At 70.8% G+C, this 52,877-nt stretch carries 37 protein-coding genes and 3 pseudogenes; 19 read left to right on the top strand and 21 right to left on the bottom strand.

Annotated elements, in window-relative coordinates:
- From PPSIR1_RS50340 to PPSIR1_RS28830, 6 genes and pseudogenes are all read right to left on the bottom strand, one after another.
- Positions 1-298, bottom strand: a pseudogene (locus tag PPSIR1_RS50340) (hypothetical protein); the annotation flags it as partial.
- Positions 299-355: 57 nt separating this feature from the next.
- On the bottom strand, positions 356-1,480 hold the full coding sequence (locus PPSIR1_RS28850) for a pyridoxal phosphate-dependent aminotransferase (RefSeq protein WP_006974740.1): 1,125 nt from the start codon (positions 1,478-1,480) through the stop codon (positions 356-358).
- The gene (gene hisD, locus PPSIR1_RS28845; protein WP_006974739.1) at positions 1,477-2,889 is read right to left on the bottom strand and encodes a histidinol dehydrogenase; all 1,413 of its coding nucleotides are present in this window, start codon (positions 2,887-2,889) and stop codon (positions 1,477-1,479) included. The genes PPSIR1_RS28850 and hisD overlap by 4 nt, the downstream gene beginning before the upstream one ends.
- 70 nt (positions 2,890-2,959) lie before the next feature.
- Positions 2,960-4,384 carry a monooxygenase gene (locus PPSIR1_RS28840; protein ID WP_006974738.1) on the bottom strand — a complete coding sequence of 475 codons (1,425 nt, stop codon included), beginning with the start codon at positions 4,382-4,384 and terminating at the stop codon, positions 2,960-2,962.
- Between the two features lie 19 nt (positions 4,385-4,403).
- Positions 4,404-4,997: a hypothetical protein gene (locus tag PPSIR1_RS28835; RefSeq protein WP_045116942.1), complete on the bottom strand. Its 594-nt coding sequence runs from the start codon at positions 4,995-4,997 to the stop codon at positions 4,404-4,406.
- A gap of 59 nt (positions 4,998-5,056) precedes the next feature.
- Positions 5,057-5,581, bottom strand: a complete 525-nt coding sequence (locus tag PPSIR1_RS28830; RefSeq protein WP_157596081.1) for a hypothetical protein — start codon at positions 5,579-5,581, stop codon at positions 5,057-5,059.
- Positions 5,582-5,809: 228 nt separating this feature from the next.
- Here PPSIR1_RS28830 and PPSIR1_RS28825 point away from each other — a divergent pair, with 228 nt between their 5' ends.
- Complete coding sequence (locus PPSIR1_RS28825) at positions 5,810-7,366, top strand: hypothetical protein (protein WP_006974735.1); 1,557 nt, start codon at positions 5,810-5,812, stop codon at positions 7,364-7,366.
- 3 nt (positions 7,367-7,369) lie between these two features.
- Here the strand turns inward: PPSIR1_RS28825 and PPSIR1_RS28820 are convergent, their stop codons facing one another.
- A complete protein-coding gene (locus PPSIR1_RS28820; RefSeq protein ID WP_006974734.1) occupies positions 7,370-8,080 on the bottom strand; it encodes a hypothetical protein in 711 nt (236 codons plus the stop codon).
- A 151-nt stretch (positions 8,081-8,231) separates the two neighbouring features.
- Entirely contained in the window at positions 8,232-9,551 is a 1,320-nt protein-coding gene (locus PPSIR1_RS28815) for a UDP-glucose dehydrogenase family protein (RefSeq protein WP_006974733.1), read from the bottom strand.
- Positions 9,552-9,825: 274 nt separating this feature from the next.
- On the opposite strand from PPSIR1_RS28815, the gene PPSIR1_RS28810 reads away from it, so the two are divergent.
- Positions 9,826-11,754 (top strand): hypothetical protein, encoded by a 1,929-nt coding sequence (locus PPSIR1_RS28810; RefSeq protein ID WP_006974732.1) that lies wholly within the window; start codon positions 9,826-9,828, stop codon positions 11,752-11,754.
- 57 nt (positions 11,755-11,811) lie between these two features.
- On the opposite strand, the pseudogene PPSIR1_RS51325 reads toward PPSIR1_RS28810, so the two are convergent.
- Positions 11,812-12,045 (bottom strand): annotated as a pseudogene (locus PPSIR1_RS51325) (ECF-type sigma factor); the annotation flags it as partial.
- Between the two features lie 389 nt (positions 12,046-12,434).
- Here PPSIR1_RS51325 and PPSIR1_RS28805 point away from each other — a divergent pair.
- The 4 genes from PPSIR1_RS28805 to PPSIR1_RS28790 all read left to right on the top strand — a co-directional run bounded on the left by PPSIR1_RS28805 (position 12,435) and on the right by PPSIR1_RS28790 (position 16,896).
- On the top strand, positions 12,435-13,442 hold the full coding sequence (locus PPSIR1_RS28805; RefSeq protein WP_053335445.1) for a nucleotidyltransferase family protein: 1,008 nt from the start codon (positions 12,435-12,437) through the stop codon (positions 13,440-13,442).
- A gap of 284 nt (positions 13,443-13,726) precedes the next feature.
- Entirely contained in the window at positions 13,727-14,173 is a 447-nt protein-coding gene (locus tag PPSIR1_RS28800; protein WP_006974730.1) for an Hsp20/alpha crystallin family protein, read from the top strand.
- A 64-nt stretch (positions 14,174-14,237) separates the two neighbouring features.
- Complete coding sequence (locus PPSIR1_RS28795) at positions 14,238-14,546, top strand: Hsp20/alpha crystallin family protein (protein WP_006974729.1); 309 nt, start codon at positions 14,238-14,240, stop codon at positions 14,544-14,546.
- 130 nt (positions 14,547-14,676) lie between these two features.
- Positions 14,677-16,896 (top strand): PAS domain-containing protein, encoded by a 2,220-nt coding sequence (locus PPSIR1_RS28790; RefSeq protein WP_006974728.1) that lies wholly within the window; start codon positions 14,677-14,679, stop codon positions 16,894-16,896.
- 453 nt (positions 16,897-17,349) lie between these two features.
- Here the strand turns inward: PPSIR1_RS28790 and moaB are convergent, their stop codons facing one another.
- Positions 17,350-17,859 (bottom strand): molybdenum cofactor biosynthesis protein B, encoded by a 510-nt coding sequence (gene moaB, locus PPSIR1_RS28785; protein WP_006974727.1) that lies wholly within the window; start codon positions 17,857-17,859, stop codon positions 17,350-17,352.
- 66 nt (positions 17,860-17,925) lie between these two features.
- Here moaB and PPSIR1_RS28780 point away from each other — a divergent pair, with 66 nt between their 5' ends.
- On the top strand, positions 17,926-19,227 hold the full coding sequence (locus PPSIR1_RS28780) for a hypothetical protein (RefSeq protein WP_006974726.1): 1,302 nt from the start codon (positions 17,926-17,928) through the stop codon (positions 19,225-19,227).
- Here the strand turns inward: PPSIR1_RS28780 and PPSIR1_RS44120 are convergent.
- On the bottom strand, positions 19,202-20,458 hold the full coding sequence (locus PPSIR1_RS44120; RefSeq protein ID WP_006974725.1) for a TolB family protein: 1,257 nt from the start codon (positions 20,456-20,458) through the stop codon (positions 19,202-19,204). The two genes, PPSIR1_RS28780 and PPSIR1_RS44120, sit on opposite strands and share 26 nt — an antisense overlap.
- A complete protein-coding gene (locus PPSIR1_RS28770) occupies positions 20,455-22,179 on the bottom strand; it encodes a golvesin C-terminal-like domain-containing protein (RefSeq protein ID WP_006974724.1) in 1,725 nt (574 codons plus the stop codon). The genes PPSIR1_RS44120 and PPSIR1_RS28770 overlap by 4 nt, the downstream gene beginning before the upstream one ends.
- A 153-nt stretch (positions 22,180-22,332) precedes the next feature.
- Here PPSIR1_RS28770 and PPSIR1_RS28765 point away from each other — a divergent pair, with 153 nt between their 5' ends.
- Positions 22,333-23,433 (top strand): KamA family radical SAM protein, encoded by a 1,101-nt coding sequence (locus tag PPSIR1_RS28765; RefSeq protein WP_045116940.1) that lies wholly within the window; start codon positions 22,333-22,335, stop codon positions 23,431-23,433.
- Positions 23,434-23,585: 152 nt separating this feature from the next.
- On the top strand, positions 23,586-24,701 hold the full coding sequence (locus PPSIR1_RS28760; protein ID WP_006974722.1) for a hypothetical protein: 1,116 nt from the start codon (positions 23,586-23,588) through the stop codon (positions 24,699-24,701).
- An 825-nt stretch (positions 24,702-25,526) separates the two neighbouring features.
- On the opposite strand, the gene PPSIR1_RS28750 is transcribed toward PPSIR1_RS28760, so the two are convergent.
- Together PPSIR1_RS28750 and PPSIR1_RS49620 are read right to left on the bottom strand one after the other, a co-directional pair.
- Positions 25,527-26,363, bottom strand: a complete 837-nt coding sequence (locus PPSIR1_RS28750; protein ID WP_006974720.1) for a hypothetical protein — start codon at positions 26,361-26,363, stop codon at positions 25,527-25,529.
- A 128-nt stretch (positions 26,364-26,491) separates the two neighbouring features.
- The gene (locus PPSIR1_RS49620; RefSeq protein ID WP_006974719.1) at positions 26,492-27,439 is read right to left on the bottom strand and encodes an MBOAT family protein; all 948 of its coding nucleotides are present in this window, start codon (positions 27,437-27,439) and stop codon (positions 26,492-26,494) included.
- Between the two features lie 119 nt (positions 27,440-27,558).
- Between PPSIR1_RS49620 and PPSIR1_RS49615 the strand changes: the two genes are divergently transcribed.
- The 3 genes from PPSIR1_RS49615 (at position 27,559) to PPSIR1_RS48380 (ending at position 32,150) form a co-directional block, all read left to right on the top strand.
- Positions 27,559-28,884, top strand: coding sequence for a VPS10 domain-containing protein (locus PPSIR1_RS49615; RefSeq protein WP_006974718.1), 1,326 nt, complete (start codon positions 27,559-27,561; stop codon positions 28,882-28,884).
- 36 nt (positions 28,885-28,920) lie between these two features.
- A complete protein-coding gene (locus PPSIR1_RS28735) occupies positions 28,921-30,651 on the top strand; it encodes a carbon starvation CstA family protein (RefSeq protein WP_006974717.1) in 1,731 nt (576 codons plus the stop codon).
- 152 nt (positions 30,652-30,803) lie between these two features.
- Complete coding sequence (locus tag PPSIR1_RS48380) at positions 30,804-32,150, top strand: FHA domain-containing protein (RefSeq protein ID WP_157596080.1); 1,347 nt, start codon at positions 30,804-30,806, stop codon at positions 32,148-32,150.
- 494 nt (positions 32,151-32,644) lie between these two features.
- On the opposite strand, the gene PPSIR1_RS28725 is transcribed toward PPSIR1_RS48380, so the two are convergent.
- Both PPSIR1_RS28725 and PPSIR1_RS28720 read right to left on the bottom strand, forming a co-directional pair.
- Entirely contained in the window at positions 32,645-34,258 is a 1,614-nt protein-coding gene (locus PPSIR1_RS28725) for a hypothetical protein (protein WP_006974714.1), read from the bottom strand.
- Positions 34,259-34,340: 82 nt separating this feature from the next.
- Complete coding sequence (locus tag PPSIR1_RS28720; RefSeq protein ID WP_045116939.1) at positions 34,341-34,775, bottom strand: hypothetical protein; 435 nt, start codon at positions 34,773-34,775, stop codon at positions 34,341-34,343.
- Positions 34,776-35,023: 248 nt separating this feature from the next.
- Here PPSIR1_RS28720 and PPSIR1_RS28715 point away from each other — a divergent pair, with 248 nt between their 5' ends.
- Entirely contained in the window at positions 35,024-36,229 is a 1,206-nt protein-coding gene (locus tag PPSIR1_RS28715; protein WP_157596079.1) for a hypothetical protein, read from the top strand.
- A gap of 18 nt (positions 36,230-36,247) precedes the next feature.
- Here PPSIR1_RS28715 and PPSIR1_RS28710 read toward each other — a convergent pair whose 3' ends face one another.
- The 4 genes and pseudogenes from PPSIR1_RS28710 to PPSIR1_RS44115 all read right to left on the bottom strand — a co-directional run bounded on the left by PPSIR1_RS28710 (position 36,248) and on the right by PPSIR1_RS44115 (position 43,328).
- Complete coding sequence (locus tag PPSIR1_RS28710) at positions 36,248-38,515, bottom strand: hypothetical protein (RefSeq protein WP_006974711.1); 2,268 nt, start codon at positions 38,513-38,515, stop codon at positions 36,248-36,250.
- Between the two features lie 40 nt (positions 38,516-38,555).
- Complete coding sequence (locus PPSIR1_RS28705; protein ID WP_045116946.1) at positions 38,556-41,174, bottom strand: DEAD/DEAH box helicase; 2,619 nt, start codon at positions 41,172-41,174, stop codon at positions 38,556-38,558.
- 76 nt (positions 41,175-41,250) lie between these two features.
- A pseudogene (locus PPSIR1_RS28700) lies at positions 41,251-42,507 on the bottom strand (DUF6178 family protein); the annotation flags it as partial.
- Positions 42,508-42,614: 107 nt separating this feature from the next.
- On the bottom strand, positions 42,615-43,328 hold the full coding sequence (locus PPSIR1_RS44115) for a hypothetical protein (RefSeq protein ID WP_006974708.1): 714 nt from the start codon (positions 43,326-43,328) through the stop codon (positions 42,615-42,617).
- Between the two features lie 202 nt (positions 43,329-43,530).
- On the opposite strand from PPSIR1_RS44115, the gene PPSIR1_RS44110 reads away from it, so the two are divergent.
- From PPSIR1_RS44110 to PPSIR1_RS28670, 5 genes are all read left to right on the top strand, one after another.
- The gene (locus tag PPSIR1_RS44110; RefSeq protein ID WP_006974707.1) at positions 43,531-44,424 is read left to right on the top strand and encodes a universal stress protein; all 894 of its coding nucleotides are present in this window, start codon (positions 43,531-43,533) and stop codon (positions 44,422-44,424) included.
- Positions 44,425-44,531: 107 nt separating this feature from the next.
- Complete coding sequence (locus tag PPSIR1_RS28685; RefSeq protein WP_006974706.1) at positions 44,532-45,038, top strand: GbsR/MarR family transcriptional regulator; 507 nt, start codon at positions 44,532-44,534, stop codon at positions 45,036-45,038.
- A 5-nt stretch (positions 45,039-45,043) separates the two neighbouring features.
- Positions 45,044-47,674, top strand: coding sequence for a PEP/pyruvate-binding domain-containing protein (locus PPSIR1_RS28680; protein ID WP_006974705.1), 2,631 nt, complete (start codon positions 45,044-45,046; stop codon positions 47,672-47,674).
- A 125-nt stretch (positions 47,675-47,799) separates the two neighbouring features.
- Positions 47,800-49,905, top strand: a complete 2,106-nt coding sequence (locus PPSIR1_RS28675) for a LodA/GoxA family CTQ-dependent oxidase (RefSeq protein WP_006974704.1) — start codon at positions 47,800-47,802, stop codon at positions 49,903-49,905.
- 12 nt (positions 49,906-49,917) lie between these two features.
- A complete protein-coding gene (locus PPSIR1_RS28670) occupies positions 49,918-51,066 on the top strand; it encodes a tryptophan 7-halogenase (RefSeq protein ID WP_006974703.1) in 1,149 nt (382 codons plus the stop codon).
- Here PPSIR1_RS28670 and PPSIR1_RS28665 read toward each other — a convergent pair.
- Positions 51,044-52,186 (bottom strand): lipoprotein N-acyltransferase Lnb domain-containing protein, encoded by a 1,143-nt coding sequence (locus PPSIR1_RS28665; RefSeq protein ID WP_006974702.1) that lies wholly within the window; start codon positions 52,184-52,186, stop codon positions 51,044-51,046. The genes PPSIR1_RS28670 and PPSIR1_RS28665 overlap by 23 nt on opposite strands.
- Positions 52,187-52,331: 145 nt before the next feature.
- On the opposite strand from PPSIR1_RS28665, the gene PPSIR1_RS28660 reads away from it, so the two are divergent.
- Positions 52,332-52,877, top strand: a 546-nt coding sequence (locus PPSIR1_RS28660) for an IS5 family transposase (RefSeq protein ID WP_006973615.1), incomplete at its 3' end; no start/stop codon positions are given.

The following is a 52,877-nucleotide window of genomic DNA, read 5'->3' as shown; positions in this document are numbered from 1 at the left end:
GGCGCTTGGGCGGCTCCTTGCGCTGGGGGATCCGACCCCCTTGCCCCTTTTGTGCCCGTCGTGGTGCGGAGGCTCGGGGCTCCGACTCGAGAGGGGGGCGGTCTTTTTGGGGGGCGGGATTCGTCTTCGACTGGGGGGCCGCTCGGGACGTTAGTGGGTGTTGGGTCGGTCTGCGCGGTCTGAAGTCGTCGAGGACGTGGACTCGTTGGCCGAGCTCGTCGTCGTCGCCGAAGCTGTCGTCGATGACGGCTTCGGTGGTGTCGAGCAGCGTGGTCCGCAGGCTCTCGTCCTCGACCATCTCGGCAGCTCCCGAGGGTCAGGGGCGTGCCGCGACGGGGATCGAGCGACGCGAGTTTTAACCGCGGCCCAGGGCGGCCTCGAGGCGGTCGAGGTCCCCGTCCGTCCCCACGCTCACGCGCACGCAGCCGGCCAGCGCGGGGGTCTTGGTCAGGTCCTTGATGAGCACGCCGGCCTCGGCGAGGGTCGCGCGAAGGGCCAGGGCGCGCGCGGTCGAGGGCAGGCGGACGAGCACGAAGTTGGCGTGGGCGGGGAAGACCTCGGCCTCGGGGACGGAGCCGAGCAGGGTCACGAGGCGCCCGCGGTTGGCGATGGTCTTGGCGACGAGCTGGTCCTGCACGTCGGCGAAGCGGGTCAGCACGGTCTCGGCCAGGGCGATGCTGGTCTGCGAGACGTTGTAGGGGTGGCGGACCTTGTCGAGGGCGAGGGCGAGGTCGGGGTGGGCGACGCAGTAGCCCACGCGCAGGGCGGCCAGGCCGACCTTGGACAGGGTCGCCATGTGCACGTAGTTGTCCGGCGGCGGGCCCTCCCAAGCGCCCCAGAAGCTCTCGCCCGGGGCGTAGGCCGTGTAGGCCTCGTCGATCACGAACACGGTGTCGGGGAAGTCGGCGATGAGGTCCTGGACGACCTGCCGCGACCACAGCGAGGAGGTCGGGTTGTTGGGGCGGGCGAGGAAGCAGATCGCGGCGCCGCGTTCAGAGCCCGAACCTTCCTGCGGCCCCAGGGCGGCGCGCATGGCCGGCTCGTCGAGCTCGAAGCGGGCGTCGAGGGGCACCTCGACCACGGGCACGCCGAGCACGGCGGCGCAGTGGGCGTACATCACGAAGGTCGGCGTGGGGATGACGAGGTGGCCGCCGGCGCCGGGCTGCTCGGACGGCTTCGTCTGAGACAGGGCCGTGAGCAGCATGGAGATGACCTCGTCGGAGCCGTTGCCGATGACGACCTGCCGGGGCTCGCAGCCGTGGCGCTGGGCCAGGACGTGGCGGAGCGTGCGGCCGGAGGTGTCGGGGTAGCGGTTGAACTCGAGCTCGCCGCGCACGACCTCGGCGAGGGCCTCGCGGACCTCGGCGGGCCAGGGCTCGGCGCACTCGTTGGCGTGCATGCGGCTCGGGGCCGTGGACGGGGGCACGTCGTAGACGCTCAGGGCGTCGAGGGAGGCCCGCAGGTGCTGACGCCAGCTCACGCGGCACCTCCGACCTTGGCCTGGACGTTGACCGGGTCCGTGCGCAGGCGCTGCTCGACGGCGCGGGCGTGGCCCTCGAGGCCCTCGGCCCGGGCGAGGGTCGTGATCGCGTCGGCCTGGGCGCGCAGGGCTTTGGGGCCGAGCTCGAGCACGCTGGTGTAGCGGACGAAGTCCCAGCAGCCCACGGGCGAGGAGAAGCGGGCGCCGCCGGCCGTGGGCAGCACGTGGCTCGGGCCGGCCGTGTAGTCGCCGGCGGCCTCGGGGGTCCACGGGCCCACGAAGATCGCCCCGGCGCGGTGGATCTGGGCGGCGAGCTCGGCGGGGGAGTCGACGAGCAGCTCGAGGTGCTCGGGGGCGTAGGCGTCGGCCTCCCGGGCGAGGGCGGCTCGATCGTCGACGATCACCGCGGCGCCCTGGTCCCGCAGGGCCGCGATCGCGATGGCCCGGCGGGGGAGGTCGGCGAGCTGCTGGTGGAGCGCGGCGTCGACCCGGGCGGGGAGCGAAGGATCGCTGCACAGCAGCACGGGCGAGGCCTGGACGTCGTGCTCGGCCTGGCTGATGAGGTCGGCGGCGACCAGGGCCGGGTCCGCGCTCGCGTCGGCGACGACGAGGATCTCCGAGGGCCCGGCGATGGAGTCGATGTCGCAGCGCCCGAACACCAGGCGCTTGGCCGCGGTCACGTAGGCGTTGCCGGGGCCGACGATCTTGTCGACGCGGGGCAAGGTCGCGGTCCCGAAGGCGACGGCGGCGATGGCCTGGGCGCCGCCGATCTGGAACACCCGATCGACCCCGGCCAGGGCGGCCGCCGCGAGCACCACGGGGCTCGGGCGCGGGGTCAGGAGGACGACCTCGGCGACGCCGACGACCTTGGCGGGGATCGCCGCGTGCAGCACCGAGGAGGGGTAGGCGGCGGTGCCCCCGGGGGCGTAGACGGCCACGCGCTGCAGGGGCGCGACGCGGCTGGCGAGGTACTCGGTGGCTCGCTCGTCGCCGGCCGCGGACTCCGGCGGGGCGATCTGGCCGGTGCTGACCAGGGCCTGGGCCTGCACGGCGTGGAAGCGGCGGACTCGCTCGGCGGCGGCCTCGAGGGCGGCGCGGGTCGGCGCGTCGAGGGCCTCGAGGGCGGCGCGGGCTTTGCCCATGGGCACCTCGAAGTCGGCGGCGGTCAGCCGCCGGCTCTCGAAGCGCTCGGTCAGCTCGATGATCGCCTCGTCGCCCTCGGTCCGGACGTGGGCGATGATCGCCTTGGCCGCCGCGTCGGCGTCTCCGTCGAGGCCAAAGGAGCGCTCGCACAGCCCCCGCCAGCGCCCCTGAAGCTCGGCGAGGCGCTCGGCCTCGCCGCCCGCGCGGAGGTCGAGGACCCTCAGGCCCGCGAATTGCTCCGCCGTCGCCGCTGTCGTGTCACTCATTGGGCGCGGAGAGTAGCAGTTTGCGTCCCCGCGCCCGACCCCGCACGCGCGGTGGATTCGAGAAGGCCGTTCAGGGCACGAAGTAGAGCCCCGCGAGGCACATCTCGTTGTGCGTTCCCCACCCGGGATAGATGGGCTCGGGGGAGCCGGTGGTGTCGTAGGTGCAGGTCACCTCGATGCGGTGCCCCGGGAGCAGGGCGATCGGTTGCTCGTAGAAGTAGTAGAGCTGCCAGCCGAAGTCCCAGCGCGGCACGTCCCCGACACACGCGACCTCCTGGCCCTCGGGGTCGAGGATGCGCGCGGTGAGCGAGACGCCGTAGTCGTGCATGTGCGGGAAGAAGCCCCACAGCTGCGTCTGCTCCGAGCCCGGCGCGATGTACCAGTCCGTCGGCACCTCCCAGGTGAAGCTGACCGCGTCCTCGCCCACGGGCAGGGCGACGGGATCTTCGAACAGCGTGTCGAGGAAGCCGTCGGGCACGTCGAAGTAGCCTTGCTTGGCGACCTCGTCGGCGTAGCGCAGGCGGATCGCCGTGCTGTCGCTCTGCCCGATGAGCGCGGTGTTGGCCATGTTGTAGTGCATCTGCACGACGTACTGGTCCCCCGCGCCGACCCGGTAGCCGGAGTCGTCGGGGAACTCGACCACGCCCTGGCCCGGGGCCCAGGTCACGGGCACGCCCTCGGCCGCGACGCCCTCGCCGGCCAGGCCAAAGCAGGGCCAGCCCAGGCGATCCGGCGACTCCTCGTCGAGGGCGGTCATCACCTCGGCGTTGCTCATGCCGGGGATGTCCGACTCGCCCTCGGGGCTCACGGGGATCAGCAGGGCGTGGTGGACGAGGGCCTCGTTGCCCGGGAACACCTCGTAGCCGGTCATGAAGGTGTCGGCGTCGAGCTCGGGGTCGATGAGGAAGCAGCGGTACTCGTCGAACTCCGAGAAGACGCCGCCCTCGGGCTCGGGGATGAACTCCGGGGTGTGGACCTCGTCGCTGACCACGTCGAGGCCCGGGAGCTCGGGCACGCTGAGGTCGTCGCGGGGCGTGCCCTCGGGGGTGCCGTCCTCGACCCAGGCCAAGATGGTGTCGATCTGCTCCTGGTCGAGGGCGCGGGAGTCGGCCCACTCGCCGCAGCTGCCGTCGGAGGTCACCAGCCACGGCGGCATCACCCGGTTGTCGACGGCGTGGGCCGAGGCCGCGGCCCAGGTCGAGGCGGTCGCGTAGTCGTCGAGCACGAACGGCCCGATGCCCCCCTCGCGGTGGCAGCTGACGCAGGACTCGTAGTAGATGGGCGCGACGTCCTGCCAGAAGGTCACGAGCGCTTCGCCCGTGTCGCCGTGATCGCCGTGGTCTCCGTGGTCGCCGTGATCGCCGTGGGTGTCCGACTCGCCGGCCTCGTCGTCGCCGCTGGGATCTTCGCCCTTGCACGCAGTCGCAGCGGCGAGGGCAAAGAGCGCCGCGAGGGCGGGGATGGCCAGGGATGGGGTGCGTGGGTGGTGGTGCATGCGGGTCTCCGGGTTCGCCTCATGGGCAGCTCGCGGCGCGCTCGACCAGCTCGAGGCTGGCGAGGGTCCACGAGTTCTGTCCGTGGTTGTGCAGGTGGAAGGTCACGGTCGCGCCGGCCTCGGCGTCGATGGGGCTGACAAACTCGAGGCGCCGGGCGTCCGAGGGCCCGGGCACGGCGACCTCGAGCTCCCACGCGAGGGCGCCGTCGATGAGCACGGCGAGGTGGGCGGTGGCGGGCTCGTGGGCGATGAGCGCCTGCCACCACAGCTCGACGGCCAGGGTGTCACCAGCCGACACCGACTCGGCGAGGGCCTGGTCGACGCTCAGGTAGTTGCAGCCCGCGGTCCGGACCTCGAACAGCCCGTACTCCTCGCCCCACGCGTCGAGGTTGCACACGACGGTCTCGGGGCGGTGCGTGACGAGGGGATCGGTGTGCGCGGGCGTGGGCCGCCAGCCCTCGGCGAAGGCCAGGGGCAGGTCGAGCTCGGCGGATCCGTCGCCGGCTCCGGCCACGCACGCGGCTTCATCGTCGCCGTGGCCAGGGGCATCACAGGCGAGCGAGAGCAGGGCCGAGGCTGCGAGGGCGAAGGGGTGCGGGCTGCGGCGGAGCATGAGGGCGCGTCGGCCCTCGAACACCGCGCGCGCGCGGATGTGTCACCGCATTCGCCCGCTCAGGGCTTGGGCACGCAGATCCGGGTCGTGACCACGTTGTCCGGGTCGTCGGGATCGGGCGCCACGTAGACCCCGTTGCGGCCGGTGTTCTCGCACGAGTAGTTGTCCCGGCAGTCCGCGTCGGACTTGCACTCGCGCCGGCAGCTGGTCTGCGCCCGGAGCTCGTCGCCGCACAGGCCCTCGGGTAGGCACACCTCGTGGGGCAGGCAGTCGTCGGTGCTGCGGTCTTCCTCGACGGGGTCGCAGACCACCGAGGCGAACTCGCTGGCGTAGACCTTGATGCACACGGCCTCGTTGGGGCACACGCCGAAGCTGCAGTTCTCGAGGGTGCACTCGCCCTGGTTGCCCGGGTCGTTGGGCGCGTTCGAGACGTCGCAGGACAGGGTGCCCTGGAGGCCGCAGTCGATGGTGCGGCGGCAGGGATCGCCGACCTCGGGCTGGCAACCCGCGAGCAAAGCCAGCAGGGCGCTCACCAGCGCAGCAGGCGCGAAGCTCGTGGTCGCTCGCAGGCGCGAACTCGACATGTGCGCAGCACCGGCCGAGGGGGCGGGAGCGCGGGGGGTGCGTGTGTACAGGTCCCTCATCGGGTGCGGCGGAGTGTAGTCGCCCGATCCCCACTTCGTCCAATCGATCGCTCCACCTGGGGGCCATGCCACCGCGTGTGATCGGCGTCGACGGCGAGTTTCGATAGATCTGCGAGTCCTGGGCGCGTACCCTGGCTCACGCGCAGCCGACTGGCCGCGAATCGCCCCGTGAACCTCGACGAGTTCCTACGCGCCCTCGAGACCCTGATCGACGATCGGGAGGCTGACGACGACGACCCCGGTGAGGGCAACTTCAACTGTGAAGACTGCCGGGCCTGCAACAACTGCCGCTTTTGCGTGGGCTGTGACTCTTGCGAGGACTGCACCTACTGCGAAGAGTCGATCGAGTGCACGAGCTGTACCCAGTCCAAGCGCTGCGTCACCTGTGAGCGGGTCAGCTACTGCGAGGATTGTCGGGACTGCAAGCACTCCCGCTACCTGACCCTGTGCGTGGGCTGCACCAACTGCGTGCACTGCCTGGCCTGCGTGGGCATCGACGGCGGGGAGTTCTTCGTGCTCAACCAAAAACGGACGCGCAAGGAGTACTTCGCGATCCTCCGCCAGGTCCAAGAGCGCATGGCCGACCGCATGGTCGCCGGCTGGCGGCCGCCCGGCATCGGCCTGGCCAGCGAGATCGTCGACGTCGCGACCGCGACCCGCGACTCGCCGCTGAGCGCCGCGCCCTGGCTCGACGAGCTCGCCGGCCTCGTGGGCCCGGCCCCGGTCGACGTCGCCGAGGAGGCCCCCACGGAGGCCGTCGAGCGCGAGGTGTCGGAGCCGCTGCTGGCCGCGGCCACCACCAAGCCTGCGCCGCGCTCCGAAGAGCGCTGGTCCGAGCGCGTGCGCGAGCGCAGCGAGGCCGGCCGTCGCCGGGATCGGGACATCCGCGGGACCGAGCGAGAGCGGGAGCCGCTTGGCGACCTGCGTCGGGATCCCCTGGCCCAGCCCATCGACGACGACCTGGCCATCGACCCGGACACCTTCGATCGGCCCCGCCGCGATCGGGGTCGCTCGACCCGGGAGCGCGACCGCCTCGACGTCGACCTGGACTGGCGCGAGCGCCCGAACCCCCGGGACTACGGCCGCTCGCGCCGACCCGAGGGCGAGCTCCGGCCGGCCGGCAGCTACGACCTGGGTCCCGCCTCCGACGAGGAAGAGGGCTGGACCACCGAGCGCTACGACAGCCGCCAGGGCCGGCGCTACGACTCCCGAGAGGACCGTCGACCCGCGAGCCGCCGCCCCGCGCCGGGGGCTAGCGATGGTTGGGCGGACGAGGACGTCGTCGTGTCTCGGGGGCGCGACGAGGAGCGGACCCGTCCCTTCGACGGCGGACGCGACGGCGAGGGGTCCGGCTCCTCGCGCCCGGCCTGGGAAGACAGCCGCGAGGCGACGGTCGCCCGAGCGCGACCCCGGGAGCCTCGCCGCGACGATCGCAGCAGCGCCCGCAAGCGAGACCGCCGACCCGCCGATGACGCGCCCGCGGCCAAGGAGCGCGAGCCCTCCTCGCCCTGGCTCGACGACGAGCGCTCCAAGCCCGGGCGCTCGGCCAAGCGCAACAGCCTGCGCCGGGCCGGCCGACCCAAGCGCCAGCCCAGCGGCGAGCGAGGCGACGGCTCGAAGGAGTCGAGCGGCTCCTACCGCACCGGCAGCGCGCCCAAGCAGGACCGGCCGAGCGACGCGACCCACACGGGCCTGCGCACGGGTCGCAAGCCCAAGCGGCGCTGAGCTTCAGCCACAGTTCGCGCTGGACACCAGGAAGCCCCACTGCCCGCCGAACAGCGGGTGGTCGAGGTCATCGAAGTTGACGCCGAATTCGTCGTCCAGCCCGTCGTTGGGCTCGACGGTCACCGTGCCCGCGAGCACCGGGGTCTGCTCGATCACCTCGTCGACGCAAAAGCACCCGTCCGGGCCCTGGTCGTGGTCCCACTCCTCGACGATGACCAGCGTCGCCACGCCGTCGGCGAGGGAGTAGGTCCCGGGCTCGAGGTTGGGGATGGTCAAGAGGGCGTCGTAGTCGTCGTAGTCGCACAGATCGTTGGGATCGGGTGACACGGACTCGTCGCATTCGTAGGGCAGGGAGCTCAGCCGGATCGTGTTCCCGTCGATGACCCTGGCGAAGAAGTCCGGGATGTTGTCGGTGCAGCCCACGGGCGGGGCTTCGTCGTCGGCGGCGTCGGTGACTTCGTCTGACCAGGTCTCGCCTTCGCTGCTCTCGCTCTCGCTCTCAGTCTCGGTCTCGGTCTCGCTCTCGTCGGTCGTGGTCGCGGGCCCGTCGTCGCTCGTGACCTCGGAGCTCTCGTCGGCTTCGTCGTCGGTCGCGGGCGTCGTCTCGCCGATGTCCTCCTCTCCGCCCTCTTGGGTGACGGGGGCGCAGGCGAGGGCGGAGAACGCGAGGCTGCCGGCGAGTCCGAGCTTCAGGGTGACCGAGCAAAGTTTCATGTAGATGCAGTGGCGCCCGCGCCTGGTTTCGATCAGCGGAGGCCGTGTCTGCGAGCACTTGGCACTCTGGACCTGAGACAAACGCGAAGAGGGACGCACCGCAGCGGTGCATCCCCCTTTCGACCCTGTTCGAGTCGTCGCGCGGTGGCGATTAGCGGCCGATGCCGGAGTAGCTGAAGCCGAGGCCCTCGAGGTGCTCGCGGCTCCACTGGTTGCGCCCGTCAAACAGCGCCTTGCCGGCCATGATCTCCCCGAGGCGCCCAAAGTCCGGGCTCCGGAACTGCCGCCACTCGGTGGTCAGGACCAGGGCGTCGGCGCCCTTGGCCGCGTCGTAGGGGTCCTTGCAGAACTCGATGCCGAAGTTCTCGACGCTGTCGCCGAGGGCGTTCATGAAGTTCGGGCCGGCCTCGGGGTCGGTGAGCCGCAGCTTGGCGCCGTCGCTGGCCAGGGAGCGGACGATGCTCAGGGCCGGGGCCTCGCGGATGTCGTCGGTGTTGGGCTTGAAGGCCAGGCCCCACACGGCGATGGTCTTGCCGGCGATGTCGCCCCCGAAGTGGTTGCGGACCTTGCGGACCAGCACGAGCTTTTGGGCCTCGTTGATGCGGTCGGCCGAGGCGACGATCGACATCGACATGCCGTGCTCGCGGGCGGTGCGGATCAGCGCGCGGGTGTCCTTGGGGAAGCACGAGCCGCCGTAGCCCACGCCGGGGTAGAGGAACTTGTTGCCGATGCGCGCGTCGGAGCCCATGCCCCGGCGGACCTCCTCGACGTCGGCCCCGACGGCGTCGCACAGGTTGGCGACGTCGTTGATGAACGAGATGCGCGCGGCGAGGTAGGCGTTGGCGGCGTACTTGGTCAGCTCGGCCGAGCGCGGGCTCATGAAGAACAGGCGCTCGTTGGTGCGGAAGAAGGGCTGGTAGAGGCGCTGGAGGATGTCGCGGGCGCGCTCGTCATCGCTGCCGACGATGACCCGGTCGGGGTGCATGAAGTCCTGGACCGCCACGCCCTCCTTGAGGAACTCGGGGTTGGAGGCGACGGTGTAGTCCGCGTCGGGGGCGAGGTCGGCGATGATCCGCGTGACCCGCTCGGCCGTGCCCACGGGCACGGTGCTCTTGTTGACGACCACGGTGAAGCCGTCGATGTGCGGGGCGATGTCGCGGGCGGCCTGGAACAGGTAGTCGAGCTTGGGCGCGCCGTCGGTGCCGCCCGTGGGGGTGCCCACGGCCAGGAAGACGACCTCGGCGTGCTTGGCCGCGTCGGCGTTGCTGGTCGTGAAGTGCAGCCGGCCCGCCTCGACGTTGCGCTTGACCAGGGGCTCGAGGCCGGGCTCGTAGATCGGGATGATCCCGTCCTTCAGCCCCGCGATCTTGGCTTCGTCGATGTCCGCGCAGACGACGTCGTTGCCGTGATCCGCGAAGGCGGCGGCTGCGACGAGGCCCACGTATCCCGTGCCGATGACGCTGACTTTCATTTGGACGCGGAGGGTACGACAATGGGGCTGCGGCTGCCACGCGAGCCGCGTGAGCGCGCGCGGGCGGAACCTCGAAGCGCCGAGCCTGTCGACTCGAGAGCGCCGTGGTGCAAGCCTTCAAAGCCCAACTCATCCATCGTCCTGGCTCGTTCGGAGCGCAACGCCCAACGGGAGGGCGCGCATGAGCGAGCACGACGACACCGGCGACGGGCCGGGTGAAGGCCCGGAAGACTCGAAAGCTGCACCTGACAGTGTGGGGGAGGACACCTCTGCAGTGAGTGCAAAGGACGACGCGAAGGCGGACTGGGCCGACGCCGCGGGGGTCTCGGGCGAGCACGTGTTCACCGGGGATCGCGCTCCGGGCATGCACCGCGCCCTGATGATCCTCGGACCCGTCGGGCTGGCCCTGGCGATCGGGGCGAGCCTGTGGAGCTCGAGCCGGCAGATCACCCACTCGGTCAACGTCCAGGTCGAGTCGACCTGGGAGCGCGGCGAGCCCCTCGGCCTGCGCGCCCAGGTCCTCGGCGCGGACGTGCGCGCCGTCCCCCTCGAGGTCGGCGTGGCCGCGACCTTCACCGACGCCGCCGGAGGTGCCCACGAGCTGGGCCCGCTCGCGCCCGTGGAGGACGGCCTGTCCCAGCTCAGCTTCGTCGTGCCCGAAGGCGTGGCCCTCGGCGAGGGCGAGCTGCTGCTGAGCTTCGAGGGCGGCGTGGGCAAGGACAAGGCCGGGCAAAAGGTCCGCTACCCGGCCTTCGAAGAGCGGTTGGCCATCTCCGTGCTCGAGCAGCGCGGGGCCGCGCGCGGCGAGCAGGTCGTCGCCCGGCACATGCTGCAGTGGGCCGACGACAGCGACGAGCAGCCCGAGGGCCTGCGCGTCGATCTGCGCCCCGAGGGCCGCCTGCTCGCCGGCTTCCACAACCGCGTGTTCGTGCGCGTGACCGACGTGGCCGGCAAGCCGTGGGCGCCCAAGCACGTCGAGGCGCGGGTGCAGGTCGTGCTGATCTCCGGGGAGTTCGGGACCAAGGTCGGGACCCTCGACGAGTCGCCGGTGCTCTACGAGGGGCCGCTGGACTCCCTGGGTCTGGCCAGCTTCGTCGGCGAGCTGCACTCGGACGTGGTCCGCTTCGAGGTCCGGCTGCCGGCCGACGTCGCGCCCAAGCCAGCGCCCGTCGAGGGCGAAGGTGAAGGCGAGACCGAGGGCGAGGAGGCAAAGCCCGAGGAGGCGAAGCCCGAGGAGGCGAAGCCGGCCTTCGACGGCCCCAAGCGCCGGCTTCGCTTCGTCAGCCACGCGGGCACCGTGCGCATCCACGCGTCCACCGACCTCGCCAAGCCCGGCGACACCGTGCGCGTCGACGTCGAGGCCCTCAGCGCCCGCCGGCCCGTGTTCGTCGACGTCCACGGCCCCAGCGGCTCGTGGCTCGACACCCTCACGCCGCCGCTGCGCGTGCCCCAAGAGCGCGACTGGCAGCTGCCCGAGCACTTCGGGGGCGCGGTGGTGGAAGCGGGCGAGGCGAAGGAAGGCCAGGGCTTCGTGCAGTTCGAGGCCTACCAGAGCGTCCTGCGCCCCGAGACCTCCTCGGCCATCGCCCGCGTCCAGGTCTTCGACGGTGAGCCGCGCGACGCCCTGGTCCCGCTCATCGAGCGCCAGCGCGAGCAGCTCGACCTCCCGCGCGTCGACAAGGCCTTCGAGATCGGCCGGGAGAAGACCTACCTGAGCCACGTCGAGAAGCAGCGCCCCAGCCTCGACGCCGGGGAGCTCGACCAGGCCCGGGCCTTTTTGATCGGCTCCCTCGAGGCGGTGGTCCATGGCCCGCCCCAGGCCCTGACCACCCGCCCCCGCGAGGAGGAGCAGCTCGCCGCCTTCAAGCGGCGCTGGACCGTCGGCATCCGCTGGTTCCTGCTCGGCGGCGGCTTGTCGTTCATCCTGACCATGGTCGTGATGGTCTGGCGCAACCAGACCCGGCTCGAGGCCCAGACCACGGCCGCGCTGCTGGCCGAGGCCCGAGAGAGCGGCAAGGAGCTGGGTCACCTGCGCGTGGTCTCGGCGACGGAGCTGCCCGAGGAGCTCCGCGAGGAGCAGGCCCTGGCGATCAGCCACGCCCGCCGTCAGGTCCTGGGCCGCGGCTTGCTGACGATCGGGCTGATGGTCGCGACCTTGCTGCTGACCATGGCCATGCTCGAGAGCCTGGTCTGGGAGTATTGAGGGGCGAACCCACGACTTGGGGACGGCCGGGGAGCCCTGCTCGAGGTTGAGCTCGCGGGCGATGAAGGCTCGGGCGTAGCGCCACTTGCGGGCGACGGTGCGCCGCGAGAGCTCCATGGCCTCGGCGGTCTCGTCGAGGGTCAGGCCGCCAAAGGCCCGGATCACGAACACCTCCGAGGCGTTGGCGTCGACCTGGTCGAGGCGCTCGAGGGCCGCGTCGACCTCGAGCAGCCCGGGTTGGGCGTCGATGTCGGCGAGTCGCCATCGTCTCGGCGGCGCACCAGCGCGGCATCGTCCACCGCGACCTCAAGCCCTACCGAGAAAGGCAGCCGCCCACGGGTTCAACGCCAGCTGAGTCCGTAGACGACGCTTTCGTGGATCATGGGTCCCGGCGCGGCCGGGGTGGGCGACTGCTAGCAACGATGAGCTCGTTCACGAAGCGATCGAACGAATCGACGCACTCGCTATTCATGAATCGCGCCCGCGCTGGCCTTCGCAAAACTCAACTCGGGGAGCGCGCAGCCGTGGCACGGTCGCGGCCTGCTTTGCGTTGGTGGCCAGCGCGGCGTGGGCGAACGAATTCTCCGTCGCGGGCGGCTGCACGCTGTCCTCGCTGTCCTCGTCGGTGCCCTGAGGCCCACTTTCTCGGACCTCGGGGGCTCCCTGTGTAGAGTCCCGCCATGCCCTCGTCCAAGCCCCCGCGCGCGATGATCCTGGCTGCCGGCTTTGGCACTCGCCTCGGGGCGCTGACCAAGGTTCGGCCCAAGCCCATGCTCCCGATCTGCGGGGCGCCGCTGGTGCGCTGGGCCGTGCTGTGGCTGCGCCACCACGGGGTCCGGGAGATCGTCATCAACCTCCACCACCTCGGCGAGCAGATCCCCGCCGAGCTCGGCGACGGCTCGGCGCTCGGGGTCGAGCTGGCCTACTCCCACGAGGAGGGGCTGATCCTCGGGACCGGCGGCGGCCTGCGCAAGGCCCGGAGCCTGCTCGACGACGGGGAGGACCGGCCGATCGTCGTCGTCAACGGCAAGATCCTGACCGACATCGACCTCGGGGCGGTGCTCGAGACCCACCGCGCGAGCGGGCGCGAGGCGACCATGGTGTTGCGCAATGACGGGGAGGGCGTCTGGGGCGGGAGCCTGGCCGCGGACGCCGACGGCAGCTTGGCGACCTTCCTGGGCCATACCCGCGCCAACGCCCAGCCCGGCGCGCCGATGATGTTCACCGGCGTGCACGTCATGCAGCCGCGCTTTTTGGATCGCGTGCCCGCACAGGGCGAGCAGTGCATCGTGCGGACCGCCTACAAGCAGCTCTTCTTTGAGCACGAGGCGGGCCAGGGCGCGGGCGTGGGCGTCCACGAGCACGCGGGCTATTGGTGGGAGCACTCCACCGTCGAGCGCTACCTCGCGGGGATTCAAAAGGTTCTCCGCGGCGAGGTCGAGCTGCCGTGGGCCGAGCTGCCCGTGCGCGGGGTGGACCCCAGCGCGACGATCGGCGCGGGCGCGGAGATCGACGAGACCGCGTTCGTCGGCCCCAACGCCCGCGTGGGGGCGGGCGCAAAAATTGGCGCCTTTAGTCAGATCGGCGCGGGCGCGGTGGTCGAGGCCGGGGTCACCGTCGAGGGCGCCGTGGTCTGGCCTGGCGCGACCGCGACGACGGATTTGCGGGCCGAGGTTTGCACCGGTTAGGCCCCTAAAGGTGCCTCTACTAGCCACCTCGGCGGGTTCGTGAGGCCCCTCCGGGGTGCCGTCAATTTTGTCGACCGGGCAGGGGTTGACCCCCGAGATGCCGTGCACAGTTTGGGGCGGCGAGCGAGACACGACCCGACGCCGACGCCCTCGGGACCCCTCGCCGCCCCCCGTCGCACGACGCGACACCCCCTCGACCTGGCCCGCTCGACGCAGCCGCTCGGTTCGAGCGCGGGAGAGCCTTGCCCCCAACTCGACACAGCCCAACGAGAAACGAGAGCACCATGTACCGCTTCAACGCCGTCAGCCCCTTCAGCCCCTTCTCTGGCCCCTTCGCCGGGATGGACCTGCTCTTTGACGCCATGTTGCCGCGCCCGGCGAGCAAGACCGGACCCCGCGTCGCGAGCCGCGGCGTGTCCCTCCGCGTTCGCGACGAAGAGCAGGCCTACGTCCTGACCGCCGCGCTCCCGGGCATCGACGCCGAGCAGCTCGAGCTGCAGGTCGGCGAGGACTGGATCGAGATCGCCGCCAAGCGCGAGCTCGCGGTCCCCGAGGGCTACGAGGCCCTCCGCCGCGAGCGCTCGGGCTACGCCTTCAAGCGCCGCCTGCAGCTGCCCAAGCGCGTCGACACCGAGGCGGTCAAGGCCAGCTTCGAAGCCGGCGTGCTGACCATCGAGGCGCCCAAGCGCGGCGAGTCCAGCCCGCGGCAGATCGCCATCGAGGCCGCCTGAGCCCGCCCTAGCCACTCGTCCACCCATCCATCCAAGCTTCCACCGTCTTTCAGGAGTTTCAGCCATGTCCAAGCCCGAGCCCCAGACCGCCCTGCCCACCGTCCGTCCCCTCGTCGACGTGTTCGAGAACGGCAGCGAGTTCCTGCTCGTCGCCGATCTGCCCGGCGTCACCCACGAGGGCCTCGAGCTCCTCGTCGACGAGGGCGAGCTCGCCCTGTCCGCGACCGCGGGGAACCACCGCTACGAGCGACGCTTCGAGCTCGCCGACTCCGTCGACGCGGAGGCCATCGAGGCCAAGCTCGAGCGCGGTGAGCTGCGCGTGCACCTGCCCAAGCGCAGCGAGGCGCAGGTCCGACGCGTTCCCATCCACTGACCCACACACCGAGCGCGCAGTGGCGTGAGGGGCCTCGTCCACCCCTCGCGTCTCGGCGCGGGCCCGCGCAGCCTGTGAGCGGCGCCTTGCGACTCCGCCCGCGCACCTCACGACCCAGTATGATGACGGCGTGCGTCCGGCGATTCGCCTCTCCCTCGCAAACGACAGCCTCGAGTGCGTGGCCGCGAGCGCGAGCGCGAGTCGGTGGCTCGGGTGCGCGCGCGAGGAGCTGATCGGCCGGCCCCTGCGCGCGATCTCGAGGGAGCTCGCCGAGGCCATTGGCCCGCAGCTCGAGGCGCTCGCGCGTCGGGAGCCCGAAGACCTGCAGGTCCTCGAGCTGCCCGTGTCCATGGCGGCGCCGGGCGGCGCTCGGGAGCTGCGCGTGGTCCTGGTCCCCGAGCCGGACACCCTGCTCGTGAGCTGGGCCGAGCTCGAGCAAAGCGAGCGCCAGCGGGCCTTGATGCTCGAGTCGATGACCCACACCAAGCACGGGATCGTGCTGACCGACGCGCGGGGGGTCACCCTGTGGTGCAACCAGGGCTTTACGAAGACCTGCGGCTACACCCTCGAGGAGCTCGTCGGCACGCGCTTGGGTCAGCTGCTCCAGGGCCCCGACACGGACCCCCTCGAGGCCGCGCGGATCCGCGAGTGCGTGCGCCGGGGCGCGGGCTTCGAGACCGAGCTGCTCAACTACGACAAGGCGGGCGAGCCCTACTGGGTCCGCATCGAGGCCGAGCCCTTCGTCGATCGAGACGGCGAGCGCTACTTCCTGGGCATCCAGGTCGACATCACCGCCGAGCGCGAGCGGGCCGAGGCCCTCACGGCCAGCGAGGCCCGGCTGCGCGCGACCCTGACCGCGTCCAAGGACGCGATCTACTGGCTCGAGGCCGCGCGCGATGCGTCCGGGGAGATCGAGGACTTCGAGTTCATCGACGTCAACGAGGCCGTCGAGGCCGAGCTCGGCATGACCCGGGCGCAGCTCATCGGCGAGCGGATCAACGTGCTGTTCCCGATCAACCTCAGCGCGGGCTTCTTCGAGCGCTACAAGGCGGTGGTCGAGACCGGCGAGTCCTACCGCAACGAGTACGAGATCCCCCGGGACGCGGCAGCGTCGGGCTACTACCAGCAGCTGGTCATGAAGATCGGCGACGGCGTGGTGATCTTCAACCGCAACCTGACCGAGGACCGGACCCGGGAGATGGCCCAGCGCCAGTCCCTGCGCATGGCCGCCCTCGGGCGCCTGGCCAGCGGCATCGCCCACGACTTCAACAACGTCCTCGCCGGCATCGGCTTCTCCGCCGAGCTCCTCCAGGCGCGCGTCGAGGACCCCGAGAGCCAGGCGATCATCGCGTCGATCGCCCAGTCCACGATCCGCGCCGGGCACTTCGTCAAGCAGGTCCTGATGTTCGCGCGGCGGACCGAGCGGGACCTCGCGCCCCAGCTCCTCGACGAGGCCTTCGCGGACAGCCTGGCCATGATCGCGCGCAGCATGCCCGCGACCGTCGAGCTCCACATCGAGCTCGCGCCCAGGCTGTGCGTGATGGCGGACGTCGGGCAGCTCGAGCAGCTGATCACCAACCTCGTGACCAACGCGCGCCAGGCCCTCGGCGGCCGCGGAGGCATCTGGGTCGAGCTGCGCGAGCGCTGCCGGGATGCGCTCCCCGAGTCGCAGCGGCCCGCGGACGAGACCGAGCGCTGCGCCGTGCTCAGCGTCCGCGACGACGGCTCGGGCATCGAGCAAGGCGCGCTCGAGCACATCTTCGATCCCTTCTTCACGACCAAGCCCGCCGAGGAGGGGACGGGGCTGGGCCTGTCGATCGTCCACAGCATCGTCGAGGCGCACCGCGGCCGCATCAGCGTGACCAGTCAGGTCGACGTCGGCACGGAGTTCACGGTCAGCTTGCCGCTGATGGCCGCGAGCGCCGAGGCCCAGGACCCCGCCGAAGCGGCCGAGCCGAGCGCTGCCCTCGACGGTCTCGGCGTGCTGCTCGTCGATGACGACGAGTTGATCGTGGAGTCCCTCGGGGCCGCCCTCGAGTTCGCGGGCCACCGCGTCCATGTCTGCTCGGACCCCGCCTGCGCCGTCGATGTCCTGCGCGACCACCCCGGAGAGATCCGCGTCGCGCTCGTCGACCTCAACATGCCCGGGACCACGGGCCTCGAGCTCGCGGCGCAGCTTCGGGCGCAGCAGCCGGGCCTCGTCGTGTGCATGATGACCGGAGACTGGACCCCCCTCGAGGAGGAGGACTTGCGCGCCGCTGGCATCGCCAAGGTCCTGACCAAGCCGTTCACGTCCAAGGAGCTGCAGCGCGAGCTCGGCGAGCTGCTGGGGCCGGAGCGCGCGGTGTAGGGAACTCAGCGGATCGGCCAAGACGAGTTTTGCCCGATCCACTGTCTATTTTAGCCGTCGCGGACGAGGCCACGCCCTCCCTGCCCCACGTCCGCGACTCAGAGACTGTCAACGAATCCACGCCCCCGCTCGCGGGGGCGACCACGAGCCTCCTCGAAGGTACGAACTCCATTGCCCACCAAGCCAAAGCGGAGGAGCGGAGCGACGAAGCGCCCCCGGCCCCAGGCGGCTGTGGGGGCAAAACAAAAGTCAGGGGCAGTGAATGAATCCACAGCCCCTGACTATTTTAGCCGTGGTGGACGAGGCCACGCCGTCAACGAATCCACGCCCCCGCTCGCGGGGGCGACCACGAGCCTCCTCGAAGGTACGAACTCCATTGCCCACCAAGCCAAAGCGGAGGAGCGGAGCGACGAAGCGCCCCGGTCCCAGGCGGCTGTGGGGGCAAAACAGAAGTCAGTAGCGATCCATGAGCTCGACGAAGTTGCACGGCCGGTGCCGGGCGTCGAGCTGTTGGACCAGGATCTTCGTCCACGCCGTCCGGCACGCCCCCGGCGAGCCCGGCAGCGCGAACACCAAAGTGCTCCCGCACAGCCCAGCCGTGGCGCGGCTTTGGATCGTCGAGGTGCCAATCTCCTCGAAGGACAACCACCGGAACAGCTCGCCAAAGCCGGGGATCGCCTTGGTCACCAGGGGCGCGAGGGCCTCGGGCGTGACATCGCGCGCGGTGATGCCGGTGCCGCCCGTGGCCAGGACGACCTGGACGGAGGGATCGGCGATCCACGCCCGGAGTTGAGCCTGGATCGCTTGGATGTCGTCGCGGACGATCGTCCGCGCGGCGAGTGTATGGCCGGCGGCTTGGAGTCCTTCGATGAGAACGGCCCCGCTGCGGTCGTCGTCGAGGGTGCGGGTGTCCGAGACGGTCATCACCGCGATTTGCACCGGCACGAAGGCGCGCTCGCTCATGCGCGGCAGTGTAGCCGGGGTCTTGGAGCCTTTGCGATCCCCCACTGTCCGTGGCATGGCTAGGCCATGCCCTTCGTCGCGTTCTTGGGTCTGGCGCTCCTCGGTCCGCCGGAGCTACCCCCCGACATCGGCGGGCCGCCCAGCGACGCGCCGGCGGAGGAGAGCCCGAGCGAGACGCCTGACGCCGCGCCCGAGGAGGCTCCCCCCGCAAACGAGGCGCCGGGTGACGCGGGCGAGGACCCGGGCGCGGCCGGGGACGACGAAGCGATCGCCGTCACGCCCGCGGACGAGACGGGCGAGGCGCCCGAGACCGACGACGCAGCAGCTGGCGCTGCGGCGGGCGGAGCCGCAGCCGGTGGCGCCGCGGCGGGCGGAGCCGCAGCGGGTGGAGCCGCAGCCGGTGGCGGCGGAGGAGCTGGAGCGGGCGCGGGCGGTTCGGGCACGAGCGGCGCAGCTTCTGGTGGCGCAGGCGCTTCGGGCTCGGGCGGCGGAAGCAGCCCGGCGGTCCAACGTCCCGGAGCGGCCCCGGCGGCTCAGCCCACTCAACCCGCGCAGCCGGCCCAGCCTCAGGGCCCGAGCGCGAGCCCTCCGGTTCAGCCCACTCAGCCGACGCAGCCCTCGACCCCCGAGGGCCCCCAGCCTGCCCCCGAGTCCAAGACCGAGCTCGAGTCTCCCAAGACCGACGAGACTGACGAGAAGGGCGAGAAGAAGGACGAGGACGAGAGCTACAAGAAGCTCGGCGGCTTCCGGCTGTTCCGCATCGGCCTGGCCCCGAAGATCGGCTACACCCACGGCACCAGCCAAAAGGACGGCCTGTTCGACCGGGACAAGTCCATCGAGGACTCGATCAACAACGGCGAGGTCACCATGTCGGGCGCGGGCGACCTGGGCCAGACGAACTTCGGCGGCCCCCAGTGGGGCTTCATCCTCGACGCCGAGGTCGTGGGCATCAACGTGTGGCTCGACTTCCACAAGTTCTTCCGCCCCGGTGGGATGTGGAGCCTGCTGCTCGGCTACGACCACGAGTTTGGCTTTGGCAGGCGCCTGCGCCTCGACGTGGGCTTTGGCGGCGGCCTCAACAACGTCTTCCTCGGCGACGCCCTCCAGGACCTCTACTACGACGAGGACAACCCCGAGTCGATCAACATCGCGACCTTGGGCGTCGAGGGCCGGGTCAGCGCGGACCTGCACATCAAGATCGCCGGCCCGCTCTACACCGGTCCTGGGCTGATGCTCGGCTACCACTACCTGTGGTCGGCGAACGCGGCCGAGGTGACGGTGGAGAAGGGCCTGCACTACAGCGCGGCGTGGAGCCTGCGCCTGGACTTCGCCGCGCCCAAGCTCATCGGCGGGCGCAAGAAGAAGTAGCGGAAGTCGGGGACCACCGGGGCAGCCAGTGCACGCCCCGGTTGTCGCTCGGGCCCATGGTCAAGTTGACGCGCTCGCGGCCGTCGGCGTCCATGCGCAGGATGTCCGAGCGGTCGGGCCCCGAGCCCCGGGTGAAGGCGAGGTGCTTGCCGTCCGGGGACCACACGGGCTGCTCGTCGATCAAGGGCGTCGCGCCGGCGCCCTCGCCTCGTTCACGGCTGCGGGCGAGCACGGCACCTTCGGGGAAGGACACGACCACGACCGCCGCGCCGGCGCCCTGGCTCAGCTCGGTGAAGGCCAGCTTGGTCCCGTCGGGGGAGACGCTCAGGTCGCGGACGAGGACCGGGGCGTCGCGGGCGGGCAGCAGCGCCTTGGCCTCGCCGCCGGCCGCCGGGATCACGAACACGTCCATGCCGCGGTCGAGGTCGCGGGCGCTGACGAAGGCGAGGGTCTGGCCGTCGGCGGACCAGCGCGGGGCGCTGTCGTCTCCCGGGCTCGTGGTCAGTCGGGTCGGCGCGCCGCCGTCGGCGGTCATGGTGTAGAGCTCCGCGTCGCCGTCGCGGCTGGACACGAAGGCCACGCGCTCGCCGTCGGGGGACAGGGCCGGCTCGAAGTTGCCCTGCTCGTCGCCGGTCAGGCGCAGCACCGAGGGCGCGTCACCTCCATTGGAGGAGAGCTCGAGGCGGTAGAGATCGCGGAAGCTGTTGGCGTCGCTCTCGAACACCAAAAAGCGCCCGGCGGGATCGCGGCTGGGGTTGCGGATCATCGCCGGGCCAAAGCCGGCCGTCAGCGAGACGGGCGTCGCCCCCTCGGCGCCGAGGGCCAAGCGGAGCAGCTCGTCGTGGGTCTTGCCCGTGCCCGCGGGCTGCGAGCGAAGGATCATCAGGCCCTCGCCGCTGGGCTCGAGCAAGGCCGGGAAGTCTCCGCCGCCGTGGGCGTGGCCGCCCCCCTCGTGTTCGGGCTCGCCCGCTTCGTGCTCGTCGTCCTCGGGCGGCTCGTGGAGGGTGCGCATCGCTCCGCCCCGGGCGTCCATGGCGACGATCCGCTGGGGGGCGTCGTGGCCCGCGCTCGCGAGGAAGATCAGCTCGCCACAGGCCGGAGCCGGCGCGGCAGAAGCAGCGGCAGAGGGCGCGGCGTCGTCATCGGCCGAACGAGGCTTCGCCCCGCACGCGAGCCAGCAAGGGGCCGCGGCGAGGGCGAAGGCGAGGAGGATGGTGGGGAAGCGCTTCACGGGGTGTGGACACGGACGGCGTCGGCGATGACCACGTCACCGGCGGGGGCCCAGACCGAGAGGTCGATGGTGTTCCATCCGGCCTGGAATTCATAGGTCCCGAGCTCGTTCCACTGGCCGCCGTTTTGCTTTTGGTCGGCGTAGACCGTGTCGAGGTGGGTGCCCCAGGAGTTGTAGATGAGGAAGGGGGCGCTCGACGAGCGGTTCCAGCCCGAGACCCACCAGGCCTCGACGGTCAGCGTGGCCGCCTCGTCCAGGTAGAAGGCGAACTCGGCCGCGTCGGAGATGGCTCCGGTGCCGCGCCACCAGTAGCCGGTGTTGTAGTCCGTGGGACCGCTCGAGGAGGTCCAGCTCCCGGACACCGTGATGTTGGCGTCGGGCCCGTTGAGGCTGTTGTTGCTGTCGATGGTGATGTCGACGTTGGAGGGCTGGGGATCCGGGTCGGGCTCGGGCTCGGGCTCCGGGTCGGGCTCGGGCTCCGGGTCGGGCTCGGGCTCCGGGTCGGGCTCGGGCTCGGGCTCCGGGTCGGGCTGGCCGCCGTTGCAGTAGGCGTTGATCTGCGCCAGGTAGTTGGCCCACGGCCAGTTGGGCCCGGGGTCGATGCGGTTGTAGGGCTGGAGCGTGCCGTGGGCGACGATGTGGTACTGGTCGCGCGGGATGCCCCAGGCCTGGGTGATGTCGCAGACGAGCTCGGCGGAGGTGGTGATCAGCCCGTTGCTCCAGCTGGCCTGGTTGGCGTAGCCGGCGTGCTCGATGCCGATGGTGAAGTTGTTGCTGCTCGAGCCGTTCTTGTTGCACTTGGTGCTGTTGTTGAGCGAGCAGTTGTAGGACGCGCCGATGTGCCAGGCCTTCTTGTTCTCGCGGACGAGCTGGCTGACCTCGGAGCCCGAGTTGTTGATGACGTAGTGGGCGCTCACGCCCGCCTGGCTGTTGCTCAGCCAGCTCCAGCAGCCGCTGTAGGAGCCCTCGCAGCTGTGGATGATCACCATCTCGGGGTTCGTCCCGCCGGGGCGGTTGGAGTAGTTCGGCGAGCCGCGCCAGATGGCGCCGGGGAAGTCGACGGTGGCGTGGTTTTGCGGCTCGTCGCCCGAGTGGATCTCGATGGGCAGGAAGGGGCCGCCCTCGTGGGTCTGGGGCAGGGCCTTGAACACCTCGTCCTGGACGTAGGCCATCTGGCCCTCGGGGCTCTCGATGCCGCTGTACTCGGCGAGCACCGAGGTCCAGGCCTCGGGGTCGTTGCGGTCGGCGACGCCGTGCTGGTCGGCCATGGCCGAGAGGAGCGCGGCGGCGGACCGGATGTTCGAGAGCTCGTCGGTGGTCGCGTCCGAGATCGACACGCCCGCGAGCTCGGCACCCTCTTGGAGCTGCAGGCCCTTGAGGCCCATGATGCCGGTCACCACGTCCTTGCCCTCGAACTCGACCATGCCCTGCACCATCTGCCAGCGGGTCTCGATGAGAGACACCGAGCGCAGCAGGCCCGAGGGCACGTCGAACTCGTCGGCGGCCGCGTCGAACATCGCCGACAGGTTCTCGGGCAGCTCGGGGATCTCTTCCTCCTGCTCGGCGCCGCCCTCATCGCCAGCCTCGTCACCGGCCGTGTCGCCCATGTCGTCGCCGCCAAAGATGGACTCGGAGTCCCGGGCGTCGGGGTCGCAAGCGGGGAGCAGACCCAGGGTGAGGGCGAAGAGAGCCGAAACGGAGATGTAGTTGTTACGACACATTGTCTGACCTGTCGGGCTGGGACCTACGTGTAGGTGCTGGTGGTCTAATATCGGTGGATATCTCCGAGGTCAACGATTTTTTGACAAGCGTTCAAACTTGGTGGGGGGTCCCACGCTCTTTTCGGCGCCGGCGGTCCGTGGCACATCAGGGCCATGCAGCAGCCGAATTCGGACGCGGAGAGCGAAGATGAGCGCTGGCGCGCGGATCTGCGCGCGGGTATTTCGCGCGCCAGCGACCTGCGCCGATTGCCCATCGCCAATGAACACGGTTTGAACGAAGTTGGTCAGCGTTTCAAAGTTCGGGTGCCGCAGTCCTACCTCGACAAGATCGATTGGCAGGACCCGGACGACCCGATCCGGCGCCAGGCCGTGCCGAGCCCCCTCGAGCTCGAGAGCCTGCCGGGGGAGCGCCCCGACCCGATCGGCGACGCCGCGCACAGCCCCGTCCCGCGGCTCACGCATCGCTACCCGACCCGGGCGCTGCTCTACCCGACCTACGTGTGCTCGATGTACTGCCGGCACTGCTTTCGGAAGGAGTCGATCAACGACGAGGCGGCGGGCTTCTCCATGGCCGCCCTCGAGCCCGCGCTCGCCTACCTCGCCGAGCACACCGAGCTGCGCGAGGTGATCCTGACCGGGGGCGACCCCCTGACGCTGTCCGATGTCCAGCTCGAGGCCCTGCGCTCGCGCCTCGACGCCATCGAGCACCTGAGCCTGCTGCGGGTGCACACGCGGGTGCCGGTCACCCTGCCCACGCGCGTGACCCCGGGCCTGGTCGCGGCCCTGCGCGGCGACGGCTCGCGGATGGTCTGCGTGGTGACCCACTTCAACCACCCGCGCGAGCTCGACGACGACGCCCTGACCGCCTGCAGGCGCCTGCGCGAGGCCGGCTTCATGCTCTTGAACCAGTCCGTGCTGCTCCGGGGTGTCAACGACGAGGTCGAGGTCCTCGCCGAGCTGTTCGAGAAGCTCGTCTACCGGGCGGGGGCCAAGCCTTATTACCTCCACCACTGCGACCTGACCCGAGGTGTCTCGCACTTTCGGACCAGCATCGACCGCGGGCGCGAGCTGATGGCCGCGCTGCGCGGACGGATCTCTGGATTGTGCCTGCCGGAGTACGTCCTCGACCTCCCGGGCGGCGACGGCAAGGTGCCGATCGGGCCGAGCTTCGTCCATGCGCGCGACGGTCAGCGGTGGTGCTTCTCGACCTGGGCCGGCGGACTGCACCACTACGAAGAGCAGCTTCGGCCCTAGTCCGCGAGGCAGGGCAGCTTTCGCATGCGGATCTTCGCGTCCCAAGCGTCGCTGCCTTGGCGTATGCTCGGCCGCGACTGCTTGCTTGGGAGCCCCTTGTGATGACGATGAAACGAATTTCCCTTCTGTCTTCAATCCTGCTCACGACCGCGATGGTGGCCTGCACCGACGACGGTGGCGGCGACGCGGCCGACGAGGTCGGTGAGTCCGCCGGGAGCGACGAGTCCAGCGATGGCTCGAGCTCGGGGACCGACGCCGGGACCACGGAGGACGAGTCCGGGACCGGCATGGACACCACCGGGACGGACGAGACGACCGAGGGCGAGACGGACACGACGACGGACACGACGACCGAAGGCGAGACGGAGACGACCGAGGGCGAGACGGAGACGACCGAGGGCGAGACGGAGACGACCGAAGGCGAGACCGACACGACCGAGGGTGAGACGGAGACGACCGAGGGCGAGACCGAGACCGACACCGACGGCGGCGAGACCACGGGCGGGATCATGGACACGGACATGGACGGCGTGCCCGACCCCGACGATCCCTTCCCCGAGGATCCCGACCTGCCCGGCACCGCCGAGCCCAACGTGGTCTACGCGCACACCAGCTCGCGCCTCTACACCATGAGCCCCTTCGACTACGCCATCGCCGAGGCCGGCCAGTTCACCTTCGACCAGAGCAGCGGCTCGGTCACGGACATCGCCATCGATCGCTGGGGGGTGCTCTACGCCGTGACCTTCAACGATCTGTTCGTGTGCGACCCGGGCTCTGCGGCGTGCATCTACCTCGCCGACCTGCCGTCGAGCTTCAACGGCCTGACCATGGTGCCGCCCGGGACCCTCGACCCCGACGACGACACGCTGATCGGCATCGCCAACAACGGCAACTGGTACCAGATCACCGTCGTGGGTCAGCAGGCCCAGCTCAACCAGATCGGCCAGTACGGCGGGGGCCTGACCTCGGCCGGCGACGTGTTCTCCATCGAGGGCACGGGCACCTTCGGCTCGGTCAACGCGCCCGGGGCGAACGGCAACGTGATCGTCGAGAGCAACCCCCTCGATGGGTCGGTGATCGATCAGATCGCCGAGACCACCGGCTATTCGAGCTTGTGGGGCCTCGCGGGCTGGGCCGGGGTGATCTTCGGGTTCAACTCCGGCGGTGAGGTGCTGGAGATCGATCCGGATCAGGGCACGGTGACCGTGGTCGCGGATACGCCCTACTCGTGGTGGGGCGCCGGCGTGTTCACGATTCTTCCGCAGTGATCTGCGGGTCGTCTTGGACGAAAGAGAGGGCTGCAGGTGCGGTCCTCTCTTTTTGTTGGTTGTGGGCCTTGGCGGTGCTGGGTTGGCTCCGGCGGTGCAGGAAGACTGCGGTGCACTCGTGGCTCCGACGGTGCTCCGCGGCCTATTCGGCGGGCTCCTCCCCACTCCTGCGCTCGAGCCGAGCCACATTTGGCTGCTCTTCCAAGTCTGTACGCGGCTCGGTGCTCGTCGCAGGGACCCCTCCCGCCGAGCGGCCTGCTCTGGATTCACGAGCAAAATGCCGGGCTAACCAGGAGACGGTTCGCAACGGCCGGTTGCACCCCCACCAACCTCCGCAACCAGAAACGTCCCAGCGACCATGGTCTTCACCCCCGCCAAAACATTTCCCCTCGCCGCCCCGTGACCGGAGCCGCAGCGAGCGAAGCGAGCGTGAGGTGGATGAATCGCGCGCAGCGAAGCGAGCACGATTCATCGTCGGGGCGGACGCTGTCGAGGGCCTCTCGATAGAACCTCATGGGGAAAAATAGCCCGTTCTCAAATCCGGGCTGCATGCAGCAGTGGTCGAACAACCCCACCGCATGCAGCAGTGGTCGAACAACCCCACCGCATGCAGCAGTGGTCGAACAACCCCACCGCATGCAGCAGTGGTCGAACAACCCCACCGCAAGCAGCAGTGGTCGAACAACCCCACCGCAAGCAGCAGCACTCGAAAGCAGCACTCGAAAGCAACACTCGAACACCACCCGCCCCACCACGAACCGATGGCGGAGACAAAGACCAACCCGGCCCCACCCCCGCCATCACGCGGCCAAGATCAACCGCCGCTCAGAGCACGACCTGCAGCCCGCAGTAGTCGCCGTTGATGCACACGTAGTTGGGGCTACCCGCGAAGGCGCAGTCGAGGTCGGTCTCGCAGCTGCAGACGTCGTCGACGCAGTCGGGGGCGATGTTGGTCCACACGGCGAAGGTGAACAGGTCGGTCCATACGCTGGAGCAGGTGGAACCGTTGGCGCCGTCGCCCGAGGTCGGGACGTCGACGCACAAGTCCGTGTTGAGGTGTCGGATCAGCCCAGTGTTGGGGCGCACCCAGGTCCCGGCGGTGTAGTAGCTCTGCGCCGCGGTGGTCCACGCAGCCTGGTTGCCGGAGCCCGTGATCTCTCCGCAGTAGACCTCGTAGTTTGCGCCCTCGCCCTTCATCTTGAGGAAGATGCCGGTGGGTCCGGTGGCGTCGATGCGTTCGAAGTAGAGCTTGCTGCCGTCGTCGTGGACCTGCCACAGGAAGTCGTCCGTGTTGCTCATGGCCATGCTGTAGGCGGGGGTGGACCCGTCGCAGCGCAGGTAGCCGCGGCTCTTGTTGTGGATGGTGATGACGTCGTAGTCGTCGAGGTAGTTGACCTTCGCAACGGTCTCGAACGTGTAGTAGCTGACCGCCTCGGTCGAGAGCTCGGGCGCGGGGGCCTGGAGGCCCAGCTCGTCGAGGGCCGCGGGCTGGGGCTCGTCGTCCTCGAGGGCGTCGAGGGAGGCGTCGAGCTCGGCGAGGGAGAGCGCGTAGTCGGGGTCGCAGTAGTCGACGCCTTCGTCACAGGCCGAGCTCAGCGTGAGCGCGGCGAAGGCCGCGGTGAGGGCGAGGACGGAGGGGAGGGTAGGCTTGCAGGAGGTCACACCCGGGGAGTGGCGGGGACCCCCGGCTTCATTCGCCGACGCGCAGCCAAAGCGCCGAATTCGACGGGCAGGAGCCTCACTCCGGCGACTTCGTCCAAACCCGGGCCGAGTGTGACGCAGCCCCTCGGCTACCAGCCGGCGACGCGCAGGGTCGGCTCGACGAAGAGCGGCAAGCTCAGCGCGAACCAGGCGTAGGACCACAGCCGCTGCTGCGTGGGCGTCCACTCGCGCACGCCGAGGGCTCGCTCGAGGGCCAGCGCTGCGCCGTGCACGAGGAAGAAGCTCGCCATGGTCAAGCCCGCGAGCCAGCCCAGGGGCACGAAGCTGACCCAAAAGTGCAGGCACGCGCTCGCGGCGAAGGCCGCGGCCACGGCGAGCTTGGGGCGGCCGCGGCGGGCCAGGGGCAGGTAGGCGTAGTTGCGCAGCCACCCCGCCACGGCTCGGTTCCAGCGGCGGCCCCAGAACTCGGCGAGGGTCGTAGAGAAGATCGGCTCGCGGTTGATCTTGGGAAAGCGCAGGCCCAGCTTGGCGTAGCCGGCGAGCAGCACGGCCTGAAGCAGCTCGGGGAGGCTGTAGACCTGGACGGCGCCCAGGACCCAGCGCAGCGCGAGCTCGAAGGCGGGGAGGGTGCGCAGGTCCGGCGAGCCGCCGCGTCGGGCCGCGAGCCCGGCGAGGGCGAGGGCGCTGGCGACGAAGAGCAGCAGGTGGACCGCGAGCCACCGGCGCTCTTCGTGTTCGAGGGTGGGCTCGCGCCGGCTGGGCTCGCGGACGTCGAGGAAGGTGACGAGCAGCCACAGGCGGCCGCGGAAGCTGAGCGTGTGGGGGCGCCAGGTCAGGTCCATGGCGCGGCCCATGGCGAGGCAGCCGAACAAGGTCACGGCGAAGCGCGGCATGGGCCATTGGGGCGGCGCCAGCAAGCTGGCGAGCATGGCGACGAGGCCGGCGAGCAGGGTGCCGGGGGCGCGGGGGCGTTTGGAGCAGGCGGCGCAGGTCAACAGGGCCGCGATCAGCACGGCCACGCTCGCGGCGAGCTGCGCACCCGGGTGGGCGGCCGAGAGGGAGGCGAGCCCCGACACGCCAGCGACTGTAGCGAAGTGTTCGGCCGAAGTGTCCAAGCGCGTCCCGTGGTGAGGACTCACGTCGATACGCGCGTCGCGGGCGGGCTCGGAGCAAAGGGCCGTGCTTTGCTGAAACGGTGCTTCGCGCCCGCGCCTCGAACCCCGCCGTCTCCTTTGCGCTGTTCCTCGCTCCCCTCGGCTGCGGCGACGACACCGTGCCCGCGGACGAGGCTGGCGTCGCGACGGGGAGCGAGACCGACGATGAGGTCGGGGAGACGGAGTCGAGCACGGAGTCGGAGACCGAATCAGAGACGACCGAGACCGAGACCGAGACGAGCACGGAGACCGAGACGGAGACGACGGAGACGACGGAGACCGAGACGACCGAGACGGACACCACGGGCGGCAACGCGGAGTGGACCCTGCCCGACTGCGCCGCCCCCGGAGCGCCCGGCATCGCCTGGTCCGCCGACGGCGGCTTCACGATCGTGCCCACCGCGCTCCCCCACGTCGCGCCCGTCAGCTACACCTTCGGCCTCGCCACCCTCCACGCGCCCAACGCCATGGTCATGCACGCGGGCAACCACTTTTATCGCTCCGAGGACGCCGGCTGCACCTGGGAAGACCTCGGGACCGTCGCGGCTCTGCCCGCGAGCGCGCCCCTGGACCTGGTCGTCGGCCCCGACGACACGGTCTACGGCTGGTCCAACAACATGGAGGGCCTGGTCCGCTGGCAGGGCGAGACCATCGAGGTCTTGCCGGGTCCAGCGGGCGCGCAGGTCTACGCCGTCGCCGTCGACCCCGACGCGCCCAACCACCTGCGCATCGGCCTCAGCGGCGGCAAGCTCCAGGACTCCTTCGACCAGGGCGAGAGCTGGGCGAAGGTCGGCGTCACGGCGCCCGGGGGCTTCAGCACCAGCTACGAGCTCGCCTTCGACCCCACGAACATCGACCGGGCCATCGTCGGCTTCATCCAGTCGGGCTGGTGGGTGACCGACGACGGCGGCGACACCTGGACGCAGTCCGCCGTCGAGACCCCCGCGCCGGATCAGGCCATCAACGGCTTCAACGTCGAGTTCGCCCCCGACGGCAGCGGGGTCGTCTACGCCCAGGGCCTCGAGGTCCAGCTCCAGGACAGCCCCAAGCGGATCTACCGCAGCGAGGACTCGGGCTACACCTTCGTCCCCGTGGTCACCGCGACGCCGGAGCTGACGTTGACCAACGGGACGCGGATGTGGATCCACCCCGGCGACCCCGACCGGCTGCGCGCTGCCTTCGGGACCTGCATCATGGGCATCGGGACCTCGCTCTACGACTACGACCACGGCGCGGGCGAGGTCACGACCTCGCACTCTCCCTACGGGGGCTTCAACGCCATGGTCGCCTCGCCGGCGGATCCGGACTTCGTCTACATCGGCCTCGAGGGCTCGGGCAACATGAACGGCCCCGAGTGTCCCTTCTGACCATGCTTTGACCCGCGGCGGTTTACACTGCGGGCCATGGCCGCAGTCGTGACTGCCCTGGTCTTGCTCGTGTTCCTCGCGGGCTACCGCTTCTACGCCCGCTACGTCGGGCGCACGATCTTCAAGGACGACGACCCCAACTTCGTCACCCCGGCCCACGAGTTCTCCGACGGCGGCGACTTCGTGCCGACCAAGCGGGCGATCTTGTTTGGTCACCACTTCACCTCCGTGGCCGGGGCCGCGCCGATCATCGGGCCGTGCGTGGCGGCCTACTGGGGCTGGCTCCCGGCGCTGTTGTGGGTGGTGATCGGCACGGTGTTCATGGGCGCGGTGCACGACTACGGCGCGCTGGTGGTCAGCGCCCGGGAGAAGGGGCGCTCGGTCGCGGACATCGCCGCCAAGGTGATCAGCCCGCGGGTCCGCCTGATGTTCCTGGTGTTCATCATGGTGCTCAGCTGGCTGGTGCTCGCGGTGTTCGCCATGGCCATCGCCGGGCTGTTCATGGCCATCCCGACCTCCGTGCTCCCGGTCAACATCTCGATCGTCGTCGCCGTGGTCATGGGCTGGCTGCTCTACAAGCGCGGCGTCCCCCCGCTGATCCCCTCGCTGGTCGCCCTGGTCCTGCTCTACGTGTTCGTCTACCTCGGCACCAAGATGCCGATCTCGCTGACGGACGTGGGCCTCGACGAGGCCGCGTCCTCGCAGACCTGGATCATCGGCCTGTTCGTCTACTCGGCCGTGGCCAGCTTGCTGCCGGTGTGGCTGCTGCTCCAGCCCCGGGACTACGTCAACTCCCACCAGCTCGTCGTCGGCCTGGGCCTGCTCTTTTTGGGCCTGTTCGTCGCCCACCCCAACTTCGACGCCCCGGCCGTGCGCATGTCCGAAGAGGGCGCGCCGGCGATGTTCCCGTTTTTGTTCGTGACCATCGCCTGCGGGGCGATCTCGGGCTTCCACGGGCTGGTCGCTTCGGGCACGACCTCCAAGCAGCTCGACTCCCTCGAGGACGCCCGGCCGATCGGCTACGGCAGCATGCTCGGCGAGGGCGCGCTGGCGCTGGCGAGCACCATGGCGGCGGTGGCCGGCATCAGCCTGGTCGCCGCGTGCAAGCTCCCGGGCCAGGGCGAGGTCCTCGACCTGAGCTGGGCGGTCTACTACGACAGCTGGGCCCACGCCTCGGGCAACAAGGCGGCGGCCTTCGTGCTCGGGGGCGCGGCCTTCCTCGGCAAGCTGGGCCTGAGCCCGCTGCTGGCCCAGACCCTCATGGCCGTGCTGGTGATCTCGTTCGCGGCCACGAGCCTCGACACGGCCACGCGGATCGAGCGGCTGATCGTCGCGGAGATCGGCGAGGCCGTCGGGGTCAAGGCCCTGAGCAACCCCATCGTCGCGACCTTGGTCGGCATCGTCCCCGCCTACTTCCTGGCCACGGCCAAGATCAGCAACGGCGCCGGCGAGGCCAAGGAGGTCGCGTGGGCGCTGTGGCCGGTGTTCGGGGCGAGCAACCAGATGATCGCCTCGCTGACCTTGCTGGTGCTCGCGCTCTACTTCTGGCAGCGCAAGCGGCCAATTTTGCCGCTCCTCATCCCGATGTTCTTCGTGATGGTGGTGACGCTGATCTCCCTGTTCATGCACCTCGTCAGCTTCTGGACCACCAAGAACTGGACCTTGCTGGCGATGACCGTGGTGCTGGTCAGCCTGCTGTTGTGGATGGGGGCGGAGTCGTTGCTGGCCTTCACTCGGGGACGAGAACAGCCGGACTCGGGGGACTAGCGGCCCGGGGGGCCTTGGCGTGGTGGATCAACTAGGGTGCCCGAGAGGCGTCGCCGAGCGGACTGGGCGAGATCTGGGCACGATCTGGGGGTCGGCCCTTGCGCAGGGTAGCTCCAGTTGGGAAACTCGCGCTCCACCTACGGAGGCCGTGAGTGTCGACCCACTACGTTCTCAAGATCCAGTACGTCAACAAGCCCCCCGAGACCCGCAACATTGGCGCGCGCGTCACGACCATCGGTCGTGAAGCCGGTGACATCGTCCTTGGAGATCCCCAGTCGTCTGGGCGTCACGCGGAGATTCACTTCGAGAACGGCAACGTCCGTGTCAAAGACCTCGGCAGCACGAACGGCACCTACTTCAACGGTGCCCGCATGCCCGAGTTCACGCTGATGCCCGGACAGGGCTTCTCGATCGGCCAGACCATCATGACCTTGATGGCGGTCAACACGGCTCAGGCCCGACCCGGCGGTGGCAAGACCATGATCGCCATGGGCGGCCTGCCTCCGCGTCCGCCCGGGCCCGGTGGTCCGCCGCCCGGAGCCCCGCCGCCTGGGCCCGGAGGCTTCGGAGCCCCGCCGCCTCCCGGACCGCCCGGTGGCGCGCCCCCGCCGGCTGGCGGCTTTGGTGCGCCCCCGCCTGGCGGCCCGCCGCCCGGTGGACCGCCGCCCGGCGGCCCAGCCCCCGGTGGCTATGGTGCGCCCCCGCCCGGCGGTGCCCCGATGGGCCCGCCCGGAGCTCCGCCGCCCGGCGGTGCCCCGATGGGCGCGCCCATGGGTGCGCCGGCTCCCGCTCCGATGGGCGGCGCCCCGATGGGCGCTCCGATGGGCGGGCCCGCTCCCGGTGCAGGCGCCATGGCGCCGGCCCCCAACCCCTACGCGGCCCCTGCAGCCGTGGGCGGTCCGTCCATGGGCGGCGGCGGCGGTGGTGCGGGCCTCGAGCCCGTCGCCAACCCCCTCGACATCGGCGAGACCGTCGGTGCCGGCTGGGAGGTGTTCAAGAACAACGCCGCCGCGATGATCGTGGGCCTGCTCGCCGTCGGTGTCGTCGGCGGCTTCACCCTCGGCATCTGCATGGGCCCGATGCTCATCGGCTACATGCGCATGGCCCTGCGTGCGGCTCGCGGCGAGACCGTCGCGATCGGCGACGTGTTCGGAGGCTTCGACAAGTTCCTGCCCGCTCTGGGCCTGTTCTTCCTCGTCGCCATCGGCGTGTTCGTGGGCATGATGCTCCTGGTCATCCCGGGCATCATCTTCGCCTTCCTCGCCTACTGGTCGTTCTGGATCATGGCCGACAGCGAGCTGTCCGCCATCGACTGCATCAAGAAGTCGGTCGAGCTGGTCCGCGAGGACATCGGCGGCACCTTGGTGTTCATGATCGTCTCGAGCCTGATCAACGCCGCCGGCAACTTCGTGCCCTTCGGCTCGCTGATCACCGGCCCCATCGCCATCGGCATGGGCGCCAGCGGCTTCGAGCGCCTCACCCGCGGACGTCAGCTCTGATCTACCCCCACAGTCAGCGCGGGACCGGGGGCGCTTCGTCGCTCCCGCTCCTTTGCTGAGGCTGGTGGGCAATGGAGTTCGTACCCTCTACTGGGTATTGGGTCGCCCCCAGAGGGGGCGATTTTCTTTGGCGACGAGGGCCAGGTAGGCGGCTCGGAGCGTCCAGCCACAGTCAGCGCGGGACCGGGGGCGCTTCGTCGCTCCCGCTCCTTTGCTGAGGCTGGTGGGCAATGGAGTTCGTATCCTCTACTGGGTATTTGGGTCGCCCCCAGAGGGGGCGATTTTCTTTGGCGACGAGGGCCAGGTAGGCGGCTCGGAGCGTCCAGCCACAGTCAGCGCGGGACCGGGGGCGCTTCGTCGCTCCCGCTCCTTTGCTGAGGCTGGTGGGCAATGGAGTTCGTATCCTCTACTGGGTATTTGGGTCGCCCCCAGAGGGGGCGATTCTCTTTGAGCTTCGAAGCGCTGTGTTTGTCGCGGAGTAGCGGTGTCTCCCATCACTGGGGGTGCCGCTCTTCTTCTTTGGCGAGCAGTCGGACGGCGACCGTCAGCCCGACTCCGGCGACGCCCGACAGCAGGCCCAGGCCGATCACGGCATGCCACAGGCCTTGGGCGTGGCCGAGGGAAGACAGGCGCCACGAGCCAAAGGCGAGGGCTTCAAACTGGGCCGAGAGCATCGCCGCTTGGGTCTTGCCGTCGAGCCAAAACTCGAGCGCGGGCTGCTCGAGGCGCCAGTAGGCCAGGGGCAGGAAGCCGTCGAGGGTCCAGTCGGCCCCGTGGCGGAAGCTGCCCGGGGCCTCGCTGCGCCGGTTGATGTCGAACAGCACCTGGACCACGGAGTGCACGGCGAGCCAGGCCTGGAACAGCACGCTCAGGACCATGGCGGCGGCGAGGCCCACGCGCGCGGGCCTGGGGCGCTCCGGGCCGCGCTCGAACAGCTCGGCGAGGGGCAGGAGCAGGAAGGGGACCACGGGCACGAGGTAGCGGGGGCCGATCGCCCAGCCGCCGAACCAGTCGCTGCGGCAGGCGACGAACAGCCAGCGCAGGGCAAAGAGCACGAGCACGAACACGGCCACGGCCCGGCGCTCGCGGATCACCCGCGGCCAGGCGAGCAGCGCGACGATCAGCGGGGGCGAGTAGATCCACAGGCTCCGCCCGGGGGCGACGACCATGGCGAAGGCGTGCTCGAGCGGCCACTCCCAGTGGGCGTAGTGGTCGAAGCGCCCGGTCTCGAAGGGGCTGCCGTAGCGCAGGGCCTGGCTGAGGCCGAGCAGACCGAGGCCGCAGGCGCCGAGGCAGGCGGCGACGATCCACGCGCGGCGCTGCTCGAGGATCCGGGCGCGCCAGCTCGTGCCTGCGTCGCCCTCGGGCCACGCGGCGTAGGCCAAAAAGGCCGGGGTCGCGAGCAGGTTGAGGACGTGGACGTGGACCGTCAGGCCCACGAGGGCGGCCGCGACCCACAAGTGCGGCGCCGAGCCCTGGCTGCGCCAGCGGGCGACGGCCCACGCGGCGCCCAGCAACATCAGGGCGCTGAGCGGCTCGCTCAAGAAGGTCCCGGCGTAGGGCCAGGCGGTGGTTCCGAGGGCGTAGATCAGCGCCGTGAGCACGGCCGTCCGCGGGCGATAGCCGAGCTCGCCCAGCCACAGGCCCAGCAGCAGGGCCGCCAGCGGCGTCAGCAGGCAGTTGGTCAAGCTGGTGAGGCCGCGCTGCCAGTCGGCCTCGGGCCCGCGGGTGTGCCAGGTCGGGAGGTTCGAGCGCTGGACGTGGCGCCAGGTCTCGGGGACGCGGGAGGCCGTGGCGTCGGCGAGGGCGTAGAGGGGGACGGCGGCGACGGACAGGCCGTGGCCGAAGAAGCCGTAGCGCCTTCCGTCGCGCCCGGGGGCCCAGCCGAAGGTCCCCTTGGGCCGGTCGCGCCGCTCACCGCTGCGCTTGGCGATTCCTGGAATCGCAAAGGAGCCGCGCTCGGCGAGGCTCTGGGTGGTCTGAAAGACGATCTCGTCGTCGGGGTAGGTGATCCGCGCGGGCGCGGTGCAGGTGAACAGGCAGGCGCACAGCACGACGAGGGCCAGGTAGGCGGCTCGGAGCGTCCAGGCGGGCTTCGTCTCCTGCATGCGGGCGGGATTTTGCGGGCTCAACCAATGCCAGAGGGCGCGCCGGGGAGACGCGCCCTCGAGGGCCGTGCAAGCGGGAGGATCAGCCGCCAGTGCCCTGGTCGGGGTCGCTGATGCACATCGTGGCGTCGAAGGTGCAGCTCATCGGGTCGCAGGCCAGCGTGCCGCCGCCGTTGTAGCCGAGGGTCTCGCAGGTGTAGCCGTTGAGGTCGGTGCTGTCGCACTGCTCGCCGTCATCGATGACGCCGTTGCCACACTCCGCGCCGCCACCGGTGGTGGTGGTCGTGGTGTCGCTGCTCTCGTCCGTCGTGTCGGTGGTCGTGTCGGTGGTGGTGTCCGTGCCGACGTCGTCCTCGCCCGACTCCGTCTCGTTCATCATGTCCTCGACGGGACCGGTGTCCTCGTCCGCCTCGTCGGCCGACTGGGTCATGAACGCGTTGGGCTCTTCGGGGTCGTCACCACAACCAACGGAGAGCACCAGAACGGGGGCAATGAGGGCAAAGGCAAGCTTGCGCATGGCGAGGCCTAGGTTCGCTTTGAATGGGCGGAGCGTCAAGGAAAAAGCCACGCGGTCCTTGGCACGAAACGCACGAGATCGACGTTCCCAGGAGATCTGGGGTCGGCGTGGAGCGAGCTTAATCGCGGTGTTTCGCGATCGAATCCGAGCATTCCAAAACGTGTAGCAAGCCCGCATTGACGACCCTTCACCTTTGATCCGCCGGCATTTTGGGGACTCCGCGATCCGCGTGGTAGGGGAATTTCACCATGGCCGGAGACCAAGCTGGGGGCTTCGCTGGGCAGATCTGGGCACGAGCGGTGAGCACCCTGGTGTTTGCGACGCTCTGCGCGTGTCACGGCGGATCCGAGCCCACCGCCGCGCCCACGCCCGCGCCCGAGCGCGCCGGACCCAGCCTCGACGAGGACGACGAGGCTCTGCTCGCGACCTTGCTGTCCGAGGACCCCGGCGACTTTCACCGCTGGCGGGCCCGGGTGTGGCGCATGGGATCGCTGCGCTGGACGAGCGACGGCCCGACCTTCGCCGGCCGGCCGCGCACGGTCTCGAGCTCGATCGAGCGCGAGCTCGCGCGGCCCGTCGACGTCGTGGTCGTCGACGAGCAGGGCCCGCGGATCCTCTTGCCCCTCGAGCGCCTGCTCGACAGCGGCGAGGGGGGCGGCGGCGCCGTGGGTGCGTGGGCGGCCCTTCGCCTCGTGGCCACGCCGAGCACCGGCGACCTGGTCATGGGCCTGCGCCGCGAGCTCGCGCCCACGCCCTGGTTGACCCTCGCCGCTGGGTTGCCCGTGAGCCCCGTCGACGGCGACGGCGACGAGCTGCTCGTGCGCTGGTCCGACCGCAGCTGCGGCTTTGACCTCGACCTGGCCATCGATCGCCAGGACTTCGGCGCCCTCTACGAGCCAGGCCCCGCCGGGCCGCCCGACGACAGCGAGGGCGGCGAGCTGGCCGCGGACGAATTCCACCTGGCCCCGGGGACCGGGATCTATCCCGACGTCAAAGCCCGGGAGCCCCTTTTGGTCCTCGACGACTCCAAGGACGGCGTCCGCTTTGGTCACCGCGTGCGCGTGATCGAGGCACCTGCGCCCGCGAGCGCGGACAAGGGCAAGCGACCCAAGAAGTTCGCCCGCCAGGCCGTGGAGCTGCGCTGCAAGGGCGTCACCGTGCGCGGCTGGGTCCCTCGCTCGGCGCTCTTGGGCAGCAATACCCGCGTCGTCCGGGCGCCGGCCGAGTCCGCGCCCAACTCGAGCTGCGCCAGCAACCGCGCGCCAGGGGTCACCCGCATGCTCGTGGCGAAAGCCACGCCCTTGTTCGAGGCGCGCTCGGGGCCCGACGCGGAGCTCATCGGCGTGACCCGGGAGGCCGTCGAGCTGCCGGTGCAGGTCGACGGCGACGGCTGGCTCGAGAGCTGCGTACCCAGCCCCTGGGGCGACCTGACCTTCCGCTTTCAGGCGCGCTAGCAAGCTGCCTGCAGCCCGTTAGACCCCGGTGAGCTCGAGCAGCAGCCAGCCGTCCTCGCCGAGGTGGGCGGCGAGGTCGAGGAGGGTGCGCTCGCGCTCGATCCACGCGTCCTCGGCCTCCTCGTCCTGGGCCCAGCGGGCGGTCTCGGCCCGGGCGCGGAGCAGGGTGCGGTCGGGCGTGCGGAGTTGGTAGCTGATGAAGCAGTCGAGCCACATGTCGACCCAGGGCCTGGGCTCGGGGGCGGGGGTCTCGGGGGCGGGAGCGGGAGCTTCGGCGCCCGTGTCCGAGTCGCCGCCGCTCGCGTCGGTCGAGTCGGAGTCGGTCTCGCCGGAGTCGGAGTCGGTCTCGCCGGAGTCGGAGTCGGTCTCGCCAGAGTCGGTGTCCGTCCCGCCCGTGCCCGACTCGTCCGAGCCCCCCGTGTCTCCCGTGTCGCTCGCTTTTGCAGCTGGAGGCGCGACGGCGGGGGGGACCCCGTCGTGGATCGGGTCGCGGTGGGACGAGGCCGCGAGCACGCGCATGGCCAGCTCGGGGTGGGTGGTGCTCGAGAAGATCTCGTTGGTCGAGGGCAGCCCGCTGGGCGTGTCGATCGGCCGGAGCAGGCTGACGGTGCCGTCCTCGCGCTCGAGGTCGATGGGCTCGCCGAGCTCGAGGGCGAGGACGTCGATCCACAGCTGCACGACCTTGCGATGCTCCGGGAGCAGCTCGTCGTCGACGTCGCTGAGCTCGAGCTGGAGGGTCCGGGCGCGCTCGTAGGCCGCGCGGGTCTGCCCGGCGAGGGCGAGGGCCTGGATCTCCACCTCGCGCAGGCTCGGCCGAAACACGGCAGGCGCGACCGCGGCTTCGCTGGGGGCGTCGAGGGCTCGGGCGTCGGCGGCGATCTCGACCATGACCGGTTTGCGCAACAACGGGTCGAGGGTCGAGGCCGCGAGCAGGCGCAGGCCCGGGCCGAGCCACGCGAGCCTCGGGGGCAGCTGCTCGCTCACGAACTTCGCCCCGCGCATGGCGTCCTCGTACTCCCCGCGGCGGGTGAGCTCGACGGTGGCCTCGGCGGCCATCAGCGCGGCCTCCTGGCGCATCCACGCCGAGACCTCGAGGTGCTCGTCGACGAGCTCGGGCTCTCGCTTGGCGAGCTTGGGATCCTGGGCCTCGAGCTTCAGGACCTCGGCCCGCGCGACCAGGTCCGTGGCCGCGCCGAGCATCGCCTTGGGCCCGTAGAGCATGTCGCGAGCCCCCGGCCCGGAGCCCCCGAAGGACCACGCGCCCCGGGCCGCGCGGCCCACGTCGAGGCTGTAGCTGCGGCTGCCGTGATCGAGGAACCAGCGGCGCAGGGCGTCCTCGTCGACCTCGGGCTGGTTCAGGGCCTGGGCCAGGAGCGGGCGGTTGTTGCTCAGCTGCGGGTGGCTCACGTAGGCCCACCACGCATCGACCTCGCCCTGGGCCGCGGCGCGGGCGAGCAGCCAGCCGTGCAGCACCGGGTCGGGCGCGCCGTCTTCGATGAGGCCCTCGGCGGCGCCCCGGCGCGAGCAGGCCGTGGCCGCGATCGCCAGCCGGCGCTGGTCGAGGGGGGAGTCGGCGTCCTCCGCCTTCCGGCGCAGCATGTCCACGCCCCGAGGGGCCTTGTCGTAGAGGCAGCGCCACACCGCCCGGCGCAGGACATCGTCGACGTCCTCCTCCGTGGTGGGGTCGCGGGTGTCCATGACCCGCTCGATGGTGAAGCGCCTGCCTTGGACCAGGACCGCCCCGCGCAGCTCGTCGATGGGCGCGTCCGGGGCGAAGTAGCCCGCGTCGCCGCGGTTGAGCGCGTGCATGACGGCGTGGTCGATGGCGCCGTAGCGCAGCAGCAGCTCCGTCGGCGGCCCGTAGCGCTCGACGCCCGGGGTGTAGCCCACGCTCATCGCCAGCAGCTCCTGGGCGTGGATGTCCCGGAACTCCGGGTCGAACTCGCCGGCCACGGCCTCGCGCAGGGCCCAGCGGCGCTTGGCGTAGACGAAGGTCTCGTGCAGGTCGGTGGACTCGTTGGCGGTCCGCGGCATCACCCGGGCCAGGCGCGGCACGGCGCGCTCGCACTGCCGCTTCCACTCGCGGTCGCACGCGTTCAAGCGCTCCTGGGCGCGCTCGAGCTGCCACTTCGCCCCCCGGTTGAGGCCCACCCAGCCCAGGATCACGATCAGCACGCTCAGGGCCCAGCGCCGCCCCCGGTGCATGCCGAGGACTTGCCGGCGCGCGTCGTGATCTTCGGTGGCGCCCGCGAGCGGGATCTCGAGCTCGACGGGTCCGTCACTCACGGGCCCCAGGCTAGGTCGCCGTGGCGATGCTCCGCAAGCGTCAGCTGGCCACGCGCAGCACTCGGACCAGCGGCCCCTCGGGGGACCGATCCTCGCGCAGATCGACCTCCCCCTCGATGTACCAAAAGCCCTCGTCCTCGGGGTCGACGAGGGTCTGCCGCACCGTCCACAGGTGATCCTCGGCCTCGGTGATCAGGGTCTTGTCGGTCTGCCGCGCCCGCGGCCCAAACTCGAGGCTCGGGTATTGTTCGTAGTAGGGGCCCAGGGCGGCCTCGAGCCGGGCCTCGGTCCAGTCCTCGCCGGCCTCGTCGGGCATGGCCCGGATCGACGCGAGGGCCTCGTCCCAGTCCTTGCGGCTGAGCGCGTGGACCAGCTGGTGCAGCTCGGCCCGGATCCGCGCGCGGAACTCCTTGGCGTCGAGGGAGATGTCCGAGGGCTCCGGGCGCATGGCCTCGAGCTTCTCTTGGATCTCCTCGTCGAGGTCCGGGGCGCCGCTGAGCATGCGCTCCCACTCCTGGACCAGGCTCGAGTCCACGCGCTCGATGGTCGCCCGCAGCCACGCGATGGCGTCGACGACCGCCGGCGTCTTGTGGGCCTCGGGCACGGTCTGAGCCAGGACCTTGTAGGTCTGGTGGAGGTGGCGCAGCAGCACGCCCTCGCTGCGCGACAGGCCGTAGAGCTTGACGTAGTCGTTGAAGGTCGCCCAGCGCTCGTACATGTCGCGGACGATCGACTTGGGCCGGATGTTCTCCCCGCCGACCCAGGGGTGCTCGCGGCAAAAGGCGTTGAAGGTGTCGTAGATGAAGTCGGCGTCGGGCTTGGGGTAGCTGACCTGCTCGAGGGCCTCCATGCGCTGCTCGTACTCGACGCCCTCGGCCTTGAGCGCCGCGACCTTCTCGGACCGGGCCTTCTTCTCCTGCATCATCAAGATCACCCGCGGGTTCTCGAGGATGGCCTCGGCCAGGCTGATCACGTGCAGGGGGTGGAGCTCGTCCTCCTCGGGGCTGGGCAGCTTTTCGAGGGTCTCGACGAGGTACAGGCCCAGGGTCTGGAGCAGCGAGAAGTCGCGCTGGAGGCTGTCGGCGATCTGGACCCGCGCGCCCTTGGCCGGGTTGCCCGGGTTGGCCGGGTCGCGGGGCACGAGCGTCACGATGCCCGCCCCGCGCAGGGCCCGGAACAGCTGGGCCGCCTCGCGCTTGAGCTTGCGGACGATCACCGCCCGCTCGCCGGACTCCTCGATGAGCGCGAGCAGGTCCGCGTAGCCGCCGTCGGGCCGCGCCTGGGCGCTCGGGCGCTGCAGCATGTTGAGCATCATCCCGTGGTCGACGCGGAAGGCCGCGCGCAGGGTCGCCGGCTGCCCGCCCTCGAGCTTCTCGAAGGTCTTTTGGTCCCAGTGCACGTAGCCGCGCTCGGGGGGCTTTTTGCGCACGAACTTCTTGGGCTTCTTGCCCGGCTTGGCCGCGCCCCGGGCCTTGGCCTCGAGCTTCATGTTCTCGATCACGTGGGCGGGGGCCTGGGCGAGGACCCAGCCGCGGTCGTCGTAGCCCTTGCGCCCGGCCCGGCCGGCGATCTGCTTGAAGTCGCGGACGGCGAGGATCTTGGTGCTCTCGCCGTCGTACTTGCACAGCTTGGAGAACAGCACCGTGCGGATCGGCACGTTCACGCCGACGCCGAGGGTGTCCGTGCCGCAGATGACCTCGAGCAGCCCCTCTTGGGCCAGGCGCTCGATGAGCAGGCGGTACTTGGGCAGCAAGCCGGCGTGGTGCAGGCCGACGCCGGCCTTGATGAAGCGCTGGATGTCCTTGCCGTAGACCGAGTCGAAGCGGACCCCGCGGATCGCGTCGAGGATCTTTTGCCGCCGGTCACGGTCGATGAGCTTGATGGAGGTCAGCGCCTGGGCGAGCTCGGCGGCCTCGCGCTGGGTGAAGTTGACGACGTAGACCGGCGAGCGCTGGCCCTCGACGATTTCTTCGATGGTCTCGTGGATCGGCGTCTCGGAGTAGCTGAACTCCAGGGGCACCGGGCGCTGGTCCGAGCGGACCACCGAGACCTCCCGACCCGAGCGCTGGTGCAGCTCCTTTTCGAAGGGGTCGGTGTCGCCCAGGGTCGCCGACATCAGCATGAAGGTGGTCTGGGGCAGGGTCAGCAGCGGGATCTGCCAGGCGATGCCCCGGTCGCGGTCGGCGAAGTAGTGGAACTCGTCGACGATCGCGTAGTCGACCTTGGCCTGGTCGCCCTCGCGCAGGGCGAGGTTGGCGAGGACCTCCGCCGTGCAGCAGATGATCGGCGCGTCGTGGTTGAGGGCCGCGTCGCCGGTCAGCATGCCCACCCGCTCGGGCCCGAGCACCCGGCACAGGTCGAAGAACTTCTCCGAGACCAGCGCCTTGATGGGGCAGGTGTAGTAGGCCCGCTTGCCCTGCGCGAGCGCCCGAAAGTGCATGGCCAGGGCGACCAGCGACTTGCCCGAGCCCGTCGGCGTGTTGAGGATGACGTGGCGCCCGGCCATGATCTCGAGCACCGCCTCCTCTTGGTGGTCGTAGAGCTCGAAGCCCTGCTCCATCGTCCACTCGAGGAAGCGCTCGAGCATCTGATCGTCGCTGAGCCGGCCTGCGGCGCCTTCGCTGGGGAGGGGGACGCCGTCGATGAGCATGCTCGCCATCGCGGGCATCATCGACGATCCCCGCGGCGAACACCAATCGACGCCCCAGCCCCGAACACAGCCCTCGCGGCTGCGATCACGGGCGGGATCGCCAGCCGAGCCGAAACAGGCCGTCGACGCCGACGCGCTCGAGCGGGGCCCACGGGTCGCCCTGTCTTGCTCTCTCTGCGCGGTAGCGGTCGAGGCCCTCGGCCGTGATCTGGAGGGCTTCGCGGCTGGCCGAGAGGGGCTCGTGGGCGTCGCCGTCTCGACGACCGGCGGTCATCAGCACGTTGGCGAGGAAGGCCAGGCGGACCAGCTGGTGGGTGTGGCGATCGGGATCGTGGCGCTGCAGCGCCTGGAGGGCAGCTCGCAGGCGCGTCACGGCCGCAGTCTCGACGGGGCAAGATGCGCCTTCGGGGAGCGCTCGGTTGGGCGCGGGCTCGCCGATGGGCTCGAGCGCGTCGAGCCATGCCGGCGCGGGGGTCGGGGCGGTGGCGGGGGAAGGCTCTGCGGCCGCGAGCTGCTCGCGGACGCAGGCGCGGGTGATCGGATCTTCCTGGAGCGACGCGGCCCAGGCCTCGGGGTCGAGGGGGGTCTGCTCGGCCAGCTTCAAGAAGGCCTTCGCGTCCGCCGACGCGACGAAGCCCTGGGCCGCGCGGCGGTCGTTGCGGTCGGCCAGCGCGTCCGCCTCGACGGTCTCCTGCGCGCTCAGGATCGTCTGGAGACCGTCCTCCTCGCCCTCGAGGGCCTGCAGCGTGATCGCGTGGCAGCAGCCGAGCACGCGGGCGGTGCGCTCGTGGTCGACCCGGTCCAGGGCCAAGAGCGCGGCGACGGTCGGGTCCCAGCCCAGGCCGCGCTTGGCCACGAGGGTGTAGCCGTCGAGCTCGAGGTAGAGGCAGGCGTCGAGGATGCGCTCGGCGAGCTCGGCGTCCCGCCACGAGGCCCCGGCCATCGAGTGTCCGAGGGCGTCGACGTCGAGCACGAAGAGCTGGCCGCACAGGCCGGCGATCAGCAGCGCCTCGGGGAGCTCCAGCAAGCGTCGAGCGGTCAGGCCATCGCCGCCTTGCAGCAGCACGTCGAGCCACAGGGCGAAGCGCTCGGGCTCGAGCTGCTCCTCAGGCGAGCCGGCGCCGTCGGTCCACAGCTGCTCGTCGAGGACCGCGAGGGTCTGGGACGAGGTAGCGAGGGCCATGAGCTCGCCGGCGTCCTCGAGGCCGAGCTCGCGGACCAGCGCGCCGAAGCGCGGGGGCGGGAGGGCACGGAGGGTCTGGACCCGCGCGGGGTCGTCGAGCAGCTGAGCCAGCACGCGGGAGGTGGTGTCGGTCATGAGGCGCCCGGAGCGTAGGGCGGATGGCTCCGGCGTCCAGCGCTTTGCGACCTGTGGTCAGCAGCGCGATCTCATGGAGCTGGGCGCAGGCTCGCGCTAGGATTGGCCTAGCTGGAGCGCCGGCCCGCCGCTCAAAGCTCGATCTGCTCGTGCTCGATCAGCCGGCCCATGGCGCGCTCGAGCAGGGCCCGGGCCTGGGCGGTGTGCTCGTAGAGCATGCGGTGGATCTTGGCGTCCTCGTCGTTCTTGTTCTCGCAGTTCTTCGAGTAGTTCTCGAAGTCCGAGAGGTTCTGCAGCAAGGTCGCCAGGTGGTTGGGGCACTCGCAGTCGACGGCCGTGGAGATCTGCTGGAGCTTGCCGAGCTGGGCGTTGCTGTAGATGGGCGGCTCGACGTTGGGGGCCGCGCTCATGTCGGGCTCGGTCGGGGGCGGCGGCGCGCGCAGCAGGTTGCGGGCGATGAGGCCCATCATCTGGCAGCGCAGCATGGGCAGGTTCAAGGGCGAGCGCAGGGTGCGGATGCGCTGGCTGGAGATCTCGTCGAGGGTCGAGCGCTTGGCGTAGGCGTAGAGGGCGATGCCCAACTCGGCGCCGGTGCGATCGACGAGCTCGTTCATGCCTTCGGAGGGGGTCTCGCCGAGGAGCTCGATGTTGGCGAGGACGACCTGGGCCTTGGGAGCCTCTGTTCGGAAGGCCTCGACGTCCGTGCCGCTCCACACGATCTCGAGGTCGCTGGTCTCGTCGAGGTTGCTGCGTAGCTGCGCCGCGGTGCTCTCGTCGAGGACGGCGAGGGCGACCTTGCGCTTGGGTCGAGCAGTGCGGATCGTATTTTGGTCTTCGATCACCATCGCCGATGACCTAGTCCGCGGGGGTTCGGAGGCAGAAGATTTCGTCGCTGGCGTGGACAATTCTGGTCCAAAGCTGGCATCGAGCCGCGCTCCGTTGGCGCGCCCCGAGCGCAGTGTCTCGTGTCCGGTCCGTGCGCCGCGTTGGAGGGTCCCGCAGTCTCTGCCGTCGACGACTCGGTCCAACTCGGGCCATGCTCGGGCCATGGCCATGGCCAAGGACCAGGACATGCGCGTGGGTGTGGGCGTGGAGCTCGATGAGCAGCACATCGGCGCGGTGCGCTTCGTCGCGGCGATGGGAGCGGTCGGGACCGTCGTCGGGCTCCACGTGATCCCCGCGCCGGACTTCTTCGAGCCCGTCCTCGAGACGGGTGAGCTCGCCACCATCCGCGGGCAGGTCGCGCGCAACGTCACCCGACTCCTCGGCGGGGCGGGCATCGCCGAGGCGGCCCAGCAGGTCGAGGTCGTCGAGGCGCAGACCATCGAGGATGGGCTGAGCGGGGCGGCGGAGCAGCTGAAGCTGGATCTGCTGGTCATCGGGCGTCGAGCCAAGCGCGGCGCCGATCCCCTCGTGCGCCTGGGCGAGGTGACCCGCCGGGTGCTGCGTCGCTTGCCCGTGCCGCTGGTGACCGTGCCGCCCGAGTTTGGAGATAGGTCCGCCGGCGACCCGGGCCTCGGCGCGGGCCCGATCATCCTGGCCACGGACCTGAGCGAGCACTGCGAGGCCGCCGTCGACCTGGCCAAGGCCCTGAGCGCGCGCCTGTCTCGGCCCCTGCTCCTGGCCTACGGCACCGACGCGTTCTCGTGGGGCGTCTCCTACCTCTCGCCGGAGACCCGCGCGCGCCTCGAGGCGGAGGTGCGCGCGGGCGCGGACGCGAAGCTTCAGAGCTGGGCCGAAGCGCGGGGCCTGGGCGACGCCGAGCACCACGTGTTCACGGGCGACCCGGTCAAGGGCGTGCTGCAGCTCGTCGCCGAGCGCGACCCGGCGGTGCTGGTCACGGGCTCGCGGGGTCTGGGTCCGCTGCAGCGGGCGATCGGCGCGAGCGTGAGCACGGAGCTCGCCGCCTCTGCGCCCGTGCCGGTGGCCGTCACCGGCTAGGCGCTCGGCCACGAAGCTGTGCTTCACGGCAGTAAAAATCGTGAGTTTAGAAAGTTCAGTGTTGACTGAACATAATGAACAGCGTAGCTTTCCAGCAGCGAGATCGCATGAACGACGAGCTCTCCGCCTACATCGAGGACGTCGCGCTGTTTTGGGAGAAGCAGGGCCTGCCGCGGATCGCGGGGCGGATCGTCGCGCTGCTGTTGGTCTGCGACCCCCCGCAGCGCTCGGCCACGCAGATCGCCACGGAGCTCGGGGTCAGCAAGGGCAGCGTGAGCTCGATGACCCGGCTGCTGCTCGCGTCGGGGACCATCGAGGCCGTGGCCTTGCCGGGGGACCGGGCGACCTACTTTCGCCTGACCGCCGACAGCCTCGAGCGGAAGTTCAGCCGGCGCCTCGAGTCGATGATCGGCTTTCGCCGCCTCGCCGAGCGCGGGCTCGCGCTCATGGAGGACACCCCGCCCGAGCAGCGCGCGCGCTTGCGTCGGGTCGCGGCGCTCTACACCTTCCTCGAGCGCGAGCTCCCGCTGCTCCTCGACAAGTGGCACGCCGAGCGCGAGACCCTCGAGGCCTTCGAGGCCCTCGAGGCCTACGTCGAGAAAGAAGGGGGCTGAGCGAGATGGACGCGCTCCGAGTGTTCCCGGGGCCGCTCGCACCGGTCGAGCTCGTCGGCGGCAAGGCGGCCTCGCTGATGCGCATGCTCGAGGCGGGCCTGCCGGTGCCCCCGGGCGCGACCTTGACGACCGCCTTCTTCGAGCCCTGGTTCGCGCAGCTGCGCGAGACCTCGGCCTGGCGCGCGCTGGCGGCTGGTGAGCCCGAGTCCTGGACCTCGGCCTGCGCCGCCGTGAAGGCCGAGGTCCCCGCCCTCGAGCTCGACGCCCGCCAGCGCGAGGTCCTCGACGCCCTCGACTCGGCCCTGGTCGGGGAGCGCTTCGCCGTGCGCTCGTCCTCGCCGCAGGAGGACCTGGCCTCGGCCTCCTTCGCCGGGGGCTACGAGACCTGCCTCGGCGTCACCCGGGCGGGCCTCGAGGCCGCGCTGCGCCGCTGCTTCGCCTCGAGCCTCGACGCGCGGGTGCTCCACTACAAGCGCGCCCACGGCTTCGACCCCCTGGCCCCGAGCGTCGCCGTGATCGTCCAGGTCCAGGTCGCCAGCGAGGTCGCCGGGGTCGGCTTCTCCATCGATCCGCTGACCAACGACTACGACCACGCCGTGTTCGACGCGGCCTGGGGCCTCGGCGAGGTCGTGGTCTCGGGCGCCGTCTCGCCCGATCACTTCGTCGTCGACAAGCACGCGCGGACGATCCTCGAGCGCCGCCTGGGGACCAAGCAGCGCGCGCTGCGTCTCGACCCGGAGTCGGGCACGCGCGCCGACGAGCAGCCGCGCCAGGAGCTGTGCCTGAGCGACGCGCAGCTGCTCGAGCTCGCCGACGCGATCGGCCGCATCGAGGCCCTGTTTGGCTTCCCCGTGGACATCGAGTGGGCCTACGCGGAGGGCGAGCTGCGCCTGCTGCAGGCCCGGGCGATCACGGCCTGGGTGCCCCTGCCCGAGTCCATGGCCACGGCCCCCGGCGAGCGCCGCAGGCTGTACATGGACATCGGGCTGTCGGGAGGGCTGACCATCAACGCGCCCATCACCGCCCTGGGCGAGTCGTGGATGGCCGCGTTCACGGGCTGGCTCGTGCGCACCTACCTCGGCGAGCTGCCCATGACGATCGGCCCCGAGGATCGGCTGTGGATGCTCGAGGGCGGGCGCATGTACCAGGACCTGTCCAACCTGCTGCGGGTGATGAGCCCGGCGCAGCTGGCCAAGGGCCAAGAGCAGGCGGACGGTCTGAGCGCGGCGATCCTGGCCAACGTCGAGCGCGACCGCTACCGGGCGAGGCGGCGGCCGTCGTGGATGAGCCCGTGGCTGCTGTTCGCCTACCCGCGCGCGGTCTGGCGGATGCGGCGGGCGCTCGCCTGGGCGGCGCGGGCGGCTTGGGCCCCGGAGGCCGCCCGGCAGCGCTTCGACGCGGAGATCGCCGCCTTCGAGGCCGAGATGCGGGCGCTGCCCGAGGACGCGAGCGTCGCCGAGCTCATCGAAGGCTGGAGCCTGCGGGTGATCCGACACGTGATCGAGGTGACCATGCCGGGCATGGCGATCGGTCTCGGCGGGCTCGGGCTCGTCGAGCGCCTGCTGCCCGCCAAGGCGCAGGCGCAGCGGGAGGCGCTGACCCGGGGCTTCGAGGGCAACGTCGTGGTCGAGATGGGCGCGGCCTTGTTCCGCGTCGCCAACTTGCTCGAGCCCGAGGCGCGGGCGGACCCCGAGGCGCTCGCGGACGCCCTCGAGCGCCGCGCGCTCCCGGAGCCTGCCCTCGCCGCGTGGGACGACTTCCTCGCGCGCTTTGGCTGGCGCGGGCCCGACGAGGTCGACCTCGGCAGCCCCCGCTACGCCGACGCGCCGATCATCGCCGCGCGCCAGCTGTGCACCATGGGCGCCAGCGGCTTCGATCCCCAGGCCGTCCACGAGCGCAGCGTCGCGCGTCGACGGGCCGCGGCCGCCGAGGCGCTGGCGTGCGTCGGGCCCCTGCGTCGGCGCCTGCTGAGGCGAGCCTTGCGGTGGGTCGAGTGCTTCGCGGGCGTGCGCGACACGCCCAAGCACGAGTACCTGCTGTTCTTTGCTGCTTTGCGTCGGCGGGCTCGGGCCGAAGGCCAGCGCTTTGTCGGCGCGGGTCGCCTCGACGACGCCGAGGACTTCGTCCACCTGCGCCTCGAGCAGCTCGAGGCCGGGCGCGAGGACCCGAGCCTCGACCTGCGCGCGCTCGCGGCCAACAACGCGGCCGCCCACGCGCGCCTGCGTCGACTGGTCAAGCGCTTCCCCGCGGTGATCGACTCGCGCGGGCGGATCTTGGGTCCGGCGCCCAGCGAAGAGCGACCCGGTGAGCTGCGCGGCCACCCGATCTCGGCCGGGGTCGCCCGCGGGCGGGTCAAGGTCCTCGAGCGCGCGGACGCCAAGCCCGTGCTGCCCGGCGAGGTCCTGGTCGCGCACACGACCGATCCGGGGTGGACGCCGCTGTTCGTCAACGCTGGCGCCATCGTCCTCGAGGTCGGCGGCGTGCTGCAGCACGGAGCCGTGGTCGCCCGCGAGTACGGCAAGCCGTGCGTGGCAGGCATCCCGGGGCTGCTCGAGCGCCTCGAAGACGGCCAGCTCGTCGAGGTCGACGGCGGGGCGGGGGTGGTCCGGATCGTCCCGGACGACGAAGCCGTCTAGCGGGCCTGCTGAACGTCGAACACTCAGTTCCCACGCCGAATCCACGCAGCGCTGCGTGGACTTCTCAGCGCGCGAGGACCCAACGCGCCTACCATGGGCCAGCGACCCGTTGTCGACAGTGCACCATGGCAAAATCCAAGCGTTCTTCAAAGCAGCCCAAGACCCGCGCACGCAAGGTCAGGCGGAAAGCCAAAGCCAAGCCCGGACTCAGTCCGAAGATCGTCTCCTACGCCGTCTACCCGGCGCTCGGCGTCGCGCGGGTCGGCAACGCACCGGTCGAGTACTTCATGGCACCCGAAGCGCCGGGGGTGCTCCCCAATCCCGACGGGGACGTCCCCGGCCGCGAGCCCAGCTGGCACCCGGGCTGGAAGGACGCCCAGGGTCGGATCAAGCGGCAGGCGTGCCGCTTTCGCGTGTATGGGCTCGACGCCAAGGGCCGGGCGGTCGCCGAGGTCACGGCCGAGCACGCCCAGATCGAGTGGCGGGTCCACGTCGCCGCGCGCAAGGCCGCCTGGTACATGTTCAACAACGCGATGGACCTCGGCGACTACGCCAAGGAGTCGCTGATGCGCAACGCCGGGATCGCCCGGGACAAGCTCGCGATCACCCCGCCGATCTGCAGCATCTCGGGCGCGAGCACCAACGCCTCGGGCCGCGAGCGCCAGTACCGGATGCGCGGTCGGATCATGGGCACCCAGAGCGTGACCCTCGGCGAGCTGCGCACCGACGACGCCGGCCGCCTCGTGGTCCTCGGCGGCTCGGGCGACGCGGCCAGCTTCACCGACTACCTCAACCCGATCACGACCTTCGCCAACAACGAGGGCTGGTACGACGACATCGCCGACGGGCCGGTGCGCGCGACGATCCGCCTGGCCAACGGCGAGACCCACGAGGCCGAGCCCGCCGTGGTCGTGACCACGCCGCCCAACTACGGGCCCGGCTTGCTCGGCGTCGTGACCATGTACGACGTGTGCCGCGACCTGTTTTACCGCGAGGGGGTCGGCGGCGGCGAGCCCTTGCCGCGACCGGAGCGGCCCTCGTTCACCGACGACATCTACCCGATCTTCGAGCGCCTCTCGCGGACCCAGTGGGTCAACCAGGGCTTCTTCATGCTGTTCGGGGACGGCTCGCCGGCGAGCTTCAACGACCCCGAGCGGATCGCCCGCCTCGCCAAGCTCGGCGACACCCCGGCCCAGCGGCGGCAAAACGCTCGCGCCCGCGCGACGGTGTTTGCATGGTTTCGCGACCCCAACTCGAGCAAGGCCAAGCCCGCCAAGATCCCGCCCTTTTACGGCGACGCCTTCGGCGACTTCTCGGGCCTGCCCAACGACGAGCTCGCCGTCACGGCCACGCAGTACGCGTTCTTGCGTCAGTGGGCGGCCGGCGACTTCGAGCGAGACTGGCGTGGACGTCGGCGGCCGCGGCCCTTGAGCACGCTCGCGGTCTCGGCCCAGCCCGAGGCCCTCGATCGCGCGCACCTCGAGGACATCCTCGGCGGGCCCTTCCACCCCGGCATCGAGATCACCTGGACGATGCGCCGGGCGAGCATGTGGAAGGCGCCCTATCGCCTCGAGTTGCTGCCCGAGGGCGAGCAACCATCCGACGACTACGGTCCTATCCTGCGGCCCGAGCAGTGCCTCGGTGAGGACGGGCCGCTGCAGGCCAACGGCCCCGGCAGCCTCACGCGCTGGATGGGGACGCCCTGGCAGACCGACTCGGCCAGCTGCCTGTCGGGCTACGACGCCTCCTACTACCTGCCGCTGCCGAGCTTTTGGGCCGCGCGGATCCCCAACGAGGTCCTCAGCCGCTTCGGCTACGAGCGCAGCGCCGACACCAAGCTGACCGAGGCCCAGCGCCAGCGCCACTTCAGCCTCCGCGCCTATTGGCTGCGGGACCTCGCGCCCGACGGCAACGCGCGGCGCCAGGACATGGTCGCCAACTGGTGGAAGCTCGGCGTGGTCGCGCCGCGGCCCGCTCCCCGCGGCAAGGCCAACCTCAGCGACTCGCGCGTGGTCTGGATCGAGACCGGACGCAACGCGCAGTACACCAAGGACGACCCGACCCGCCGCCAGATCATCGCCGCCGAGCGGCGGGTCGGCCCGGCCCTCGACGGTCAGGGCAAGGCCGACAGCCACCTCGACGGTCCCAAGCACGCGCCGCCCGAGGGCGAGGACGCTCGCTCGGTCCCGATCGCCAAGCGTCGCCGTCGCTACACCCGAGAGGATCGCTAGCGAAGGTCGCGCGTGACCGCGCCCCGCGTCGCCATCATCGGCGGGGGTCCTGCTGGGGCCGCCGCCGCCCTCACCCTCGCTCGCGGGGGCGTCGAGGTCGTGGTCGTCGACGCGAGCCGGGGACCCGCCGAGAAGATCGGCGAGAGCCTGCCGCCGAGCGTCCGGCCCCTGCTCGCGCGCCTCGAGTTGCTCGAGCTGCTCGACGCCGCCGCGCACCGGCCGAGCTTCGGCAACCGCGCGAGCTGGGGCCAGGCCGAGGCCGCCGAGGAGGACTTCATGTTTGGACTCTACGGCGCGGGCTGGCACCTCGACCGGCGCCGCTTCGAAGCCGCGCTGGCGAAGGCCGCCGAGCAGGCCGGGGCCCGCTGGCTGTGGGACCACCACGCCGTCGACGCGCGCCACCCAGGCGGCGCGGGCGGCTGGCGGCTCGAGCTCGAGGGGCCGGAGTCGCTCGTCGAGCTCGACGCTCGCTTCATCCTCGACGCCACGGGCCGCCCGGCTCGCTTTGCGGTGGGCGCGGGCGCTCGGCGGATCCACCTCGATCGCCTCGTCGGCCTCGCCCTGCGCTTCGACTCCGCTGGACTCGGCGACGGGGAGGGGATGGACGGGATGGACGGCTTCACCGTCGTCGAGGCGATCGAGAGCGGTTGGTGGTACACGGCCCCGCTCAGCGGGGGTCGAGCGATCGCGGTCTACATGAGCGACGGCGACCTCTTCGACACGCGATCGGCTCGGACGGCTGGGGGCTGGCGTGCCTTGCTCGATGCGGCGCCCGAGACCCGCGCGCGCTTGCGGCCGTGGTTGGAGCGAGCGCTCGAGCCCAGCGCCACGATCGCGCGTGCTGGGAGCGCCTACACCTCGCCGCCAGCGGGGCCGGGCTGGCTGGCGATCGGTGACGCCGCCGTGGCCTTCGACCCGCTCTCGTCGCACGGGATCGGCTCGGCGATGACCACGGGCTACTACGGGGCTTGCGCGGCGGCTGAGGTCCTCAGCGGGGGCGCGGACACGGGGGCCCTGGCGACCTACGCCGACCTCGTGGCGAGCTTGTTCGACGACTACCTCGACCTGCTCCATCAGCACTACCGTCGCGAGCAGCGCTGGCCGACCTCTCCCTTTTGGGCTCGTCGTCGGGAGCGCCTCAGCCTCGACTCGGGTCGGTAGGCCCGAGCGCTCGGGACTCGGCCCACGCCAGCAGGCCCATGGGGACGAGCGCCGCCAGCGAGATCAGGGCGAGGGGCTGGCGGAGCACGCCGAGCGCGAGCCCGAGACCACAAGCGAGGAGCACCGCCACGCGGACCAGCGCGTAGCGGCGGCGATGCTCGGCGCGCATCAGGCCGACGCCGAGGTCCGTGGGCCAAAACAAGAGCAGCGCCTCGTTGTAGCGAAGCTCGGGCATCTGGCTGATCAGCGCCAGGGCCCACAGCGCGAGCCCGACCAGCCCGAGCAGCGCGCCCGCGATGCCAAAGCACACTCGCGACGCGCGGGGCCAAGCCAGACCCGCGAGGGCCGGCGCGCAGGGCAGGCTCACGAAGCCGAGCAGATAGGGCAGGCTCGAGCCCCGGGTGTCCGCGTGGACCGGGGGCGGACCCTGGCGCGCGTGGACGAGCTCGGGCGTGGCGGCGAGGCGCTGCTCGAGCTCGCTTCGCAGGTAGCGGGGCAAGAACATCGCCTGCCACGCGTCGATCTCCTCGTCGGCCGCGCGCCCGACGAGGAGCTGACCGAGGGCGGGGATCAGCGGCATGTCGGCGAGGCCCTGTTCGCCGTACTCGCGATAGCTGCGCTTGGTCGAGGTGCCCGAGTCGAGGGAGAGCGCGCCCTCGGTCGCCTCGTCGAGGAGATCGCGGATCCGCGTCGTGCAGTTGTCCTGGAAGTGGTGGTAGTCGTAGTTGGCCTCGGGGCTCTCGCCGTCAAACTGGGCAGCGTCGGCCTCGAGCTTGGCGGCGACGGCCTCGGCCTGCGCGGGCGTGAGCGGCAGGCGCTGGCGCCAGACCGTGCGGTCCTCGGCGACGTAGACGGCGAGCATGCGATCGAGGCGCCACTTCGAGACCCAAAAGGGCGCGTCGCCCTGGACGAAGGCCCAGCCGAGCTCGCGCGGCGGCGAGCCGAAGTCGGTGGTCCCGTAGTTGAAGCAGACCGAGCGCTCGGGGCGTTCGTCGTCGACCGTGCAGATCGCCGCGTGGCCAAAGCGGTGGAAGAGGGCGTCGCCCGTGCCCATGGTGTAGACGTCGATCTGCGGCGCAGAGAGCAGCAGGGCCGCAGCGGCGAGGTGCGAGAGCAGCAAGGTGCGACCAAGGTACTACGAGCCATGGCGGCGCTCGGAAGCGACTAGCAGGACATCGGAAAAAGACCTCGACATCAACGACCGCGCATGATCTATCGAAGTCATGCGTGGCCGTCAGCCGAAGCAAGCCTCGATGCTGTGTTTGATGAACATCGAGGAGCAGATCCCCGAGGATCACCCGCTGCGCGAGATCAAGGAGGTCGCGGACGCCGCTCTCAAGCGGATGGATCGGACCTTCGACCGCATGTACTCGAAGCGTGGTCGGCGTTCGGTGCCGCCCGAGCGCCTGCTCAAGTCGATGCTCCTGATGGCGCTGTATTCGATCCCCAGCGAAGTCCGGCTGTGCGAGCAGCTGCGCTACAACATGCTGTTTCGCTGGTTTCTGGGCATGGACATGGTCGAGACGCCCTTCGATCACTGCGCGTTCTCGGACAACCGAGACCGACTGCTCGAGTACCAGGCCACGCGCAAGTTCTTCGAGCACGTGGTCGCCGAGGCGCAGGCGCGCCGTCTGATGAGCAAGGACCACTTCTCGGTCGATGGAACGCTGCTCGACGCGTGGGCCTCGATGAAGAGCTTCCGGCCCAAGGACGAAGACGACAGCGACAACGACAACAACGGCTTCGCGGACTTCAAGGGAAGCAAGCGCAGCAACAAGACCCACGAGTCCAAGACAGACCCCGAGGCCAAG

The sequence above is a fragment of the Plesiocystis pacifica SIR-1 genome (assembly GCF_000170895.1).
GTDB classification, from domain to species: Bacteria; Myxococcota_A; Polyangia; order Nannocystales; family Nannocystaceae; genus Plesiocystis; species Plesiocystis pacifica.
Note: the sequence above shows the minus strand (reverse complement) of the source record. Positions and strands in the feature narration are given on the sequence as shown.

Coding starts and splice junctions, on each gene's coding strand:
- hisD (WP_006974739.1), bottom strand. CDS start 2,889: ATGAGTGACACGACAGCGGCGACGGCGGAGCAATTCGCGGGCCTGAGG.
- PPSIR1_RS28840 (WP_006974738.1), bottom strand. CDS start 4,384: ATGCACCACCACCCACGCACCCCATCCCTGGCCATCCCCGCCCTCGCG.
- PPSIR1_RS28835 (WP_045116942.1), bottom strand. CDS start 4,997: ATGCTCCGCCGCAGCCCGCACCCCTTCGCCCTCGCAGCCTCGGCCCTG.
- PPSIR1_RS28830 (WP_157596081.1), bottom strand. CDS start 5,581: ATGTCGAGTTCGCGCCTGCGAGCGACCACGAGCTTCGCGCCTGCTGCG.
- PPSIR1_RS28820 (WP_006974734.1), bottom strand. CDS start 8,080: ATGAAACTTTGCTCGGTCACCCTGAAGCTCGGACTCGCCGGCAGCCTC.
- PPSIR1_RS28815 (WP_006974733.1), bottom strand. CDS start 9,551: ATGAAAGTCAGCGTCATCGGCACGGGATACGTGGGCCTCGTCGCAGCC.
- PPSIR1_RS28805 (WP_053335445.1), top strand. CDS start 12,435: ATGCCCTCGTCCAAGCCCCCGCGCGCGATGATCCTGGCTGCCGGCTTT.
- PPSIR1_RS28800 (WP_006974730.1), top strand. CDS start 13,727: ATGTACCGCTTCAACGCCGTCAGCCCCTTCAGCCCCTTCTCTGGCCCC.
- PPSIR1_RS28795 (WP_006974729.1), top strand. CDS start 14,238: ATGTCCAAGCCCGAGCCCCAGACCGCCCTGCCCACCGTCCGTCCCCTC.
- moaB (WP_006974727.1), bottom strand. CDS start 17,859: ATGAGCGAGCGCGCCTTCGTGCCGGTGCAAATCGCGGTGATGACCGTC.
- PPSIR1_RS28780 (WP_006974726.1), top strand. CDS start 17,926: ATGCCCTTCGTCGCGTTCTTGGGTCTGGCGCTCCTCGGTCCGCCGGAG.
- PPSIR1_RS28770 (WP_006974724.1), bottom strand. CDS start 22,179: ATGTGTCGTAACAACTACATCTCCGTTTCGGCTCTCTTCGCCCTCACC.
- PPSIR1_RS28765 (WP_045116940.1), top strand. CDS start 22,333: ATGCAGCAGCCGAATTCGGACGCGGAGAGCGAAGATGAGCGCTGGCGC.
- PPSIR1_RS28760 (WP_006974722.1), top strand. CDS start 23,586: ATGGTGGCCTGCACCGACGACGGTGGCGGCGACGCGGCCGACGAGGTC.
- PPSIR1_RS28735 (WP_006974717.1), top strand. CDS start 28,921: ATGGCCGCAGTCGTGACTGCCCTGGTCTTGCTCGTGTTCCTCGCGGGC.
- PPSIR1_RS28725 (WP_006974714.1), bottom strand. CDS start 34,258: ATGCAGGAGACGAAGCCCGCCTGGACGCTCCGAGCCGCCTACCTGGCC.
- PPSIR1_RS28720 (WP_045116939.1), bottom strand. CDS start 34,775: ATGCGCAAGCTTGCCTTTGCCCTCATTGCCCCCGTTCTGGTGCTCTCC.
- PPSIR1_RS28715 (WP_157596079.1), top strand. CDS start 35,024: ATGGCCGGAGACCAAGCTGGGGGCTTCGCTGGGCAGATCTGGGCACGA.
- PPSIR1_RS28705 (WP_045116946.1), bottom strand. CDS start 41,174: ATGGCGAGCATGCTCATCGACGGCGTCCCCCTCCCCAGCGAAGGCGCC.
- PPSIR1_RS44115 (WP_006974708.1), bottom strand. CDS start 43,328: ATGGTGATCGAAGACCAAAATACGATCCGCACTGCTCGACCCAAGCGC.
- PPSIR1_RS44110 (WP_006974707.1), top strand. CDS start 43,531: ATGGCCATGGCCAAGGACCAGGACATGCGCGTGGGTGTGGGCGTGGAG.
- PPSIR1_RS28685 (WP_006974706.1), top strand. CDS start 44,532: ATGAACGACGAGCTCTCCGCCTACATCGAGGACGTCGCGCTGTTTTGG.
- PPSIR1_RS28680 (WP_006974705.1), top strand. CDS start 45,044: ATGGACGCGCTCCGAGTGTTCCCGGGGCCGCTCGCACCGGTCGAGCTC.
- PPSIR1_RS28675 (WP_006974704.1), top strand. CDS start 47,800: ATGGCAAAATCCAAGCGTTCTTCAAAGCAGCCCAAGACCCGCGCACGC.